The following is a 55,485-nucleotide window of genomic DNA, read 5'->3' as shown; positions in this document are numbered from 1 at the left end:
GAGCCGCAGGTTATATCTGGTCATGTTTCAGCCAGGGTACAGTCGCTGCAGATCGCCAAATTATTAACTTGCAATTCACTATCCTGACGAACTCGAAGCTCGTCACACCATTCAGGTTTAGCGCATCCCGGTCCTGCATGGCTTGTCACCACACTCAATTGTTTCGCAACCTTTCGACATTCTCCCAGTGTTAATCGTTAATTTTCGACGCGTCGTGCCAGTACTGATCCGGCCTCACGGTCGTGTAGCTGTTCCCACATCAGAATGCATTGATCGTCGCGTCGAACAATTTCTGGGCAACGGAAATCACTTTCATGTTGGCCTCGTAGACTTTTTGGGTCTCAACAACATTGATGGCTTCCTCATCCTTGTTGACCCCGGACAGTTCCTGCCACGCTTCTTCCGCTTGCCGACGGACATTGCTGGCCATCGCCAAGTTCGACTGGTTCTGCTGACTCTGCGCGCCAAGCTTGCCCACCAGCTGCACGTACGCGTCGCCCAGTGATGTCTCGCCAAAGCCCGGCAGGGCGATGCGCTTGGTGCGCTGTTCGATCAGCTTGAGCAGGTTGTCGCTGTTGCCGGGGGCTTTCGGGTCTCCGGAAAAGCCAAGTTCCTCCGGCTTCATTTCGTTGACCGTCAGGTGGCCCGTTGCCGGGTTGAAGGTGAAGAGCGCCTTGCCCGGCAAGCCGTCCATGCCGAAGCCTGCGGTGAACTGCTTGTTGAAACTTTCCGCAATGTCACCCGCCAGCGACCGGACGGCTTCCATCTGCGGCAGCAGCGTGTTCTTGGCAAAGGCCGACAAACCACCCAACATGCCCCCTACCTTGGGGCCGTCCAGCGGATACTGCGTGCCGTTCAACTCCAGCTTGAGCGAAAACGTGCCGTCGGCCAGCGTTTCCACGCTCATCTTGCCGACCTGGCGCCCCGTTACCAGGGGCGTACCGCCCGCGAGACTCACGTCGACGGTGCCGTCGGACTGACGTACGGTGCGGATATCGGCCAGCGCCGACAACTGGTCAATCGCCTGGTCACGCCGATCGATCAGCTCGGACGGCGCGCCGCCCGCTGCTTCCGCCTCTGCGACGAGGAGGTTCAGGTCGGCAACAGTGCGGGACAGGCCATTGATCTGCTCCGTCGTGGCGGCACTCTGCTGGCGCAGCGTGTCGAGCTGGCCGCGCATCATCTGCTGCAAGTTGTTGAAGCTCGTCGCCATGCCGCTGGCGGCCATCAGCACCTGCTGACGCAGCGCGGGGCTGGTCACTTCGGCGCTAACTGCATCGAGCGCGTCGAAAAATTTGTTCATCGAGAGTTTGACGCTACCGTCCTCCAGGCCCATCACACCCTCCAGTTGACGGAAGTACGATTGCGCCGCGCCGTATTGACAGGCGGGCCCTTGCGAGGCCCACTTCTGCTGCGTCTTGTAGTAATCGCCAAAACGGATCACCGAGCTCACATCGACGCCACCACCTATACGCGAACTCAACAGCACACCCTGGCGCGTATAGCCGACGGTCTGCAGGTTTGCTATGTTGCGTGCCGACATATCTATTGCCGCCCGTGCCGCAAGCGCGCCGGACAAGCCGATTTGGGTAATATTCATGATGATGTTCCAGTTTGCAATGAATAAAGCGGTGAATATGCCGATGCTTCAGTCTTTCGACGGCATCGCGTCGGGCGGCAGCATCTGCGCAACCAGCGTGTCGGCGATACCGAAGCCGCGCTGTTTCGCAATTGCATCGGCCACCGCGCGGTTCGCGTAGTCGAGCATCGCTTCGCTCGAACGGTCGGCGAGGCCGTCATCATTCTTGAGCTGGTCGGTCACCTTCTTCATTTCATTCAGCATCTGCGCGATGAAAAGGCCCTCGAACTTCACGGCAGCGTCTTCCACGCGCTTGCGGTAAGCCAAATCCGCCGGCTTGATCGCACCACTCCTGACCGTATCGTTCTGTGGGTGCAGCAGGTATCGGGGTTCAAGCGTCATAATCGAGTTCCTCGTCAGATCACCACCAGATCGCCCGTCAGCGCGCCGGCTTCGGACAGAGCTTGCAGGATCGCCATCAGGTCGTCTGGCGTGGCACCGGTGCGGGTGATCGTGTCGACGATCGCTTGCAGGCTTGCGCCCGACGTCCACTGAAAAGCATTGCCGCCCGCCTGCGTCACCCCGATCTCGCTAACGGGTGCGGCCACCGTGCTGCCGTTGGCGAACGCGTTCGGCTGGCTAACCATCGTGCCTTCGGCAATCGTGACCTTCAGCGAACCGTGCGAGACAACCGCCGGTTTGACCGTCACACCCTGACTGATAACGACCGTGCCGGTGCGTGAGTTAAAGACGACGCGCGGAGGCTCTGCGCCCTGACTCACCTTCAACGCGTTCAGGCGAGCCACGAAGGCCACACGCTGGCTCGGCACCTGCGGGGCGACCACGTCCACCGAGGTGGCATCCACCGTGCTGGCGACGTCGCCGCCGAGTACCTTGTTGATGGCGTCGGCGATACTGGATGCGGTCTGGAAATCCGGGCGCTTGAGGTTCAAGCGCACGGTAGGCGTGTCACCGAAATCGGTGGCAATCTCGCGCTCGATCGTCGCGCCCTTCGGAATTCGACCTGTGGTGGCCGTGTTGATGGTGACGCTGGTGCCGCTGCGCCCTTGCACATTCAGCCCCGGAATGACCAGATTGCCCTGCGACAGCGCATAGACCTCGCCGTCAGCCGCACGCAGCGGCGTCATCAGCAGCGTGCCGCCGCGCAGGCTCTTCGCGTCGCCGAGCGACGAAACGGTCACGTCCACTTTCTGGCCGCGGCGATAGCCCGGCGGGAAGGTCGCGCTCACCATCACGGCGGCCGCGTTGCGCGAACGCAAATTGACATTTTCCGGCAGTCGCGTGCCGAACTGCTTGAGCATGTTCGTCAGCGATTGCGCGGTGTACTTGGCCTGGGTGCCGTCGCCCGATCCGGCAAGACCGACGACAACGCCGTAGCCGACCAGCGCGTTCTCGCGCACACCTTCCACATCGACCAGGTTGCCGACGGTCTGAGCGTGCGCTTCAATGGCGCCGCACAACGCGATGCCCATGACGATGGCCAGAGCAGTGGCACAGCTTGTTAGTCGGGTCGGTTTCATCGTGTCATCCAGTGGTCCAGTGGGCATTGCCCGGGTTCGATCCATTCATCGTCGCTGGATCAGAACGGCATCCAGGGGCTGTTGAAAAATCGGGTCAACAAGCCGGGCTGGTTGGCGTCCGCCAGCGATCCACGGCCCGCGTACGTGATGCGCGCATTCGCCACACGTTGCGACGACACGCGATTGTTCGAATCGATGTCGGCAGCACGCACGTAACCCGCCAGGCGCAGGTTCTCCTCGCCCTGGTTAAGCACGAGGCGCTTCTCTCCGCGCACTTGCAGCAGGCCGTTAGGCATCACGCGCTGCACCACCACCGTCACCGAGCCGCGCAGCGTATTTTGCTGCGAGCTGGAGCCCGAACCGTTGAAACCGCTCTTCGTGCCGAGCTCGGCTTCGACCGGCAGCGCCTTACCGAACAGCGACGGCTTCTTGGCGCTGAGGCTGCTGTCCTTGCCGACCTGCGTGCCGCTCTTCTTGCTGGCCTGGGTGGACTCCTCGAGCTCCACTGTCAATACATCGCCGGCGCGGAAAGCGCGCGCGTCCGAGGTGAGCGACCACGCCTGATCGGGCACCAGCACACCGCCCGCCGTGCCGCGACGGATATCGAAGGCGGTATCGGGCATGTTGTCGTCGAAGTCCGGCAGCGAACGATCGAACGGCCCGGTCGCGCAACCAGCCAGCAAGGCCAGTGCACCGCACGCGGCGAAGCAGCGGGCGGCCTTCATCAACGAGCGGCCTGTGACAGGTCCTGCATCATGTTGTTGCCGGCCGACAGCACCTTGGTGATCATCTCGTAGGTGCGCTGGGCTGCGATCATCTCGACCATTTCCTCCACGGCCAGCACGTTGGAGCCTTCCAGCGCACCTTGCTTGAGCGTGCCGATACCGTTCTGGCCGGGCTCGCCTTCGGTTGGTGCGCCGCTGGCGATGGTTTCGGCATACAGGTTGTCGCCCAGGGCCAGCAGGCCAGCCGGGTTCACGAACTGCGCAAGCTGAAGCTGACCGACTTCGGCCGGCGTCGTACCCGCCCCCGTGGTGACAGACACCATGCCGTTCTCGCCGATAGTGATGCCGGTCGTCTCGGGGGGAATATCAATACCCGGCACGAGAGGCAGGCCCTGTGCATTGGTCAGGCGGCCCTGGTCGTTCAGGCGCAACTGGCCGGCGCGCGTGTAGCCCACTTCGCCGTTCGGCATCTCTACCTGCAGGAAGCCGTTGCCGACAATGGCCACGTCAAGCGTCTGGCTGGTCTCTTGCAGCGCACCGTTGGTGAACACCTTTTGCGTGCCGGCAATGCGCGTGCCGTTGCCGAGCTGCACACCCGGATCGGTGGAGTTGTCCGACATCTGAGCGCCTGGCTGGCGCTCCACGCGGTAAAACAGGTCTTCGAACACGGCGCGATCACGCTTGAAGCCGACCGTGTTGACATTGGCGAGGTTGTTGGCAATCGCCTGCAGCTTCGCGTCCTGAGCCTGAATGCCCGTCTTGCTGATCCACATTGCGTGATTCATGGTTGCCTTTTAGCGTTGGTTGATTCGTTTCGCGGCGATGCGCCCGAGCGCTTACCCGCGGATGAGCCGGTTGCCCGCGTCGGCTATTTCATCGGCCACTTTGTAAAGCTTCATCTGCATCTCGAACGAGCGCGTGAGCGACATTGTCTGCATCATTTCCTCGACAGCCGATACATTGCTGGTTTCCAAATGCCCGCCCTTGACGGTCACGCTGTCGTCGGCCTCGTATTTGGCACGGGTGCGCGAGACAATCAGGCCCTGTTCGTCCTTCATCAGGTCGGCTGGCTCAGGGTTCACCAGCAGTAGGCGCCCCACGTCCTGTACGCCCTTCTCGCCCGGGATCACGACGGAGATCGTGCCGTCCGCGCCGATCGTCAGCGCGTCGTGCTCGGGCAGCACGATCGCCCGTCCCTCCCCCAGCACGGCGCGTCCGTTCAGCGTGAGCGCGCCGTCGCCGTCGAGCTTGAGCGCGCCGGCCCGCGTGTACGCCACGCCTTGGCCGGTTTCCACCGCCAGATAACCAGCGCCTTCGATGGCCACGTCCAGCGTACGCCCCGTTTCACTCACCTTGCCCGGCGCTTGGTTCACGTACGTGGACTTGAGCGTCGCCTGGTAACGCGAGTCGTAGCCGTACCCCCTGGCCGCCTCGCTCGTCACGCGGGTCAGATCAGCTCGAAAGCCGCTGGTCTGCGCGTTGGCGAGGTTGTTGGCTCGGACGTTGAGTGCGCGCAGCGAATGCTCGGCGCCCGTCATGGCGGTGTAGAGGAAGTTGTCCATCGCGTTACAGCGCCTGCATCAACGTGCGCATCATTTCGTTTTCGGTCGACAGCACCTTCGAGTTGGCTTGGTAGTTCTGCTGTGCGCCCATCAGGCTCACGAGCTCCGCGGTCATGTCGACATTCGATTGCTCGACCGCGCGCACGGTCAGCTTGCCGGCCATGCCGGCGCCCGGCGTGCCGAGCAGCGGCTCGCCCGTGGCGGCACTGGCCTGCCAACCGGAGCCGTCCACCGGCACCAGGCCGTTTTCGTTCTGGAACGTCGCGATGGCCAGCTGACCAGCCGACAACTTCTTGCCGTTGCTGTACTGCACCTCAATCGAACCGTTCTCGGCCAGCGACACGCCGGTCACGGTGCCGGCCTTGTAGCCATCTACGCGATTCTTGGCGGTCGTCTGGACGCCGCCGGACATCGTCGTACCGGCATAGCTGATCGCAATCGACATCGGTGCGGCGTCAGTCGGCGTGCCGAGGTCAAGTTGAACGGTGCCAGTCGGCTTGACCATCTTGCCGTTGACGTCGAAGCTCAGGTCCGCGGGCTCGCCAACTTCCTTGCCGCCCATCACGTAATGGACCTGCATATTGTTGCCCGCGCCCTTTACGAAATACTGCGTGACGGTGTGCTCGCGACCGAGCGAATCCGTCACAATGGCGGCCGACACGCCGTTGAACGAGTTCGAATCGTCCTTATTGAATGGCGAGACCTTCGGCACCGGCCAGTCGGCGGACATATTGCCGACGTATTCCAGCGAGCTGCTCGCCTGTGCGGGAATCGAGCCCGTGGGCACCGTCAGGCTGCCCAGCGCGCCGTCAACGCCATAACCCTGCACGGCGCGGCCCATGAAATCGATCACGCTGCCATTCTTATCGGTATAGAACACACCGGCGCGCGAATACACCATCGAGCCATCGGTGTCGCGAGAGATGAAGAAGCCCTTTCCTGAGATCGCGGCGTCCATGCCGCGACCGGTCGAGGAGACGTTGCCGCTGACGTCCATCGACTGCGAAGTCGAGCCGATCGACACGCCCGACGGCATCGCGTTGATGTAGCTCGACGCAAAGTTGGCGCGGCCCGACTTGAAGCCCAGCGTGCTGCCGTTCGCGATGTTATTGCTGATCTGGTTGAGCTGGCCGTTGACGGCATTGATGCCGGCGAGAGCAATGTTGAAACTCATGACTGGAACCTCTTCGAAATGGGGAGAGTCTGGGGAGGAGCGGTTTCGGGTGGCATACCTTGTCGGTTTGAGCGCCCGAGAAAACGAGTGATATCGGTGGCCGCCACATCACCGATGCCGGCAATCGCCAGGATCACGCCACCGTCCGCGCCCAGGCGCACGCTTTGCATCTCACCGGTGAGTTCGACGGCGGGCTTCTCGCCGGAGTCCGCGACCACGCGCAACTTGTAATTGCCGGGCGGCAGGCCATGCGCCGCAGGATCGATGTTGAAATCGACGTCACCTGCCTGCTGCGCGCCAAGCGAAACCCGGTGCTCAGCGCCGTCCCGGTCGGTCAGAATCACATCGACCTCCGACGAGGAGGATTCGAGTTTGAAGCCCCCTTTGACCACGGCATCGTCCAACTCGACCCTATCGGCACGCACGCGCACCTGCGATCCGACTTGCGAGCCGAGCGTCACGACCAGCATGCTTTCCTGCGTCCTGGCGGTGGCGGCGCTCAGGTCAGCCAGCGTCTGCATCGCTTCCACTTGGCTCATCTGCGCAAACTGCGTCACGAACTGGTTGGCTTCCATCGGCGCCAGCGGATCCTGGTTCTTGACCTGCGCGATCAATAACCTGGTGAACATATCGGACACGCTACCACCGCCGTTACCTGCGGCCGGCGGGACGCCCGCGACACCTACGCCCGAGCCGTTGCTGATGTTGTTCTGGACATCCATCGCGTTCAGCCCTCGCCCATGCGCAGCAAGTCGTGCTGCATGCTCTTGATGCGCGTAAGCACCTCGACGTTGGTGGAAAAAGCGCGCGACGCGGCCATCATGTCGGTCACTTCCTCGACGGCGCTCACGTTGGAGTAAAACACCATGCCGTTTTCATCGGCCAGCGGATGGCCCGGCTCGTGGCGAGCGGTCAGCGGGTCGTCGGTGGCAATCACGTCCAGCACCTGCACACGCGCACCGCCGTTCTGGAACACAGAAGCGAATACCGGCTTGCGCGCACGGTACGCGGTTTCCTCGGTGCCGGAAGTACCTGCGTTCGCAAGGTTGCTCGCGATGGTGTTGAGCCGCACGGTTTGCGCGAACATCGCCGAACCAGCGATCTGCGAAATGTCTTTGAAGCTCATCAGACGTTCCCCGTGATGGCGGCCTTCAGGCCCTTGATCTTCATGTTGACGAACGTCAGGCTGGCCTGGAAATCTGCCGCGTTTTGCGAGAATGCCGCTTGCTCCACACCCAGTTCGACGGTGTTACCGTCTTGCGACGGGCTGCTCGGCACTCGGTACTTCGGCTCCTCACCTTCGAACTGCAGCGACGCCTCGAATGCATCGTTGGCAAGCGCGTTGCCAAGACTCACGCGAAAGTCCAGATCGCGCGCCTGATAGCCTGGCGTCGATTCGTTGGCCAGGTTTGATGCAAGGAGCCCAGTGCGTTCGGCACGCACTTTCAGCGCCGCCGAATGTACGCCAAGTGCTTGTTCGAGATTCAGTCCCATTGTGGCTGCTTGCCTCCGGAAAGTGCTACACGGTAGCGGTTAAGTCATGGACTGGGCGGAGGTTACGGGCGGGCAAACGTAACGGCGAAGAGTTTGTACAGAACTTGAACGCGAAGGGCCTTGCGTTCGCTACGGACACGCCGCCCCTATAATCGAGCGGTCATCCATTCAAGAAAAAGGACGCCATGCTCCCGACCGACTTCTCCAAGCAGCTGATCGCGCATTTGGCGCTGACAGTCGTAGCCGCGGGGCTGGCGATGCCGATGGCGGCATTGGCACAGGCGCCCGTACCCACCGCGGCGCGGGGAGGTGATCCGGCCGCCCAGCAGGTGAAAGAAGCGGCACAAGCGTGGCTCGCGCGCTATGTTGCCGATCACGCATTGACCGCGCCACGGACCTCCGTTGCGGTTACCCCCCCGCGCCGGATCGCCCCGGCGTGCGACGAGCCCTACGATATTGTCGCGACCGACACCAAGGCGCTGACGCGCATGCGCTTTTCGGTGCGCTGCAGGGGCGAATCGCGTGCGACGGTCTATCTGGTGAAAGCTCGCATCGACACGCCAATGCTGGTGGCGGCAACAGCGCTGGCGCCCGGCCAGACGCTCGGCGAAGCGGATTTCAGGCGAGATGTCCGTGACTTCGCGCTCACGCCCGATGCACTGACCGATCCCGCCACCGCTGTCGGCCGCATGCTGCGACGCGCGGTCAAGGCCGGCCAGGTGATTCATGCACGGATGCTCAAGGGTGTGGAAGCTATCCGCCGTGGTCAGGCGGTACAAATTGAGGCGAATACGGGACCGGTACACGTGTCCGTGCCGGGTACGGCCATGCAGAACGGCGCCATCGACGATGTGATCCGCGTGAAGAACGCGAGCACCGGCAAGGTGATCACCGCGCGGGTGACAGGCACCGGCACCGTCGAGCCGGTCGGCACGAAGAAATAGCATGACCGCCGGAGCGTCAGCGAGCCATCCCCTTGACCTGCCCGACCGTCTCCACGAGCTTGGTCACGTAGGCAGGATCGGTCGCGTAGCCGCCACGTTTGAGCACGCTGGCAAATGCGCGGGCGTCGTCGCCAACGTTGCGTACACCGACATAGCGCGGCGAATCGCGCAGCAGCTTGGCGTAATCGTGAAACGCGCCGTCATAGCTCCGATACGCCCGGAAGTGGTCGACCATCTTCACGGCCGAACCATTCAGATACTCGGTGGTGGCGGAAGACACTGATGCCCCCGTCCAACCGCCAGTAGCCTTGATACCGAACAAGTTATGCGTGGTCTCGCCACTCGCGTTCTTCAGTGGTTTGCTGCCCCAGCCGGATTCCAGCGCCGCGTGCGCGGCTATCAGCTCCGGTGCCGCGCCGATCATCGCGCCCGCACGACGGGCGTACGGCATGATCTCGGCCAGAAATGCCTGTCGATCGGAATCGGCCGTGCCCGGCACCGTCGCGCCTACGCCGCTCGGCGCACCGCGCTCGACTTTCGCAGCCTCGGCAGCTTCCGCACGGGCGCGCATTACGTTGGCCCACGTCACCGCCTGCGACGACAGCTGCGACTCGACAGAGCGTTCGAAGCCGTTGCGAATCTTGCCACCGATGTCCCGGTTGAGCGACGCGTACAACGACCCGAAGCCCGCTACCGGCGTACCGGCAGGTGCAACGGGGGCGGGAGACCCGGCAACCGTACCCGGCGTGGCAGGCGCGAATGAGACGTTAGGCCGGAACATAGGTGTGACGCTCTCCATGGATCAGGCGCCACATCGCTTCATACTGCGCAACCAGCAGGCCACTGTTGCGCCGAGTGAGGGTACGGCATCGCGCCGCCAGCGCCTTTACTTCCGCACAGCAATCAACGAACAACGCGCGTTGCTTGGCGTGTCTGTCGCCAGCCAGCAGACGCCGGCCAAGCGCCAGCACCGCGCCCGGAGCCTCACCGAGCCGCTCGATGCGGTAGCGACGGCGCAGATCAATCGCATCGACCTCAGCCGCAATCGCCCCGGCGAGCGTGCCGAGCTTGGCGGCATCGAGCCGCAGCGCCGCGGCGAACTGATCTTCCAGCAGTTGTACGAGCTTGCGGTAGCCGACGCCGTCGGCGACGACATCCACGAGTAATTGCTGGAGGGAACTCTTGCCCGTCATTCACAACCTCCGTGATACCGTTGAATCATGTCCGCGAGCTTGCCCGCATCGACCCGGATGTCGCCAGCAGCCAGCGCGGCGCGAACGCGGGCCACACGGGCCACATCGATTTCCGGCGTGTCGTCCAGCACAGCGCGCGCGGCATCCAGCACCAGGCGATCTCGAGTCTTTTCACCCACCGCCTCAACCGAGGCCATGGCTACCTTACGCGGCGTACCGTCGGCACGCTGGGCATTTTCCGCCCCATTGATTGTGGCGTGTCCCACCAAATTAGCGATTCGCATGATGTCACCCTACGGCCCAAGCGGCCCTGAAGATTGATTTGTCTGCCCCTCCCCCTTCAGAACGAACGGGCCGAAAGATCTGTTAAGTCTTTTTTTTGTCGAGCACGACGTCGAACTGCGAGCCGACCCGGCTCGCGTCCGGCTCGCCGGCCGATGTGGCGTTGACGCCCTCCGTCAAGGGCACTACGTGCTCGGGCGGGCCGAACATGGCCTGGAGCGCGCGCGCGCGCTCCGGCGTCAGCACCAGGAACTCAATGCGCCGATTGATGGCGGCGCGCGGATCGTTCGCCAGCGGCGCCTGGTCGGCCATGCCGACCACCTCCAGCACTTGCCCGGACGCCATGCCGCCTTCCAGCAGCGATCGTCGCGCGGACATCGCACGGTCCACCGACAGATCCCAGTTCGAGCGCGAGCCGAAGCCCAAGGGACGATACGGCACCGAATCGGTGTGACCGATTACAACAAGGGAATTGCCCACCGTGCCCATGAGCGCGCCCAGCTTGGTCAACATCGGCCGAAACGGTTCGGAAGGTACCGCGCCGCCGCTGACGAACACGCCGCGCTCATCGGTATCGTGCAGCATGATCCGCAGCCCCATTGGCGTAACGATCGCTTGAAGGTTTTCAAGCAACCCGGCTTCCTCGCCGAGCGTTCGCACACGCTCGGCCAGCGCGTGCAGCGCTTCCCGGGTGTCCACGATCGACGGGGCGTGCTTCGCGTCGTCGCCCCCCTTGTCGGTGGCGCTCAGCATCACGCTGTCCGGTAACACCGCGGCATTCAGCACCGGCGGAGCGCCATTCATCACGTCCGAATCGTCGTCGTACAGCACATTGTCGACCATCGCATTAAGGCGCGCTGCCTCTTCATCGCGGGCACTCAGCGCCCACAACAACAGGAACAGGCACATCAGCGCAAGGCAGAAATCGGCAAACGCGACTTTCCAGCTACCACCGTCATCGCCGTCGTAACCGCGCCGGGCAGCGCGCTTGACGATCAGGTCGACCGGAGCGTTGCGGCGTCCGCCTCGCGTGGCTGGATTGGCCGTCGCCAGCGCGGCGGGTGCCACTTCGGCCGTGACGGGTATGCGAGGAATGTCGATGCTCATGCACGCCCCTCGCCCAACTCGCCAATCCAGCCTTCGAGCTGCGCGAAGCTCGGCTTGTTGGTGAGTTGCATCAGACGACGGCCGGCGTCGATGGCCAACAGCGGCGGCTTGCCGGCCGCAAAGGCCACCAGCATCACTTTCACGCATTCCATTTCTGACATCTCGGCCTTCATTACCTGCTTGATCAGGTTCGACAGCGGGTCCAGCACGCCATAACAGAAGAAGATGCCGATGAAGGTGCCGATCATGGCGGCGGCAACATTCTCGGCCAACTCGGCCGCGCTGGCGCCTTCGCCGAGCCTGCCCATAGCCATCACCACGCCCAGCACGGCGGCCACGATGCCAAAGCCCGGCATGGCGTCCGAAATCTTCTTGAGCGAGCGCGACGGCTGCTCCGTGTCTTCGTGAATGGCGTCCAGCTCCTGCTCGAGCACGCTTTCCAGTTCGTGCGGGCTGACCTTACCCATCGCCATCAAGCGAAGGTTGTCGACAATGAAGGCGAGCAGCTTGGGATCCTGCAGCACCAGCGGATAACGCTGGAACAAAGGGCTTTCGTATGGATTTTCGACGTGGTTGTCGAGCGCCTTGAGATCCCGGCCGATGTTCAGCAGTTCATACATCACCAGCAGTTGCTGGCGCTGGAATTCCTTGTTGGCCGTACGCTTGCGCCTGGTCATGACCTTGCGCAGTTGCTTGCCCATCTCAACCAGTACGTGGCTCGGATTGCCGAGCACCAGTGCGCCAACGGCGGCACCGACGATCATCAGCAACTCGACCGGCTGCCAGAGCTTGCCGAAATCGCCGCCCATGAATATGAACCCACCGAATACGCAGGCAAGCACGATGAAAATGCCGAATATCTGTTGCATGATTCCTTCCCGACTCAGGCGCCGCGTGGTTGGAGCGGCGCGCGATTCTTCTATGTCAATGCTGAACGAGGTGCTTGCGCATCTTGGCCAGGGCGTTCTTGTTGATCTGGCAGACTCGGGCCCGTGTCAGGCCCAGCACCGCTCCGATCTCCGCCTGGTTCAAATCGAACTCGTAATAGAGCTGGATAATCTGCTGCTCTCGCGCGTCGAGCACGCCCAGCGCCTGCTCAAGCGAGCGGCGCTGCATGGCCTGGTGTTCGATGCCGTCGTCGCAGCCACGCTCGTACCGATCCGAACCCTCTTCCAGCAACGCGTCAAAGCTAACGAACGCCTGTGCACAGTCATCCAGTTGCAACTGGTCGTATTCGTCGTGATCGATTCCCAGTGCATCGCACACTTCTTCCTTAGTGGGCTCGCGACGCAGTTCCCGACGCAACGAGCGCTCGGTGCTGCGCAGGCGGTGCGCGCCCTGGCGCGCGGAGCGCGGGCGCCAGTCCTGGCGGCGCAGTTCGTCGAGAATCGCGCCGCGCACACGCACCAGTGCGAAATACTCGAACTCGTCGTCCGGCTCACCGTAGCGGCGCAGCGCTTCGAGCAGTCCCATCAGCCCGAGTTGCTCGAGGTCGTCGGCCTCCAGCACTCCGCCCGCGTGCGAACCGAGCTTGCGCACAGTGCGCTTCACCAGTGGCGCGTACTGCACCACCCAGCGCGCCTCATCGGCGGCAGACATTGCCCGGTGTTCGCGCTGTACGCTTTGGTATTCGGTGTAAGTCATTGCAGTCATCGTATTCGGTCCATCATGACCTTCGTTACCATCGCCTTGTTAAAGGGCATGCGGTCGGCGCAGCCATACATGTGCTCGTATCCGTAGTTGCTCAACACTTCCAGCATCGAGCGCAGCCGCGTGTCGCCCTCGGTGCCGTGCATTTCGTTTCATGTCGTTCTCCTCTTCATGTACCGCTGTTCACCCGACACGAGTTCGAATGAGGCGTCGCCGCCCGCAGCCGTCAGGCCGCGGCCCGGACTTTGATCGGGTGCATCGCCGCGTGTGTGGCGCTCGCGGCCACCGGAAGCGCCTGCATCGGCATGGCCCTGCCGACTCGCCGAAACCTGAACGGTAACGTCGCCGCCGTGGCGCGCACCGAGATCCTGACGCAGGCTTTCGCCAATCGCCTGCAACTGGTACACGACATCGGCATGAGTGGCAGACAGGTGAACGGCAATGCCGTTGGCATTCTGGCGCACGTCGATGCGTACCGATCCATTCAAATGTGGATCGAGTCGGATCACTGCCTGGCGCATGCCCTGAGCCGCCTGCATGCTGAGACGGTCGCCCAGCGCATCGATCAGTTTCTGCTGCGACTCCGTCGGTACAAGCGATGCTGTTGCCGCTTCTGCCGCTAGGCCGGCCGGTGTCGCGCCGACGCGCGCCATCCCGTCCGGCGTGACGACGGACAGCCCTACCGGCCCGATGGCTTCCTGCGTATCAGCGTGCGGCACGACCGCCAATTCGATGGTGCCGCGCTCGGGCAGGTCCGCAGGAGTTACCGGCTGCCCCGCGGCACGCGCTTGCGCCAGCACCGGAACAGCGCTCGATTGCGTTTGCATCGCTACGACGACATCCGATGTGCCGCTCGCCGCATCATCCGGTGCGGCTACGCCGCCTGCACGCATTTCCAGTACCTGCATCAGCCACGGCGCGGCCATCGCGCCATCCTGCAACGACGCCATCACGCCGACCGACGGCTCGACTTCCAGCGCACGTGCCAGTGCCGCCCACATATCCGGATCCGGATCCGGGACCGAGTCCGCCGTGGCGCCAGTGCTTTCGGACAGCGTAGCGCCGTCCGCCAACAGGCGCTCAAAGTCACCCGGTAATACAGGCTGTGGCACGCCTGGCCCCGCAGCCAACACGGCGTTGCAGCCCGGTGCGGCTGCAGGGGTAAAATAAGCGACTGTCGGCAACCTCGTCATCATTGCGTGCCCCCTTGAGCGGCATAGGCCGCCCAGCCTGCGCGGCGATCGTTGAGATCGTTCATTGCCTCGATCAGCCGCTCGGATTCAATTTTCAGCAACGAAATAGCGGCGCCGTGCGCGATCGTCAGCCGTCTCAGTGCGTCCAACTCGACGATGCTCAACGCCTGCCCGGTCGCCATGCCGCTCACGACATCATGCACTTCAAGGCTCAAACGCCCCAGTGCGTTGAAATCGCGCTTCAGAATCGCTTGCCGTACGCGCGTCGCGAGTCGCAACACATAGTCGGTCTGGTCCATGGCTATCATCCAAATCGTTGATCGACGCCTTCCCAAGCGGCCCGCAGTGTGCGAATCAGCTCCGAGACTTCATCGATGAGGAACGGATCGAGCGCGAGCCCCGCTTTATTCAGGCGCACCGTGCAGTACTCGTATAGCCGGGCAAGATCGACGACGATGCCGTTGCCGCCCTCGAAGTCGAGTGCGCTGGTCAGGCCATGCAGCATGCCGATGCACTTGTTCAGGCTATTGCCCTTTTCTTCGTAGCGCCCGGCTTCGATATGCGCCCGCGCGCGCGCCATCTCGTCGAGCAGGCCGTCCATCAACACGATCACCAGACGCACAGGTGACGCGCTTGCCGTCTGGCTCGCCAAGCTGGCTGCCTGGTAATCGCCATAACCGTGTTGCGTCGTCATTGCTTGTTCCCGCCAAAGAGGCCGTCGAGCAATTGCATCGTGGATTTCATCTGCCGCTCCAGTTCCGCCGCGCGCGTGAACTGCGTCAGATATCGCTTATAGACCTGGTTGTATTGATCTTCGAGCGAGCTTTCCTTTTTCTTCAACGATTGCTCAACAAGCTTGACGGAGTCCTGGCGGTGCTTGACCTGACCGTCGACGGACGACGTCCACGTCTTCAGATAGGCATCCATCCGTGCGACGATGCCCTTCTCACCGTCGGCGAACAGAGTGCCGAGGCCGTTGGGATTCTTGGCCAGCGCAGTTCCCAGCTTGCCTGTATCGAGCGACAGCTTGCCTGCACGATCCGCCGAGATGCCATAGTCCAGCATCCGCGCCTCGCCCACGGCACCGCGTAACAGGTCGTTCATCCTCCGCTGCAGGTTGCGCACACCGGCGTCGCCGACGAATGGCCCTGCCTTCGACGGATCGTCGGGGTTGACCTTCGTCAACTCGGCCAGCACGTCCATCACTTTGTTATAAGCATCGACAAACGCCTGCACGGCATCGGCCGTGCCGCCCTTGTCAAGACTGATATCGAGCAGCAACGGCGGCTCGCCGTCGGCCATCTTATGCGTGAACGTGACGGACACGCCCTGAATGCCGGTAAAAGTGTTGGTGTCCTGCTTGATCTCGATGCCATCCTTGCCGCCGAGCTTGAAGATGGCATCGCGCGCCACCGACAGTTCGTCGGGTTTACCCGACAACGCGGCGGCCAGCGCGACGTCGCCGATGCCGCCGATGTCGATGGAAATAGCGCCAGCCTCGCCGGTCTTGCCAGAGGTCAACACGAGGCGCTGCTCGCCTTCGATCGTGACGATCGACGCGGACACCTTGCCCTCATTGCCCGAGGCCTGATTGATGGCGCGGGCCAGCTCGGCCGGCGACACGTTTCCGCTGGCGTCGGCTTTGGCAGCGGAAAGGTCCACCTTGAACGATTCGCCACCCTCTAGCGCGATCCCGAGCGTGCCGGCACCCTTGGCACCATATGACTGGAGGCCCTTGTAAGCCACCTGATGCGCCGACGCTAGCTGCTCGACGAAGAACGCATAGCTCCCCGGCTGCGCGCTGGCACCCACCGTGGCTTTTCCCTGCGCCGGATTCGACAGCAAGGCCGTCTGTTTGACGATGCTGCCTGCGCCGGACAGGCCCTGCAGCGCGGCCTGGAACGAACTCAACGCGCCTTGCAACCGAGTGAGCGCGGCCTTGGCGGTTTCGTTGCTGGTTTTCTGGTTTTTCAAGTACTGCAGCGCGTTCGTCATATACTTATCGGTATATGCTCTGGCGTGTGCAACTGGGTCTTCAATACTGGCGAACATGGTGCTCCTCGTTTGGTCAGGATGAGTGTGATATCGCACGCCGCTGCGACAGCCGCATGCGCAGCCATGCCTGGGACGCCTGTTGATCTTCGCGTTTGCGATCACGGACGCGCAGCTCGGCTTCGAGCACACCGACCTTTTTGCGGCGGACCACTTCGATCTGCTTGTGCCGCAGGCGGGCGAGCTGCAAATCCGCGCGCAGCGATGTGACCAATGCCTCGTGCCTTGTCAACTCGCGTTCGTGCTGGTGGATCAGATCGACCATCGCCGAACGGTAACGCGCGTCGTTCATTGCCTGCTGCGGATGCACTGGCGCGCCGGTGCCCACGCTTTGCATCAGCGCGGTCATCTGCGAGAGGTGGTGGCGATAGCGCACGCATTCCGCGTCGCGCGCGGCGACGTCAACGCTCAGCCGATCCACTTCCTTCGCGCGCAATGCGACGAGTTTCGACAGTCCGGTCACAACACGCTGGATGCTCATGCGGCGATCTCCATCAGGGTGTCGAATGTCGCCGGGCGCGACGCGACTTCGTCCTGCGACTGACACAGGAAGGCTTCGATCCGGTCGTGCATCTGCACGGCGTGATCGGTGGCGAGATCCGCGCCGGCTACGTAGCCTCCCAGCGGGATCAGGTCGCGAACATTGGCGTGACGGGACATCATTTGCTTTATCTTGCGCACCGCATCGATCTGCTCGCGCGGCACCACCAGCGACATGCAGCGGCTGACCGAGCGCAACACGTCGATCGCCGGGAAATGTCCCTGCGAGGCCAGATCGCGCGATAGCATGATGTGGCCGTCGAGAATCGCGCGTGCGGTGTCGACCACCGGATCCTGTTCGTCGTCACCTTCGGCCAGTACGGTGTAGATGGCGCTCATGCTGCCCGCCCCTTCGCCGTTGCCGGCGCGCTCCACCAGGCGCGGCAGCATGCTGAACACCGAAGGCGGATAACCACGCGTAGCGGGCGGCTCGCCCAGCGCCAACGCGAGCTCGCGCTGCGCCATCGCATAGCGCGTGAGGGAGTCGATCAACAACAGCACATGGCTACCGGCATCGCGAAAATGCGTGGCAATGGCGTGACACAGCTCGGTCGCCATCAGGCGCATCAGCGGGGATTCATCCGCCGGCGCAACCACGACGATGGCCTTGGACATGCCTTTGGGGCCGAGCGAGTGCTCGATGAATTCGCGCACCTCGCGGCTGCGCTCGCCGATCAGGCCCACTACCACCACGTCGGCGGCAGCCTGGCGTGTAATCATGCCGAGCAGCACGCTCTTGCCAACGCCGCTCCCCGCAAATAGGCCCACACGCTGCCCGCGGCCCAACGTGAGCATGCCGTCGATAGCGCGCACACCCACGTCCATCACACCTTCCACCGGCTGCTTGCGCAGCGGGTTCACATGCGGCGGCTCCAGATCGAGCACCGCGTCACCGGTGAGCGGGCCGCGTCCGTCGATCGGTTCGCCAAGGCCATCGACGACACGACCGCGCCACGCCGGGCCGATCGACAGGGTGCATGCGCCGTCGTCAGCAAACACGCGTGCCCCAGCGGCCAAGCCCTCGGCGGACCGGAATGGCATCAGATACGACACGCCTTCCCGGAAACCAACCACGCGTGCGTCGATCCAGCCGCCCGATGCGGTTTCGATACACGCAAGCTGACCGGTTTCGAATGCATAGCCGGTCACTTCGAGCAACAGGCCCGAAACGGCGGACAGGCGCCCTACCGGTCTCGCGACGGGTACGTCGCCGAGGTCGAGCTTGCCGAGTGCGGATTCACTCATGCGGCTACGCCTTCCGCGTGCTCGGTATCCACGTGCGCGAGCTGCGCCGCAATCCGTTCGATGCAGGCGGCAAGACGCTGGCCGCAGCCCGCGTCCATTTCCACGTCGTCGGCCTGCACGCGGCATTCGCCGGGCTCCAGCCGATCGTCCGGCACCAGCCGCCAGCCGCGTGCGCGCTCGGGCGCCACTTCGGCAATGCGCGCGTAATCGACCGGATTCAACCGCACGCTGACGGACTCGGGAGTCTTCGCCAGCGTGTCGACGGCTTCGTCGACAAACGCGAGGATTCGTTCGGGGCGGGCTTCGAGTTCTGCGCGCACGACCTGGCGTGCAACGTTGCCGACGAGCGCAGCCACTTCGTCGCGCACCTTGGCCCGATACGCTTGCTGCGCACGCTGGAAGCCGGCGGCCAGCGCGTCGATCGGTGCGGCCAGCGCATCGAGCCCGGCGCGCACGTCCCGTCGCGCGCCGTCGGCGCCGGCACGCTCGCCGGCGGCAAATCCGTCGGCGTGGCCGGCGTCGTAACCGGCTTGTCGCGCTTCGTCGAGCAGCTCTTCAGCCAGCGGCGCATGCAGTTGCGTGGCGAACAGGCCGACCTCGTCGGGCGCTGCGCACGCGTCGCGCTGCTCGCTGGCCGCGCGCACACGCGCCAGCGGCGGAAACGCATGGCGTCGGTATGTCTTCATCGAAGCACTTCCTCCGCTACGAGTTGCAGTTCGATATCACCGTCGTCGGCCAGTCCACGGACGATGTCCATGATTTCGCGACGGGCCGCCTCGACCTTGCTGGCAGGTGCGGGTTCCGTTCTGTGCAGCATATCCTCGAAGGCCTGCACTGCACGGCGCGGCATCGAGCGCAGCAACGCATCGCACACGGCCGGGTCGGCACCCTTGAGCGCCACGCCCCACAGCTCCGTGTCGACGTGCTCGAGGATGACGGCGATCGCCTCGTCGCCCTGTCTCGCGATCACGGCGAAGTCGTAGATGAGGTTCTCCACCGCAGCTACCAGGTCCGGATCGCGTGCGCGCAGCAGCTCCACCATGCGGGCACGGTCACCCGGCAGGCGGTTGATGATGTCGGCGGCCTGACGCACACCTTCCACGGTGGTGCTCTGCATGCCGAGGTTGGCGATGCAACCGTCTACGACGTCTTCCAGGTCGCGCAGCAAGTCGTAGTCGATTTCGGTCAGGCGAGCGATGTCGAGCAGCACTTGCTCGCGCTGCGCTTCCGGCAGAGACTGAATCACCGAACTCGCTTGCTCAGGCGGCAGGAATACCAGGAACATGGCCTGCATGCGTACGTGCTCGTCGCGCAGGCGGTCCGCCAGCCATTGCGGCTGCGCCCACTGCAAGCGCGCCATTTTCGGACCAATCACGTCACCGTAGATCTTATTAAGCACGCTGTTAGCCACCACGCCGCCCAGCGCCATATCCAGCGAGCGCTGCAGAAACGAGCGCGACGCGCCCCGCACGCTGCTCTGCGCGCGGAAATTCGCGAAGAAGCGCTCGACGGTGCGCTGCACGGCATCCACCTTGACACCCTGCATGCGCGACATCACCCGCGTGACGCCCAGCAACTCCTCACGCGAAAGGCAGCGCAGCACGCCCGCCGCAGCCTCCTCACCCATGCTGAGCAGGATGATGGCGGCACGCTCCACCGCACTGAGATTCAGGGCTGGAGTGCTTGCCGGCGCGGCAGCATCCACGGTTGCGGGTACGTCAATTGGTGTGCTCATCGTCTCGAATCCAGGGTTTAATGACTTCGGCAACCCGTTCAGGGTCCTGGCCGGCCAGATGCTTCAGATGTTCGATCAACACGTCCACGTCGGAGCCTATCGGCGGGAGGTTCGCATCGGCCAGCAGCAGCGGCTGTGTGTCGGCATCGCGGGAGATGACGGGCACATTGCCCCCCGAATCGCCGGACGCGGCGTTCGCGGTATGCGCCCTCGGGTCACGCCCGCCGCTGGCCCAGGTGCGCAGCACCTTGAGTAGCGGGCGGAAGACGAACAGAAACCCGAGCAGCGCACCCAATGCCCATACCACCCAGGTGCCGATCGTCACGATGTTGTCGGGCTGCCTCCACCACGCCAACGATGCGGCCACCGGTGTGCTGCGGAAGTCCAGCGACGACACCACCAGCGCATCGTCACGGTCGGCATCAATGCCTAGGCCATTGCGCAGGATCTTGTCGACTTGCGCGAGTTGATCCGGCGCCCAGGCTTTGCCGTCGCCCGGCGCGGTAGCGTTGTTCAGAACCACGGCTACGTTCAGGCGCTTCACGCGTACGGGACTGCGCTTGATCTGCACGACGTTGCGGTCGTAGGCGTATTGGCGCGTCTGCGCGTTTTTGGCCGAGTGCGGTGCTTCCGGCGCGCTGGCGGCCGACGGCGGTGCCGGGCGGTTCGACAGCGAACCCGGCACGCCCAGGGCGGCCTGTCCAATGTCCCTCTCGTCGCGGATCGCTTCCTGCGTGACCTTGGGAGCCTCGCCGTATTGTTCGTGGGTTTCTTCCACACGATCGTGATCGAGCTCAACGGCAACGCTCGCGCGAAAATTTCCCTCACCCAACACCGGCGTGAGCAACTCGCGAATATTGCGCAGCGTCTGCTCGCGCATCTGCTCGCCCAGCTCACTGTCGAGCGCGGAGGCACCCAACACCGGCTCGATCTGAGCCGATAGATATTTGCCCGCCTGGTCGACCACGGTCACGCGAGCCGGATCCAGGTTGGCCACGCTACCTGCCACCAGAGCGACGATCGCGGTAACCTGTTCCTTGCTCAGCTTGCGATTGGGCTTGAGCGTGAGCACCACAGACGCCGAACTCTTGTCACCATCGGCCAGGATGAACGACGTCGACTTGGCAATCGACAGATGCACGCGCGCCGATGCCACCGGGTCGAGCGCCACCATGCTCTTCGTCAGCTCGCCTTCCAGGCCGCGGCGAAAGCGAACGTCCTGCACGAACTGGCTCACGCCCAGCGGGTCGCTCCTGTCCACTTGCTCCAGCCCTTCAGGGAGCTTGGCGACCACGCCTTTGGCGGCCAGCAGCATGCGCGCAACGCCCAGCTTCTGCTCGGGCACCAACACCTGACCACTGTCGGGGTGAATGCGATACGGAATGCCTTCGGCGTCCAGCGCGGCCATCATGTCGGAGACCGTCACGGACTCCTGGGTACCGAACAACGGCTTGTAGCGCGAGTCCTGGCGATACATCAGCATCATGGCCAGCGCGGTCAGGCTGATCGCCAGGATGACGATCGGCACCAGTCTGGACAGCGCGGCGGAAGACGGCAACCGGAAACCTCCTTCGGGCTTGAGTCGCGCGATGAGAGCCTTGATTTGAGCTAGCACGTTGGCGGCCCTCGTCAAACCGGCATCTTGATGACGTCGTCAAAGGCGAGCATGGCCTTGTTGCGCACCTGGGTCATCATCCTGAAAGACAGGTCCGCCTGCTGGCTGGCGAGCATTGCGCCCACGAGGTCGTCGCTGGCACCAGTTTCCACGGCGGCAACGAACTCGTCGGCATGGTGTTGTTGCGCATCCGTGTCGCGCACAGCTTGCTTGAGCAGATCGATGAAGCCGCCCGCGATATCGGCGGAAGCGGCTGCGGGTCGAGGGTCATCGTTGATGCGGTTGACGGACTGGCGAATCGAATCGAGCATCGCGCTCGAAAGGTCGATATTCATGGCGGCTTTCATGTCAGATTGGCTATGGGAACGGATTTTGGGACGTCGATCGAAGTCGAGCGAGAATGTTCAACGGAACATTGATCGGCCCGATAGCGACGGCCTGCCCTTGCCGTTCATCCTCCGCAAGGCGGCAAACGGGACGACACAGCAAACGCGCCGGGCGCAAACAGGAACGGCTTGGCCCGTGGGTACCACGCCGCTTCGGAGAGCAGAGCTGTCAATTCCGTGCCGCGCTCACGGTCGAGGGCACGGCGGGCAGCTCAGGTGTGCTACAGGTTTCGCGCAACACCCCGACGCGACAATCACGCGCAGTCGCTGCCGCTACTGCCACCATCACCGGGCAAATTACACGCGGTAGCCTCCAGCGACCCGCCCCATCTCTCCTCGGCCGAGATGCGCGGAAGGATCAGCGCAATCACGGTGCCGCCCCCAAGCGTGCTGCGCACGACGGCCCTGCCGCCGTGCCTTTCGATCACTGCCTTGACGAAGGGCAACCCCAATCCGACGCCCGCGCTGCCATCGGCCTTGGGCTCGGCCTGGAAGAACGGCTCGAACAAGCGGCGCACCGTCTCGTCGGTCATGCCGATGCCATCATCAGTCACGCTCAGCACCAGCTCACCATCGTCAGCCTCGCCGATGGCGAGCGACACCACCGCCCCCGACGACGAATACTTGATTGCGTTGTCCACCACATTGACAACCGCGCGCATTAGCATGTCGGCATTACCGGCGACGAGTGTGTCCTCCACCAAGACCACTGGCTCGCACAAAACGACCCCCTTTTGCTCGGCGGCGAGCCAGTTCTGGTCGATCGCCTCTTCCGCCACCTCGCTCAACGCCACGGGCTCGAAGTCAACGCGGCCGAGCCGTTCGGCGCGACTCAACTGCATGAAGTCCTTGGCGATACGCAACGAATACGAAGCCTGCCGGCGTAGATCGCTCAGGAAAGCGCCGTCCGACTGCGCGAGCGAATCGTCACCCGCGGACGCCCCCTGGCGGTCGATCAACGACAGGATGGCCGTCAGCGGACTGCGGAGGTCATGAGCGATATGGCGCAGCATCCGCTCGTCGTGCGAGAAAAGCTCCTTCACACCACCGAAGTCGATCACGCAAACCAGGTGGGCCGTCTGTGTGGTGCCGCCGGGGGTAATTTCACTGTCCGGCCCGCTCGACAGTACCGCGCACCTCAGCATGTGGACGCGGCCTTCCCACTCGATTTCGCGACTGATATCGCCTCCCGTGCGCACGCTCTCGGCCACGAGCCGCTCGACTTGCACGAATGGCAATCGGGAGGCAGCCGGCTGATCGGCTGCGTCCATGCCCGTCAACGCAGCGGCCTTCGCGTTCCACACCGCAACGTGACCGTCCATCGCCAGAAAGACGGGATATGGCAACTGGTTGATCACGTCGACGTACAACTTTTGCCAGCTGCGCACCTGCAGCAACGCTGCCTTGATATTGGCCAACTCGCCGGACGAACAGGCAGGCGCGGCCACTTCTGCTGCGTGCTCCGGCGAGTGAAGCGCTGCCGCAATTGCCCACCATTCGTGCAACTCGCCGCGCAACATTGACAGAATGCGCGCGTGCCGCTCCCATGCGAAAAAACCGTAGATCATCAGGCAGACGACCGGCAGCAGCCCGAGCGGCAACCAGATGTGGAATACCAGCATGACCAACGGCACCGCAAAAATCAGCACGCCCCAGGCAAGCACGGCCAGATGCAAGGCCCGCCCTGGCACAAGCACGCAGATCAGCACGACGCCGAGCGCAAGCGCTAGATAGATCGGCAACGCGACAGCAAACGACGCCTCGCGCGCGAGATTGCCGGAAGCCACGGCGTCGGCGATGAGCGCATCGAGTTGCGAACGCGTGACTTCGAGCGAATTGAGCGACGAGATCTGGAACATCCCTTCGCCGCCCCAGGCCTGGTTGCCGACGAACACCACCTTCCCGTCGAACGCATCCTTGGGTACACGCTGCTGCAGCACGTCACTATACGAATATTGCGTCAGGTGCATCGATGTCGGCAGCATCGTCATCACCGCCTCCGTGCGTGCGCCCCGGATCGACTGCGCATATGGCCGCACGAATTCGGCGACCGGCAACGGCGGCTCGATACCGGCCACCCGCAGCGCGTCGAGTGCGACGTGCGCATACCGGGTGCCCGCCAATACACTGTATGGCACGAACCCGCTCACCACGCCGTAGTGACCCGTCGTGATGATCCGCTGGCTGCACGCGGCCGCCATCGAACTCAACGCCAACGGCAGCAGCACGCCAGGACAGCCCGCCGTGTCCACTGCAGTGTTTGGCTCGACCAGTACCGTGCGCGGACACGCCCGCATGCCAGCCTGCAGACTCGAATAATCGAGTCCCGGCAGCATAGCCAGATCGAGCGTGACGCTGCGCGCCTTGCCAAGCGCGCCGAGCAGTTTCGCCAGGCACCCGCCCATGCTATGCGGGCCCATCCGCGCGACCGCCCCTTCATCAAGGTTGACGACGACCACCTGCCGCGTCGAAGGATGCGCAACTACCCGCGCCATCGTGTCGAACAGCACGCGATCGAGCGCGCCTGATACCACGCCACTGCCAGGATGACCGCTGAAAGCGGCCAGCGCCAGCATCACGAGAACCACAAGGCCCCGCCACGGGCCAATCGATATCAGGCGGAAGATGAGTGCACGCATAGGGCTACGGGGTTGCAGCGCAGTCAGTCGAGGTCGTTGTCGGCGGCATCCGCCATGTGCTCGAGGCGATAGCCGTAGCGATACACACTCGATATTCTGAGCCCGTTCGGCCGCAGGCGAAGCCAGTTGCGCGCCCGCGTGATGTAGGTCGCTAGCGTACCGACATGCGACGTATCCGCCTGCCCCCAAACATGCTTGAGCAGCGCCTCTCGACTCACCACACGTCCGGCGTGGGTAAACAGGTACAGCGCAATGGAGAATTCACGCTCGGGCAGCACGATCTGTTCACCGTCAGGCAATGTTGCCGTGCGCGCGGTTTCGTCCAGCACGTAGCCGGAATATTCGATCTGCTGTTTTCGCTGCGTCTGAGGGTAGTATTTGCGCAACTGTGCGACAACTCGCGCGATCAGCATGCGCTCGTTGATAGGCTTGACCAGATAGTCGTCTGCACCGCTGGCCAAGCCATGCAGGATATCGCGCTCATCGTCATGCTGCGTGAGCAGCACCATGGGAATCAGGTAGTTGACGCGCTTACGCGTGCCGATCAGCACGTCAATGCCGGTCATGCCGGGTACATCCCAATCGAGCAACAGCATATCGACCCGCTCTTGACTGATGCGATCGATAAAGCGCTTGCCGTCGTGCTCGACGATGGTGTCGTACCCCGCACCCTCAAGCCAGTGCCGGACGACTCGCGCATGCGCAACGTTGTCTTCGAGGAGCGCAATGCGCCGCTTTTCTGCATCGGTTGGAGAGACTGTCGACATGATCGTGGGAGGTTTGGAATGAATTGGGGAGGCACCCATCGTCACATCCCGCTCATATACGAGATCGAACGGAATTCGTGGAGGCCAACGAGTTGAGCTGCGATTTGCTTCAGATAGAAGGACCGGCGGAACTCGAAGCCGCCCGAGCACCTTGCGGCCATGTCGGCGGCGCAGCCAAAGCGCAATCGCCCGGTGCTCCATCAGTAGCCCGTGCGCACACATTACGCGGTAGCTGCGAGCGACCTTGAGCGACACCAGTCCAACCCAATGCGTCCATTGCGCAACATGCGTCAAATCCGACGACAGCCATAGCCCGGCAAATTGCCGACGACCCGATGGATTGCGTCAATCACGCCAGCATCATCGCCGAAAAAATAGGGAACCCGAGGTGCGCACAACGAGGCCCTTGACGGAAACAAGCCCCTTTTGAACAAGCGGCACGACTCTCAATGCGAAACAGAAGTATGAGCGACATCGATAGCACCCAATATCAGATAACTCTTATTTTTCGGGTGCTGCCACATTACAGAGGAGCTAGGCCAATCGCAGAAAAATCACAAGCGAAGAACGATGGAGTTGCAGGAATAACTGGCCTAGCACGCCGCCTTTTTTACCCCACCCGCACGATCCGATTTAACGCCGACGTACCGGCTGCCGTTTTGAGCAGACGTTGCCGCCTGACGAGCAGTCGGCAACGGATTCGCCTCAACCCAACCAAGACTCAAGGAACACGTACGATGCTGAGCCTGCACACCAATGCCGCCGCCATGAATATCCAGAAGGCCATCGGCAACACCAGCAGCAACCTGAATACCACGATGACCCGCATGGGCACCGGCCTGCGAATCAACTCCGCCAAGGACGACGCCGCTGGCCTGCAGATCGCCGTGCGCCTGAAAGCGCAAACCCAAGGCATGCAAATGGCCATGCAGAACACCCAGAACGCTTCGTCGATGCTCCAGACGGCCGGCGGCGCAATGCAAGAAGTCACCAACATCCTGTACCGCATGAAAGATCTGGCCACGCAGGCCGCCGATGGCTCGTCCTCCGACGACGACAAGACGGCCATGCAGGCCGAGTATGATGCGCTGGGCAAGGAGCTGTCGAACATCATGGGCAACACGGCGTACGGCGGTGTCAAGCTCCTGAAGAAGGGGGATGATAAGGGCGACGGCGGCGGCAAGCTGACCAAGGAAGTCATCTTCCAGATTGGCGCCAGCAAGGAGGAAACGATGACGGTCGATTTCTCCAAGAATCTCACATTCACGGAGACCCAGTTCGAGGCCCTGTCGGCAGTTTACAAGGACCCGACGGCCGCAAATGGCACGGAACTTACCAAAACCGCCAACGCCACGATCGATCTGATCAACAATGCAATCGACGGCGTGGGCGCGCTGCGCTCGGCCATCGGTGCAGCCGAAAACCGCCTCGATCATACCCATCAAAACCTGGAGAACATGGCGACGAGCACGACTGACGCCCACGGCCGCATCATGGACGCCGACATGGCATCGGAATCCGCCAAGCTGAGCTCGCAGCAAGTGCTGATGCAAGCCGGCATGGCCATGCTCAAGCAATCCAACAGCATGAACCAGATGGTCCTGTCGCTGGTCCAGTAAGCACTACTTCGCAATACGCTGGAACCCAGAACCGGTCCGCCACGAGCGGACCGGTTTTTTTGCGTATTCAAAATCTGTACAACCTTCTCCGCCCCGTGACGCCCCCCACCCACAATGGCGCCAACTCTTTTTCGAAACGGAACCACGAACGTGTCGGCACTTTCCCCCTCCTCCCGCAGCGTCCGAGCCTCATCGCTGGCGGTGCTCGATCCGTGCACGTTGGGGCGTCCGTACCATTTGCTCGACGAGGTGCTGCAAGATATCAAGCGCAAAATCGACTACTCCTTTCACGAACGCTTCAACCTGCGCCGCGGCACGAGCTTCGTTACCTCTCACTTCTCCATTGCGGCGATCCGGTCACGCGACGCCTCCGGCTGGCACACCTACACGTGCAACCAAGGCCAAATTGCTGTGCGCTGCGACCGCAAGCTGCTGCTGGCGCTACTGGCCAGCCATTACGACACACCGCTCGACGAAGTGACGCTGAACGCTCCGGGCCCCGAAACAGGGGCTGAACGTCGCTTTGCCGCGCAACAACACACCGCACTGCTGGCCGCGTTTGCCACCGCAATGATCGGCGACCAGGCGGAACCCTTTTCCCCCTGCGCGGCCAGCATGCCTGGCCCGGGTGTCCGCATCCTGCGCATGACCGTATCGGACCACCTGCACAACCTCGCGGGCAACATCGAGTTCGCGCTGGACGATATGTGGCTCGGCCACTTATTCGCACGCCTCGATGCACAGCACCAGCGCCCGGCGCCGGACAGCCGGCCGGCCACCGCGTGCATCCCCGTCACACTGTCAGTGCGCTTGCTGACCAAGGACATGCGACTGGACGACCTGCTGCGCATGAGCCCCGGTGACGTGTTGCCCGTGCGCCTGCCCGACACCGCCGACGTGCTCGTCGACGACGTCCGCCTCTACCGCGCGGCGCTGGCCGAACAGCAAGGCGCGCTGTGGATCACCTCTTTCGAACCTGTGGAGTAACCCTGACATGACCTCGACCACCGACCTCGATCTCTCCGCGCTAGACGATCTGAGCTTGGGCGACGAGCCCCAAACCGTCACCGAAACTGCTTCTCCACGCGATCCGCTGCGCATGCTGCGTCGTATTCCCGTGCGCCTGACGCTGGAAGTGGGCGAAGCCACCGTGCCACTGGCCGATCTGCTGTCGTACGAAGCCGGCTCGACGGTGGAGCTCAATCGCTTGGCCGGCGAGCCGCTAGTCATCAAGGTAAACGGCACGCCAGTCGGTTCGGCCGAAGTGGTCGTGTCCGGCGAGCACTACGGCCTGCGCATCGTCGAACTCGACGACCTCAACGCCCTAACGACATGAAAAGCCGCGCCCTCCTCCGTCACCTCGGCCTGGCCCTAGCCGCTGTCGCCGTGCCCGCTCTCGTGCAAGCCGACACGTTGACGCTCGCATCCGAGGGCGCCGGTGGCCAGGGCTTCACCGTCAAGACTCAGATCCTCGTCCTGATGACGCTGCTCGGGCTGCTGCCCGCGCTGCTGATGACAATGACGAGCTTCCTCCGCTATGTGATCGTGCTGTCATTGCTCAAGCAGGCACTGGGACTGCAGCAAGGGCTGCCCGGCCGCATCGTCACCGGCGTCGCGCTAGTGCTGACGATGCTGACGATGCGCCCGGTCGGCGAGGAGATCTGGCAGAAGGCTTTCATGCCCTACGACCAGGGCAAGATCGGCATGCAGGTCGCGCTCACGACGGCCGAACAACCGCTGGGGCGCTACATGCTTGCGCAAACCAACAAAGCCACGCTCGCACAGATGGCCAGGCTCTCCGGCACCGAACAGATCACCGAGCCCGAGAAGCAGCCGTTCCTGGTGAAGCTGTCGGCCTTCGTGCTCAGCGAGCTGAAGACTGCGTTCCAGGTGGGCGCCATGCTGTTCATCCCGTTCCTGATCGTCGACATCATCGTCGCGTCCGTGCTGATGGCAATGGGGATGATGATGCTGTCGCCACTGGTCATCTCGCTGCCGCTCAAGCTGTTGCTGTTCGTGCTGGTGGACGGATGGTCGCTTACCGTCAACACCCTCATTACCAGCATAAAGGCCTACTGATGTTGACTCCCGACCTCGCCGCCAGCTTCGCCGTCGACGCGCTGCGCCTCGTGCTCGTCATCATCCTGGTGCTGATTACGCCGGGTCTGATCACCGGTGTGCTGGTGGCCGTGTTCCAGGCCGCCACGCAAATCAACGAGCAGACGATGAGCTTCCTGCCGCGCTTGGTCACCACGCTCGTCGCACTCGCGTTGGCCGGCCCGTGGATGACCAACCGTGTGATGCATTACACGGTCGAGATCTTCGGCCGCGCTGCACAACTGGCCGGATGACGCGACGGTGGAAATCGTCCTCGCCCAGCTCCTGCCGCTCGCGAACACGATCTTCTGGCCGTTCTGCCGGATCGCCGCCGCGCTGGCCGCGTCGCCAATTCTGGGTGAGGTGATGGTGCCGGTGCGCACTCGCCTGCTGATCGCGCTCATCCTCGCACTGGTCGTGCAGCCAGGTATTCCGACGACGCCGGCCATCGACCCACTGTCGCTCGCAGGTGTGGCGGCCGTGGCCGAACAGGTGCTGATCGGCGGGTTGCTCGGCTTCATGTTCCATTTCGTGCTGTCCGCGCTGCAGATTTTCGGTGCAATCGCATCGTCGCAAATGGGCCTGTCCATGGCGCAGATCAACGATCCGATGAACAGCCAGATGGGCGACGTGCTCACCAGCGTGATGTACGTGGTGTTCATCCTGCTGTTCTTCGGAGTGGACGGCCACCTGATCCTCGCACACGTGATGGCGCGCAGCTTTGCGGTGTGGCCGGTCGGCAGCTTCGCGTTCGACCTGGGCACGCTAAAACATCTGGCATTCGCGGTAGGCTGGATCTTCTCCGCCGCCGTGGCACTGGCCTTGCCGGTGGTGTTCGCGACTCTGGTCGTGCAGGTGGGCCTCGGCCTGCTGAATCGCGCGGCGCCAGCCCTGAACCTGTTCGCGCTGGGTTTTTCGGTCACGACGATGTTCGGCCTGTTGCTGCTGACGCTGCTGTTGCCGTCACTGCCGGCCCACTACGGCCGCATGGTAGAGCACGTGCTAGCAGTCTACGATCAACTCGCCACGCAACCCGTCGACAGCAAAGGGGCGCGATGAGCCAGCAACAGACCGGCGACAAGACAGAAAAAGCCACCCCCCATAAACTGCGCAAGGCCAGGAAAGAAGGCCAGGTTGCGCGTTCGCGCGATATCGGCACGGCCGTCGGCATTCTGGTCGCGCTCAAACTGATCGTCTTGCTGGCACCAGACTGGCTGATCGAGCTCAAGCGCATCTTCGCGCTGTCGTTTGCCGACCTGTCCGGCGACGGCGCGCTCGACAACGCTGGCTCGATACTGTTTCCGGCTGTGCTGCTGTTGATGGGCAAGATGCTGGCGCCGCTGGCCGCAGTACCGGCGGGCATCGTCGTCGCGTCGCTGGTGCCTGGCGGCTGGACCATGAGCAGCAAGAATGTCATGCCGAAGATGAACCGCCTGAACCCGCTTTCCGGACTCAAGCGCCTGGTCTCCGGCAAGCATTACATGCAGTTCGGCACAACCGTGCTCAAAGCCGTCACGTTGACGACGACGCTCTTCATCGTCTGTCGCGCCAACCTGAATGGCTTCATCCGCCTGCAGGGCGCGCCCCTCAGGGATGCGCTGGCCGGCGGGGCAAACCTGTTTCTGACTTCCGCGCTCACGCTGACGGGCATCATTGCCGTGTTCGCACTGATCGACGTGCCGGTGCAGCGGATCATCTTCATGCGCGGCCAGCGCATGAGCAAGCGCGACATCAAGGACGAGATGAAGCAGTCCGAAGGCAAACCCGAGGTCAAGAGTCGCATCCGCCAGATCCAACGCCAGCTCGCGCGCCAGGGTGTCCGCAAGACGGTGCCGACCGCCGACGTGGTGGTGATGAACCCCACTCATTACGCCGTCGCGCTCAAATACGACGAGTCGCGCGCGCAGGCACCCTACGTGGTGGCCAAAGGCGTCGACGAGGTCGCGCTGTTCATTCGCGACGTCGCCCGGAGGCACGGCGTGGAAGTGCTCGAACTGCCGCCGCTGGCACGCGCGATTTACCACACCAGCCAGGTCAATCAGCAGATTCCGGCCGCGCTGTATCGCGCCGTGGCTCAGGTGCTGTCCTACGTGCTGCAGATCAAGGCATTTCGCAGCGGCAAGCGCGGCATCGCGCCATCGCCGCTCACCAGCCTCACCGTTCCCGAACACTTGCAAAAGGCCCAATCCCGATGAATGTAACTGACTTGCTCAAGCGCATGAAGTTTGCCGCCCCGCTCGCCCTGTTCGCCATCCTGGCGATGGTGATCCTGCCGCTGCCGCCCCTCGCGTTGGACATCATGTTCACGTTCAACATCGTACTGTCCATCGTGGTGGTAATGGTGGCCGTGACCGTCAAGCGACCACTGGATTTCTCGGCCTTCCCGACCATCATCCTGGCCGCAACGCTAATGCGGCTTACATTGAACGTCGCCTCGACGCGCGTGGTGCTGCTCAACGGCCACACGGGTGCAAGCTCGGCCGGCCAGGTGATCGAATCGTTCGCCAACGTGGTGATCGGCAGCAACTTCGTGGTTGGCCTGGTGGTATTCGTCATCCTGATGATCATCAACTTCGTGGTGGTCACCAAGGGCGCGGAGCGCATCTCGGAAGTGTCGGCGCGTTTTACGCTCGACGCGCTGCCGGGCAAGCAGATGGCCATCGACGCCGACCTGAACGCCGGTGTCATCACGCAGGAACACGCCCAGCAGCGCCGCAAGGAAGTCACGACCGAAGCCGACTTCTACGGCGCGATGGATGGCGCATCGAAATTCGTGCGCGGCGACGCCATCGCCGGCATCCTGATCCTCATCATCAACATGATCGGCGGCGTGCTCATCGGTGTAATCATGCACGACCTGCCCACGGGTGAGGCATTCCAAAAGTACGCTCTGCTGGCAATCGGCGACGGCCTGGTAGCGCAGATTCCGGCCCTGCTGCTGTCGGCCGCCGCCGCCGTGATCGTCACCCGCATCAACGATTCGCGCGACTTCGAGGAACAGGTCGGCCAGCAATTGCTGGCCTCGCCGGTCGTGCTGTTTAGCGCCGCCGCACTAATGGCCGCGCTAGGCCTGATCCCGGGCATGCCGACGTTGGTGTTTCTGTGCTTTTCAGCCGTGCTGGGTTATGTCGGCTACCGGATGGCCCGACGCCCGTCGCCCACCGCGACGGCCAGCGCGGAAGATACCGCCCGCGCCATGGAGGCCACACTGGCTGCGCCAGGCGTTAACTCGCTCGATTGGAGCAGCCTACCGTATGTGGATACAGTGTCGGTGTCGCTCGGCTACAAACTGGTGGAAATGCTCGATCGCGTACAAGGTGCGCCACTGATGCGCCGCCTGCAGGGCACGCGACAAAATCTGTCTGAACAGTTCGGCTTCCTGCTGCCACCCATTGGCGCGCGCGACGACATGAGCCTACCGCCCTCCGGTTACGCCATCATGCTCAACGGCACTGCGCTGGCTCAGGCTCAGGTTCAGCCGGGCAAGCTGATGGCCATTCCGTCGCCTACCGTCTATGGCGAGCTGGACGGCACGCCCAGCATTGATCCCGCCTACGGCATGCCTGTCATCTGGATCGAGCCGGACCAGAAAGCACACGCGCTCGGTCTCGGCTACCAGGTGGTCGATTGCGCAACCGTGATCACCACTCATGCGACCAAGCTTATGAGCGAAACCCTACCCGAGTTGTTCAACTATGACAACGTGACCGCCATCATCGAACGCCTGACGGGTATTGCCCCGGCGCTGGCCGATGCGCTGGGCAAGTGCCTCACGCACATCCAGTTACATAAGGTGTTCCGCATCTTGCTGGCCGAGAACGTGTCAATCAAGGACATCGAAACCGTGGCCGCCGCGCTGGTCGACGCTGCAGACACCACCAAGGACCCGCTACTGCTCGTGGCCGAAGTGCGTTGCGCGCTGCGTCGCCAGATCGTCGCCGGGCTGGGTTCCCATCAAACGGCGCTGAGTGGCTTCAGCCTGACGGTGGAACTCGAGAATATTCTTCTGAGCGCGCTGAGTCGGGCGGAGCAATCGGCCACACGTGTGCCGCTGGACAATTTCCCAGTCGAACCCAACGTGCTTTCACAGCTGCAGACCCATATGCCGGCGGTGGCTGAACAGATGAAGCAGATGGGTACATCCCCCGTGCTAATGGTGGTGCCGCGCATTCGCCCAATGCTGGCGCGATACGCCAAACTGTTCGCGCCAAGCCTGGCCGTGCTCTCATACAACGAGATTCCCGACAACAAGGAAGTCAGCATTGTTGGCACGCTAGGATGAGGCGTTGGTGCATTAATCCGGCGGTTGCGCGGCGGTCTGACGTATTCGCGGGTTAGATCGGCATTTCGACGGCTGGCGGGCCAATCAAGCCCGGGTAAGCGACATCACCTTCGTTAGGACCAGCGAGGGCTAGCTGTATCGGGCGGCGATCATCGATCTGGTGAGCCGGCACATCGTCGGCTGGTCGATGCGGATCAACGCGAATCTGGTCTGCCGAACCTGTCCGCATTTTTGTGGGCGAGGCGGTTGAACAGCACGTTATCCACGCGCCTGCATAAATCGCTCGCCGAACAGGATAGCAAACTGGTTCATTGCTGATTTCCAGTCGAACGCGGACCGCACGGTCTTGGCCAGTACGTTGCGCAGCGCCAGCCAGAGCAACTTGATGGCCGCCTCGTCATTCGGGAAGTGACCACGGGTCTTGATGATCTTGCGCAACTGCATGTTCAAACTTTCTATGGCGTTCGTGGTGTACACGACCCGTCGAATCTCCGGCGGAAACACGTAGAACGGCACGACGTGCTCCCACGCGCGTTGCCACGACTGCACGATCGTCGGGTACTTCGCGCCCCACGGTCCGTTGGCGAAGTCTTGCAGCGCCTGCCGTGCCGCCTCTTCGCTGGCAGCCGCGTAGATCGGGCGCAGCGCGGCGGCGAGCACCTTACGGTCCTTGTAGCTGGCGTATTCGAGGCTGTTGCGGATCAGATGCACGATGCAGGTCTGAACGGTGGTCCGCGGATAGGCCGCGCTGATGGCTTCGGTGAGCCCCTTCAGGCCATCGACCACGGCGATCAGGATGTCCTGGCAGCCGCGCGTCTTCAGTTCGTTGAACACCTTGAGCCAGAACTTGGCACCCTCGGTCTGCTCGATCCAGAGGCCCAGCACGTCGCGCTGGCCGTCGGCCTGAATGCCCAAGGCCAGATAGACGGCCTTGTTGCTGACCACGCCGTCGTCGCGGATCTTGACCCGCAGCGCGTCGAAGAACACGACCGGATACATCGTCTCAAGCGGGCGGCTCTGCCAGCTCAGCGCTTCGGCCATCACCTCGTCGGTGACCGAGCTGATGAAGTCGGGAGACACCTCGGTGCCGTAGCTCTCGGCCAGAAAGGCCTGAATCTCGCGCACGCTCATGCCGCGCGCGTACATCGCGATGATGCGTTCGTCAAAGCCGGTGAAGCGGCGCTCATGCTTGGGAATCAGGATCGGCTCGAAGCTGCCGTCGCGATCGCGGGGGACTTCGACCCGCACCGGACCACGATCGGTGATGACCGTCTTGCCGCTGGCGCCGTTGCGCTCGTTGGCCTGCCCGGGCGGCGTGGACTGGCCCGGCGGGTAGCCCAGATGCAGATTCATCTCGGCGCCCATCGCGCGCTCAATGACTGCCTTGTTGAACGCCAGCATCAGGTCCTGCACTTCGGCCGGCGTCATTGGCCCCTTGACCAACTGGTCCAGCAGTTCCTTGGGCAGTTCAGGCAGCGGCCCGCGGGCCGCTGCCTGGGACGCTACCGTTCGTTTCTTCTTCATTGGCATATCCATGACTTTTACACCTCATGATATGCCCCGCCCACAAAATGACGGATAGGTCCGGTCTGCAAGGCGTTGCGCAGCGCGTGCTGGCGACGCAAACCTCCACCGGGACTACCGATCGCGGAGTCCAATACGCCAGTCACGCGTACCGGAAATTGACCGCCGCGTTCAAGATAAACGTTTCAATGAACCGCCGTGCCAACGCTTGGGATATCGCCCCGATGGAGAGCTTCTTCAAGACGCAGAAGGTCGAACGAATCTCCCAGACTCACTCTACGAAACGCGCGCCCGCGCCCGCCTGGATATCGGCGAATGGATCGAGGGCAATCGCAATCGGCAACGCCTGCATATCGTGGTCGACTTCCGTGCCCCCGTCGACTACGAAGCTAGCCTGATCGCCGCATGAGTTGCTGCACGTGAAAGCGAGGCAGGATCAAACGCTGACGGACGTCGTTAAAGACCGCATACTGCTCATCCTGATGTGCCAGCATCAACCTGCCTCCTAAAAAGAGTCGAGCCTAACACCCGTCGTTGATTACATGTGCAACACCACCTTTACGCGCCACAGCGCCGAGCGATGCCTCTGTTAACAATTCGGGTCCGTGCGTAGATTCTCGATCTTTGCGTGCGAGAACATGCGCAAGGACAAGGGTACGACACAAGAGCCAAAGGCGTAGTACCGCGTCAGAAACTGGACGACGGACAACGCCGGCCTGATCAATCGAGGCAACATCACCACATGGATTGACGATGATGTTCTTGCGAACGTGCCGGCCAGCTCCTTCGTATAGACCGCTTTGGGATTTCGATTCATCCTTGCCTCCGTTTCTCAATGATACGTAACGTCGGCTTGCACTTCTCCTGCCGACCTCATGCGTGTTATCTGCAAGATGCAAAAGGATTGTTCGCGTATTATTGCAATAATCCAAAATTACCCAGGGTGACAATTCTTATAAATTGATCGACGGCAAAACGTAATGGCTCATACTGCAAATAGCCAGCAAGGCCGACTCGCCAACAATTTGCTTTTCCATGCAGATTTTATATTTTCAATGAAAATTTGCAAGGAAGGGGGCAAGGCACGTTAGCTTCGCAATACCTCCCTGACCTATAGCAAACATACTTATCAATTTAACAGTCTTAATTATAAATTATGCAGATAGAAGGCAACCGATTCAACCGCAACATCAGTCATAGCGAGATTATTAAAATTGGAAATGCCCAAAGCAGAACGGATGTAGGTAGTATTTGGGGGCGTATTGTTGACTGGTTCGCCGGTTCCAACAAGGAAGCCGCCAAATCTGCTCTGTTTGACCTACTGCACGCGGATGTCACTGATGAAGTCAAGCTTTCCAGCTTCAACCGACTTCAGCAAGCGGCTGCGACAGCCTACAGAAGTCGCTTTGACTACCAAGTTATGAGTGTCGATACTGTACGTATCTCAATCCCGGAAACAGGATTAAATATGAATCTGAGCGTTCCGGGTGGAATACCGCTTGATACGATGAACTTTATTTTGGAAGGGTACGGGGAAGACACCACGGAAACTCGCATGAACGTGCTTAGGCGTGATGTACCTCGCGCAAACTACCACATCGGAGACGTTGATACTTTCTCGGTAGGTGACGCCGTCCCAGATGACACCAAGGTAGAGGCAGTTGAAAACTTCGCAAACGCGAATGTAAACGAATATCAACGAAGAATGCTTGGCACCGTGGCAACCCAGTCATCCACAATCGCGTTAAAGAATGTGGCCCTGCAGCAAGATAATAGGTTCATACCTATCGGAAACAATCACCTCCAGGAATTTACTATGCGCAAGCTGATATCTGGGGACATTCAGGTTGACGTTCACTACCGGAACACCGTTCCCCCACATCTTCGCGACTTTGCTGCCGAAGAAAACGCCCACACGTACACCGAACTCAACGCCACATTCATTATTGGGCAAGAGCATACGCACTGCATTCGTGCGAAGTTTTCGGGCAGTAGTGATCAAAAAACCTGACTAATAAGTTGCGGGGCTATTAAGCAGCTGGCCGCTCCATTACCGCTCTGGGGTGGCCCCCTGAATCTCCGGACACTCGGCACCCCTTAAACCAGTAACCAGCTTTAATCTTACTGTGCCGGTAAATTAATCTTTGTCACTGAACAAAACGGACATCGCTGGAGCCGGCGCGCGATGTATGCAGCGATACGCCAGCGCAGTGTGGTAATGGAATCAGCCACGTGGCGCTGCGCGCGCTGGGACCCGCGTGGCAAGTAATCCGAGGGTAAGGCAAATGGGTCGCGATTCGCGGAGTTTTTTTAGAGACGGTTTCAAAAAGGCCCCGTGGGGCTGTTAACTTTTGCGGCGAGCTGTTAACCTCAGGCATCGGAACACCCGAGACCGAGGAGATGGCCAAGCCGATCATCGACGATGAATTGTGGACACTGATCGAGCCGCTGCTGCCGCAAACCCAAGCCGCGGCGCGAGAAGAACCCAGGTCGCCTGCCGGTTTCGAATCGCGCTGCGTTGACTGGCATCCTGTTCGTTCTCAAGACCGGACTGCGTTGGCGCGACCTGCCTGCCGAGATGGGGTGCGGCTCGGGCGTGACGTGTTGGCGACGGTTACGCGACTGGCAGGCCGCCGGCGTATGGGACCGCTTGCACGAGCTGCTGCTCGCGAAGCTGCGAGCGGCAGACCAGATCGACTTCTCTCGAGCTGCGGTCGATTCATCCTCGATCCGTGCCGTTGGGGCGGGCCAAAAAACTGGGCCAAACCCTACCGATCGCGCGCGACCCGGTTCCAAGCACCACATCGTCACCGACACCAACGGCACCCCGCTCGCCTCGATCCTGACCGGCGCAAACGTCAACGACGTCACGCAATTGCTGCCGCTGATCGACGCGATTCCGCCGATTCGCGGATTGCGCGGCCACCCACTGCAAAGACCGCGTGTGGTCTACGCCGATCGCGGTTACGACTCCGAACGCCATCGACGCGCGCTGCGCAATCGCGGTATCGAGCCGGTGATCGCCAAGCGCCGTACCGAACATGGCAGCGGCCTTGGAAAATATCGCTGGGTCGTTGAACGCACGCATGCCTGGCTGCATCAGTTCCGCCGCCTCCGTATTCGTTTCGAGCGCCGTGCTGACATTCATGGCGCATTCCTCAAACTCGGTTGCTGCCTGATCTGCTGGAATACCCTCCGGCGCGCCCGGCAGCCTTTATGAAACCGTCTCTTAGGCTAGGGATCCGCATATCAACAAACACATTGTCGTACGAACCGCCACGCCAGCGGCTCACGATTACGCTACTGAATTCTCAGGTATTGCGAAAGCGATCGAGCAACTCGTACTGAACTGGATCGTCGGCGCATTGACCACCACCACATTCGAGCAACGTCGAGATGAGATTAGCGATGGTCACGAACGCAAAGATTGCCATCGCGATTCGCCCGAACAAACTCATTGATGCTGGCCGCGCACTCTTCTTCGCACTACGCAACACAAGCAGTCCAGCCACGAACAATACGATCAACACCGACGCGATTACGCACCACGTGTAGAAATGCAGCCCCCACAGTGCAGAACCGTAAGCAACTGAACCAGGCGTGATGTGCAGCAATACCTGCCGCCCCGCGATTATCCCAGTCACGACCGCGCTAACGAGTACAAATCCATAATGCATGGAACGTACACCATATCGCACGTTCATTGCGAATCCGATTCCAACGAGGATCAACCCAGCACGCTGCAGCAGGCAAAGCGGACAGGGCAATTCGTCGAACGCAAGTTGATAGTAGAACGCGACGAGCAGTGCCAAACTAATCCCCATCAATGCAAGCGCGTCCAGCATATCGCCCGTCATAAAGGTGGAACCATAGTCGTTTCGGCGGATTTTCGTATTCATCGTCGGTATGCCTATCAAAGAGACAGGTTAAGCGAATCTGTCGCGTGATGAGCGAACGAGGCGAGCGTCACGATCAATGTAACCAGGAACAACCACGTCGTCGTACGTGGACGGATACCGCATATCATCGATACGATCGATGCCAGCGACATCAAGAACGGAAGAAACATGAACATTTCGAATCCTTCGGGTAAGTGGCCAACAAAGATAGTGTGACGATGCTCGACCGAACGACTGCCTGTCCGTCATGTGTCACGGGTTGCGAAAGGGATTCGGGCAAGCGCTCGTAGTCTCGCGCGAGCCTGCGAAAACGGTTGACCCAGCTGAAGCTGCGTCCGACTACCCAGCGCCCTGGCAGCAGCACGACGCCCTTCCTCGCTTCGGACAATTTGATGACCTGCAACTCGATGCCTTCGTCACGCGCGGCCTGCGCCGCACCTTCGCCGCTATAGCCCTGGTCGGGAAAAGCGAGCTTCACCGCCTGGCCCGTAGCCTGCTGAACCTGTCGGGCCAGTTGTTGCACCTGAGCACGCTCCTGCTCGTTGGCAGTGGTGATATGTACCGCCCAATGATGCCCCAACGTGTCAACGGCCATGTGCACTTTGCTACCGTGTTTGCGTTTGCAGCTGTCATATTTCGCGCGCGGACCGCTCTCGCAGGTCGATTGCAAGGTCCGCCCATCGAGAATTACCACGCTGGGTTGGCTCCGACGTGCATGTGCCACACGCTCTTAAAACGCTCTAATGCCGGAGGCTAGGTGCGTGGCATCAACCCGTAGTCGATACCAACGCTTATGTGCCCTTCATCGCCTTATAAAACGTGCGCTTCGCGAAATTGCCGACCAGACCGAGCGCCCTACCCGCTGGAATTTCTGTGCAGTCTTTTTGAAGCCTTCACGAAGGCCCTTGCCGCCTACTGAGTTGCCTGTCCGAATTTTCGCAGCAGCCGACGGAGCGAAGTGCTGGCGAACTTCTGAACTGCGCTTGTCCGCCTGATCGACCTCGGGCAAGTGTTGCACGTGATGATCATTCGGTGGGAAGGTAACGCCGGCGCCATGGTAGCCAACCACGCTGGGTTGGGCAAATCCGACTCGATTGAGCTCGTTACTCAACGTCTGAGCGAACGGTTCTCTCGTTGCCACCTTTGCCCCGAACACACCAAATAAACCACCACGCTTTGTATCTGGCTTGGCGGCACGCACCAGGTCTTCAGGGTGGAACGACATCGGCTTTCGAGAATCGGCACTATAGCAAGCGGTAACGCGGATGTCGGAGAAAGCCTTATCAAGCCCTCCATCGGCCAATTGACGCGCGACGTCTTTGCCCTTAACCATCCCTTCAAGACATTTCGCGTCCGCGGCCAAAATATCCATGCCCGCACCTCCATGCCCGAGAATATACAGCTTATCGTGGCTAGGCCGAAGACGTGATAGCGCCTGACCGGCCTCGTTGCTACGAATTTCGATCCGTTCGAGTATTTCGGCCTGCCACAAGAATTTTCGGCTCGCTGCTTCCGATTTGTCGAAAACATCCGCCCCCAGTTTCTCTCTCGCCTGGCCATATGAAAAATGATGGTCGGATTGGAATTGTTCAATCGTTCTGAAAAATTTCGAACCACTACCCCTCAATTCACTGACTTGCTTCTCCCTAAATTTCTCCAGTAACACCTGATCCTCATCGTTGCGAGCAATCAGCGGATAGAGCTGCTTGCCTTTGTAACTGCGCGCCAAATTTTTACCGAGGGCCTGCGTCACGATATCCTTTGAGGCAAAGGCGGCATACAGCGAGCCCGATTTTTGCGAAGATGGACCCAAGAGTAAACTATTGGATGCGCCCGTTATCGGAATTCGTCGAGAATTTTGACAATCATTGCCAAACCCGATAGATTGAGAACTCCCTCTACGATTAACATTCACTGAATCCAACAACACTCTCTCCTCCTTTCAGTTCTAGCGCCCTACAAAGCTGACCAAGTTTAACAGCAAAACTTTCAAATACGGTCTGTAGATCGGCGTCATGTTGCAACAGGTCCAAGTTAACGATTGCCTTCCATTCATACCCGTGTTCACCAAGCGCCAACGTCGGACAGCCCCCTTCAACCCCTTCAATGGGTGTAGTAATAACTGGCACAAGTGCAGCACCACGATCCTGCAACCACGTCGCGCTCAGCTCTGGCAGCAAACTCCATATCCATAGCCTACCATCCAGATTCGACAACATTACATCTGGCAAGTTCTGGATTTTGACAACAATAGTGCCTTGCTCATCAAGACCTTTCAGTTGACTCAGCGATACCCCATACGTCGCCAACATTTCACGGATTATTTTATTAAAATCCATATGCACATGATCCGTCAAAAAATTGCATGTTTTTTATAAGCACGTAAAATTAATTATCTTGCAACAGCCTTCGCTTATCAAGCCATCGAAAGACGTGAGCGCTCGACGCAATCAGAGAAATCCGAAGAATATTCAATCCGCCGATTCGAAAATATTTTCTTAGTGCGTGCTATCCACTTTTCATTCGCATGGCCGTGCAAGGGCGATGGAAAAACGCAGGGCCTATCAGCGTGACGTAACGAACGAAGAATGGAGCTTCATAGTGCCGTATCTGACGCTAACGAAGGAAGACGCGCGGCAACGGCAATACGGCGAGTTTCCCGCCGCAGGAGGCCGTGTACCAGCAATGCGCAGGCTGCTTTGAGGTAATGACCGGCGCCGCGCTTGATCATTCGTGTGACATATAGACGTCAGGGCCAACCCAGCGCGGTAATTCTCGATGGGTGGACCTTGCAATCGACGTGCGAGAGCGGTCCGCTCGAGAAATCGAACTGACGGTATATCTCGATTATTGAACCATCGTAAAACGTGAGCGCCCGACGCGATCCTTGATCGCCATACCATCAGGCCCAAATCACATCCGCAGCCCTTCGTCGATTAGCGAATGAATTCATAGCGGACTTCTTGCCGCTCGTGGCATACATTGCATTTCGGGATGCAATCTCAGAGCAATGCATTCCAGCATGAAAGGCCAACCACTGACTGACTTGACCTGGATCACCGCACGTAATCGATGCATGACACCAAAAATCGATGAGTGAAATGGAACCATTTCACCCTCATCAATTGGACATTCGACCCAACTGGTTCGCGAGAGCGACAACATCATTTTAATCAATCGATCCTAATAAATTGAACCTCAACACCTGATACGAGTTTTTCCCTTTGAGAGCTTTGAGAAATGTGCGGCCGTCGCTCCCAACGACGTTTGACATAAACATCATGAATCGCCGCAGCATAAGCATTACTCAGTGCAGGTGTAATCGAATGATAAGCGCCGACGGCACGCCATGTATCTCCATACCGATCGATCTGCCTTCGCAGCAAGGCGGCACCGGCTAACGCGTTAGTAGCTGGGTTATGCAGCCTCTCTGGAGCAATATTTTTCTGCTCGAGATATGCGAAATTGACCGAGTTGATCTGCATCAGTCCGACGTCGATGGATCCGTTGCTGTTTTTATGCAACGCACTCGCATTCATGCCCGACTCGCGATATGCAATCGCCCTCAACACATCCGCATTTACCTGATATTGGGCTGCAGCGGCATCAATGCAATCGGCACAAGCGACACGCGCATGTATTGCGATGCACGCCAAGATGACCCTAACCGCGAGTGACCAATAGAGATGTCGTTCGATCAACTTGCCCCACATGTTCTAACCCAACCTCATTCGCGTATCCATATCGTCAACACCGCCGTGTCAAGACCGCAGCAAGATCCAACACGGTAGAAATACTAGAAATTTGCCGCCTATCGGCCGACACCTGCCAGCACTCCTCAAGCGACATCACAAGTTCGAGCAACGCAAGCGAGTCCATCTCGAGATCTTCGATCAGGCGATGCTCGGGAAGAATCTGGCCGGTGGGCACGTCATGCAATTGCATGATCGCCGTGCGCACAGCGTCCAGCGCGTCTATGTTGCCCATCGTTTACCGCGGCCTCACGAATTTCCGAGATCGCACACGTAGCGCCGACCTGTCAAAACTGTAGAAAGGACTTGTTCGTATCGGTTAGTCCCGAAATCGAACTGCTTAGCATTCTCACCAGGTTATCGAATGCCGCATTCTGCTGCGAATACTTCTGCGCAGCAGTTTGAACGTCGTTTTCGATGCTGCTCTTTTGCGCGGAAAATCCGGTGTTCCAGGCGTTGAACCGCGCAAGATCCCATTCGGCATCGCTCTGGTCGGGAAGCGAGTCGCGCATCTTCTCCAAGTGATCCGGGTTGATCGTCACGCGTCCGTTCTTATCGATGGAAATCGCGTCGCCGAACAGCTTTTTGACTGCATCGACATTCGTGCCCGGCGACAATTGCACTACCGGTAGAGAATCGATCAGATTCTGCAACTGTGCCCGAATCTTCTTGCCGTCGATCGACATGGTCTTGTCGTCCTTGGCCTTGATCGCATCCTGAATTGTGCTCAGCACGTCAACAATGCGCTCGAGGCCATTTGTCAATGTCTCGACGATCTTCGCGAGATCGCCGACCGCGCCTTTGCCAAACTCGATCAAGTCGATCAATCCCTGCAGCGTCGGATCCGGTAGCTCATCGCCCTTCGCTGTATCGCCCGATGCGCCAAAGTCCGCATCGCTGGCAAGTGACATCAAACGCGTTACGACGCTTTCCGGCACACCGCCCTCGACCTTCCGAAACGCCTGAATCAGACGAGCAACGTCATTGTCGCGCTGCGCGCCCTGCCCCTTCAACGTGATGCGTAGATCGCTAGCTTCGTCGGCAATGCGACCACCTTGGCCGCCGCCGGCTTCGGACAATGTGCATCCTCGCGACGCATCGAGCATTGCCTGCAGCAGACCGTTGAATTTCGATCGCGCCGCACTGCTGCTGTCCTCGCTACCCGATGCTGGCGCCCCCCTCACTTCACCCTCTCGGACCGGGACGTCTGAGCCGGACGTCTGCCGCCACGTCGATGCCGCCTGTGTATAACACTGATCGATTCTCATATTTCCATTTCCTCACATTCGATTCACAGCACCGCGGTGCTGTGAATCGCTAGAAGCGGCGCCGTCATGCGCGCAGGTTGCCGGCAATCTGCGAGGCGAGCGCGTTGCCGTTCGCGATCAATTCACGCGCGGCATCGAGCGCGCGTTGCGCAGCCTCATGGGCGTTGCGCGCAGCATCGGCTCGAGCATCGCTCGCTGCTTTCCAGGTTCGTTCACCATATTCGTATCCCTTCTGCTCGACACGATGGCTAGCCTGCTGCTGCTGCGAAACGCCATCGAGCGTACTCCGGCCGATCTGCCCGGCCGTCCGGATCGTGCCGGCATGCATCTGCTGCCGACTCGCCGCGAGCAGGTTCTGCTCATGACGCGTCTGGTGCTGCTCGATCGCGTATCGGTCGTCCCGGGCTTCGCGCAGCTGGATAGTCGGCTCTCGAGTCTCGTTCGCACCGCCATCCCGTTCGGGCATGACATTCGCCACTGCCGACTCTGCATGCCCGGCTTCGACACCAAGCGGCACCGCTTCCGGTTGTGCCGACGCTGGTTCGGCGCTCGAGGTTTCGGCCGATTCTTGCCACGCAAACCAGGAACTTTCCTCATCGCTCCACCCCGCCTCGTCCCATGACACGTCGCCCACTCCGTTCGGTACGTCGCCCGCATCTCGGCCCGCAGGTTCCTGGGCAAATGCCGACTGTGTATTCAAGGCAGGTTCGGCACGGTCCCGCTGCGCTGGTACAGATGACGAAACGGGAGCCTCCAAGTCGACGCGCGCCGGCTCCAGCTGAGTCATCGATCGTCTCAACTCAGCCTGCGGTTTCAGCTCGCTCTCGATCGACATCCCTTTCGTCTTGAATGCCTTCATCTCCTGAACCGCTCCCACCACGGTCGTTGCCGTCTGCAGTACCCCTTGTGTGATGGCCATTGCGAGCGCGAGATTACCCATCTGCTGGTCCTGATCCATGGCAGCCTCCATCTGGGATCGTGACCAGGCGAGCATGGTATTGCGCACCGTGGTGTCGGCCTGCGCATTCTTGCGTTCGGCCTTGCAATACTGCAGCATCGCATCGAATCCAACATCCTCGGCGAACACGTAATGGACGCCGTCGGCGGAAGACAGACCTTGCACAACGACTTGTTCGTAGGCGCCGAGCACAGCCGGATCCTGACTCCTGGCCCACAGTCCGGGGCGGCACTCGAGCTCGGCGAGCGTTTGGCTCATCGTGGGCGTCTCGGTCACCGTCGGCGGCACGAGAACACATCGGCGAGATGACGCGATAGTCGAGTGGCTGGGTGTCTGACCGACCTCGGCGGCCAATGCCTGTACGGTGTCGTGGCTCACTGCCCCGCCGGCACGGGTTGCCGTGCCGGATGCATCGGGACTGCCCGGCCCAATTCGGCGTGCGACGCCGGGATAACCAATCGGATTACTCAATAACATGATAGCGTCCTTGTGGAGAGTTACACGGCATTCAGATTGTGCGAAGCTGACGCAGCACGAATTGACCAGTGGCCATCTCGGTCGCCGCACCGTCCGACATGTCCCGCATCATTCCAGTCAGCGCTTTCGTCTGCTCGGAAAAGGTTTCGACGCTCTGCTTGAGCAGCACGCCGACCTGATCGACGTCGTAGCGCGCTTCCTTGGTTTCGGCCAGTATCAGCATCGCGTCGCGATTCCGAACGCCAACGGCGATGCCGCCTCCAGCCTGCACGAGCTGATTTGTCGTGTTGGTAACCAGCCCGAATTTCGCGATCTGATTCATCGTCCCCTGAATCGACTCCAGTTCCACTCCAAGCGCGCGACGCAGCCGTGCCATAACAACGGACGTCTGTTCACCGAGCGACTGGAGCCCGGTGCGCTGCGCAACGCTCTCCGCGATTGAGATCGTTACCTTACCGATCGCCGATTCCACTAATTTCGGCACTTGTTTCGCGACAACGTCGGTCACTTTCGATGCGACCGACTTTGCCAGCGACATTGCGGCGAACGCACCGACGATGAAGAGCACGCCGGTCACCACCGCGGCAACGATTGCACTGATCAGCTCCGCTTGTTGCGGATCGACGCCAGCCGCCGCTAGCAGCTGCGTCGCAATCCATGCAACCCCGTTCATCATCGGCTTCATGATCGCTTCAAGCGCACTCTGCATGAACGACACGCCGGTTGCCGACTCGCAGATCTGGTCTGCGGCCGTCAGCGCCAATCCGACCGCGGCAAGCGCGAGGGTAGCACCGCCGGTAAATGCCGCAGCCGCAAAGCTGACGGCCGTTACCGTCCAGCCAACGATCTTGCCGACGCAACCCATCGTTTTCGAAAGATCCTCGGCCCTTTGAACCTGCTTCTGATACTCCTCCGACTTTTTGGTCAAGTCGGCCTCGCGCTTTTCCTGAATCTCGTTCAGCGTTCCCTGTCGCGCGTCGAGCTCGGCGAGGCTGCTCGTCTCAATCAACTGCTGCAGCCGCGCCAGGATGATCGTTAGCTCTGCAGCACCGTTGTCAGCCCGAGACTGCCCCGCATGCACATGTGACCGTACCGCAACAGCATGTGCAGCCGAATCGAGCTGCTTTTCGATACGATTGGCTATCCCCGCCATGTCGATTGCTGCCAGGGTTTTTCTTGCCGCAACTTCCTGCTGGCCAGTCGCATCGTGATGCTGATCTGCCGCCTTCTGCCGCGCCTGCTCCGCGACTTTCCGCAATGCGTCGACCTGCTCTCGGGGCCATCCCTCGATAACAGCGCGTTCGTAGGCACGTTGTGCGGCGTCGGCCGCTTGCTCCGCCACCTCTGCCCGCTCACCCGCAGCCCTCGCAGCGGCTTGCGCCTGCTCGGCAGCATCGGCTGCCGCTCCCGCATCGTCGATCGCATGCTTGTATTGATCCGACAACGCATCGAGACTCTTGCGCTCAGCCTCGGAAAGTGAATTCCAAACCGCCGCGTTCTGTCGCAGTTGCTGCACGCTGCCCTCGCCGAGCACGCACATCAGCTTCCCCACCAGCTCGCTCAAGCAGGCCGCCCCACTTTGGCGCGCCCCCCCGCCACCGTGCGGCGCCCGCAGCCCGGGGCGCCCATCGATGCGACCCGGGTCGGCCGTCGATGGCATGGCATCGACGCCCGCAACAAGCTGGGCAGCGCGCTGCAGGAACGCCTGACTTGCCGCCTCGACCGCTTTAAGCGATGCGGGCGACAGCGTGCCTAGTGCGCCCAGCGCATCGCGCAACGGGTGCGTACGATACACATTCGTTCGGGCGGATACAGTTTCCCCGTTCGACATCAACATGGCTTCATTCTCCTTGTCATGAATTGACCGGCGTCGACGCATCCGACATCGTCGCGGCAATCTCGTCGAGCCCGGACAGATAAGATGCCGCCATCTGCTTCAGCGCCGCATCCTCCGAGCGTGCCTCCGCCACCTGGAAACACCGGCGTGCCAGCACGGCCTTGCCCATCTGCAGATGACACTGCCCCGCATGAAACATCGGGCGACAGTCGTCGTTCGATTGAGAATAGGCGAGTGCATACAGATCAATCGCCTTCGCATAGTCCTTCTTCAACTGATGGACTGCCGCGAGCCCCATCGTGTACTCTGGGTTGTGGAAATCGTAGACGCACAGGAACCGGAAGAAGACCTCGGCATCATCAAGACGGTCCTGCCGATAGAAGTGGTAGGCGAACGCGTAAATGCCATCCATCAGTTCGTCAGAGACGCCCTGCAGGTCCTTCAGCGCCGCGCCCGATTCGACGGCTTTCAACAACGCGTCGGCCAGCTCTGCCGGAGTCGCCTCATCCCGGTTCGTATCCCTGTGTTCCATAGTCACCATGACTTACTCGTTTCCATCGTGTCGGACGATCAGGTCGCCTCATCCACCTCAAGAGTCAATACTACCTACCTACCCTACGCAGGGATTTCACAATTCACTCTTTGTAGCAGCACCGGAATCCTCCTTGCATTCGATTTGGTCGAAATCGCTTTCCTGTTGCACCGGTTCGTCAGGAAAACGATTCGCAGTCTCGATCTCCCGGAGCCAGACCAGGACACGCATCACGCCGTCGAGATCTTCGAGGCTCACGAAACTGTAGCGGCGCGGCGATCTCTTATATACCGATCGCGCGAGCGCAATCGCCCGCACGATCGGAACGCCCTTCGCTTTCGCATGGCGCAGCACAGCGCGTGCGCGCGCATTGGTCTCACGAACCGATACGAACGGGAGCGGCACAATGTCGGGGTTCAGATAGATGCCGATCGCGATGTGCGTCGGGTTGGCAAGGATGAACGCAGACTGCTCGATGTTGCGCTTGACCTCCTCGGACAGGAGTTCTTCGCGCAGTTCACGGAGCCGGCCCTTGACTTCCTGGTTGCCCTCGGTTTGCTTGTGCTCCTGCTTCACTTCGTGTCGATCCATCTTGAGGTCGCGACCATGCAGCAGATATTCCACCAACACGTCGAGCACCAGCACCGGCAACGCGCACACAGCGAACAACAGCACCAGCCGCGATAGCAGCGTACTCCAGATGTGTCCCAACGACAGACCATCGGCGTACCGGCTCGCGAAGAGCGTCGAGCCATACCGGTCGAGATAGAGCCACGCCACCGCGATGGTGATCGCCAGGTAAAAGATCGCCTTTACGAACTCCTTGAGCGCCCGGAGACTGAACAGCTTCTTGATGCCGTTGACGGGATTCAGTGCCGCGAAGTCGAATCGGATCGCGTCGGTGGCCAACGCGAATCGGCTCTGGAGCAACGCGGGAACTACGCCGGCGAGCGCGCAGATCAGCACGAACGGCAAGGTCATCGTCAGAAATAGCCGTCCGCAGGCGAACAGATAGTCACCCGGATTCGGCATGCGTTCAGCCGACATCACCGTCGCGACGGGCCGCAACACTCGCATCAGATCGAAGCAAACCGGTGCTGACGCGGCGCCGGCGACGAGCACCGCCAGTGCGACGCTGTCTCTCGATTTGACGGTTTGGCCTTTCTTCGCGGCGTCACGCCGTTTCTTTTCGGTTGGTTTTTCGGTCTTCTCTGCCATCGCCTATCGCATCCAGTGCCGCAGCGCATCGGCATCCCACATCGGCAACAAGTGCTGCCAACCGCCGCCGAAATAGAGATGAAAGATCACGAGCGCGACGAACGTCTTGATCGTCAGCGACAGCGAAAACGCATTGACCTGCGGACACATGCGCGAGTACAGACCGAGCAGTGCGTCGGTCGCGAACGTCGCGATCAGTACCGGCGCGGCCAGTGCGAGTCCGGCCGACGCCAGCGAATCGAGGAGCGGTACGGCGTGCATCAGGTCCATCCGATAGGCAGCACCAACCGGCACGATCGCGTAACTCTCGCGCAGCACCTTCATGATCGACACCATGCCACCTTGCTGAAGAAACGCCGCGGAATAGAACATCGACATAAACGGCGCGAACGTCGAGGCGTCACCTTCCGCACCTGGCGCGATCGTATCGCGCGCGGTCGCGCCGCGCTGGTTGTCAATCAGTTCTCCAACCGAGGTCGCGACCCAGAAGGGCAGCGCAATCGTCACACCGAGCACGAGGCCAGTCATCGCCTCGTTGAGCGCCTGCCATAGCATCTCCGCACTCCCGGCTGTGACCGGAGATGTCGCGCTGGGCCACAGGCCTACGACGACTATCACGACGACCGTATTCCTCACGATGCCATTCGCGATCGTCCGGTCCGACAGGAACGGCAACAGATAAAAGACCGGCGCGATCCGCGCGTAACCCAGCGCGAACGTGCCAAGTCGCGCATAGAACAGATCCATGAGCATATTCATCGTCATTGCCGCCCTAGCGAAACGCGATCGCCGCCATCTCGGTGGCAAAAGCGAGCACCCGGTTCCCGAGCCATCCCGAGATGGCCATCAGGCAGACGAACACCGCAAGCATCTTCACGCCGAACGGCAGCGTCTGTTCCTGCAACTGCGTGATCGTCTGGAACAGGCCGACGACCAGTCCCACCAGCGTCGCGACCGCGATCGGAATCGCCATCAGCATGATCATGAGCACGATTGCACTATCGCTGGCATAGGTCAGGTTATCCATCGGTCGTAGTCCTTAGATATGACGGGTACCATTTCACGTCAACGCATCAGGGTCAGATACTGCTCGAGCAACCCCTTGCAGATCAGTGTCCAGCCGTTCATCGCAACGAACAGGATCAGCTTGATCGGGACCGAGATCGTCACGGGGCTCATCATCATCATGCCGAGCGCGAGCAGGACGCTCGACACGACCATGTCAACCACGACGAACGGCAGATACAAATAGAAGCCAATCCGGAACGCGCTATTCAGTTCGCTGAGCGCATAGGCGGGCAGCAGCGCGAACAGCGAATTGCTCGCAAGAGCGGTACCGTCTGAAGTCGCGTCCGCGCCGATGCCGTCGTTGACGTCGGCCGACATCTCGTCGGGTGCATCCGAGGCCGCGTCCCCTTTCAGGCCGGCCGTCTGGGCCCGCTCGAAAAAGCGGACGAGTTCCGGATCCGAGTAGCGGGCCAGATAGCGCTTGTAACCACCGAGTCCGTTGTCGATAAAATCGTTGACGGAGCTGGCGCTCGTCACATCGAGCGGATGCTGTTCCACATAGCTGGCGGCGTGCCGCGCGACCGGCAGCATCACGAAGATCGACAGCATCAGTGCAATGCTGTTGAGTACCAGATTGGACGGCACCTGTTGAACGCCCAGCGCATTGCGGACCAGCACCAGTACGACCGAAAACTTGATGAAGCACGAGCCGGAAGCGATCACGAACGGCACCAGCGTCGCGAGCGACAACAATACGATCAACGCGACTTCGTTGTTAATCATGGCGTGTCCCGGCATCGGCCGCACCGAACCGCATGACTTCGACCGCCAGTTGCTCTCCGACCGCGATCAACTCGCCTACGCCGAACCGCACCCCGTTCGCGCGAATCTCGACCTCGCCCGGCCGGCCCGTCAACGGCACGACGGTTCCCTCGGCGAAATCGGTAATCTGCGCGACGGTCGTCCGAGCCTCGTGTAGCACGAATTCGAGCGTGATCGGCAACTGCTCGACATCGGCAGCCATCTGCGACACTTCACCCGGCACCTCACCATAAAACTCATTGGTCAATTTCAGTTCTCCTGTCTGGTAACGAAATCCGCACCACGCGACCGGGCCGATCATGACCCGGTTCGACGCGGCGAGAATCAACAACGCGTCGCCACGCACGGTTTCCCGCATCAGGCGACAGGGCAGCGTGGTGGTGCCTAACACGAAGCGCAGTTGCATCGGCACGCGGCCGGCGTCGATCGGCACCGACGTCGGGCACGGAAAGTGGCGGAACCACGCTCGCACCCGGCCCGGCGCGTCGATCTCGATGATCGGCTCGGCCAACGAGGGGCCAGCGGCAGCAAATCTCAATTGCGTCCATCCCCGTGGCGGCGCGGGCAGTAGCGTTAGCACGGCGGCCTCGTCCAGCAACCCAACCGCGCGCAGGTCAATCTCGGACCATGCCAGCGACGGATAAAGCCGGCGCAGCACCTCTTCCGCGTCAACCCATCCTTCGTATTCGAATCCGCCGGCGCTCACCGACACCCCGACTGGGTTCGCCGACGGCACCGCCATGACCAATCTCGCGCTCCAGCCTGCGGCCCGCAGGCGCGACACGACACGACCGGCCTCCAGTTCCGCCGCCACCATCTGTCGCAGCATCGGATATCGCCGGCTCACGATTCCTCCTCGTCGGCCTCACGCGACCAGGGCCTCGATTCTTGCGATTCGTCGCCGGCCTGGCGCGTCGGGTCGACGCCCGCCTCGAACGTGAGTTGCCCAACGCGTTGTCGCACGACCGCGGCGGCCCAGTCCTGATCGGAGCGCACCGACAGGGGCCGGCGCGGATCGCCCCGGTCAAATGCCAGCACGACATCCGGATGGCCAGACCATGACGCGAATCGATAGTCGATCCGGAATTCCCGAGGTCCGGCCGAATCGGCTTGCGCCGCCTGGCTCGCAGAACCGGCTGGCATGCGCTGCGACGCATGCGGTAGTGTGGGCAACGCGGCAGGAGCACGGTCGGACGGCGCCGCGGCGACAGTCGATGGGGCATTGCCGCCGAACGCCACCCCGAAGGGCGGGCAATCCAGCGGATCTCGCCGTTGCCGGGTCGCCTTCGTTGCGCCGGCTTCGGCCGACGCAAGGCCCGACGGGCTGTCGAACGCCACCGCATGACCGCCCCCGCGCGGCTCCGGTGCATGGGTTTCCGCACTGGCACCGGGCATCGCTTGCGATGTATTCGGTCCACGCCCGCGTATTGCATCACCAAGCGGCTGCGCCCTCTCCCCTACGCCGCCCCCGTCGCGCGCACCGCATAATCTCCCTGCGCGCGCCGCATCCTCCAACGCGACATCGCCGCCGAACGACGACGGTCGCATGGCAGCGCCAGACGCCCCCCCAGCCCGCGCTGCATCGTGCAACGACGGGACAGCCCCGCCTAACGACGACGACAGCGCGGCCGCCTCGGGCGAGCCGCCCCGACCGACAGCGGCTCGCTCCGGAAGACGCTGCAGCACCGGTATGCATGGCAGCGCGAAAGCCGCCTCGCACGTTCGATCCGGATCGGATCGCCGGATCCGGTCCGGATCGTGATGCCTTGCCCGATCTTGCGCCGCGTCCGGCAACAGCGTCGAGCCAAGCTCGCACATGCGCAGCAACATCGATGCCGGATCGTGCGCGGCATCGGGCGTAGAGTCTGCGCCGGTGGGTCCTGCGCCATCAATACAACGTGGAAGTTCCATTTACCCTTTCATCCAAAATATCCGACTCGTCGCGCCGTTCCCGAACCGCATTGGCCAGCCGACGCAGTTGCCGCAGACGGTCCGCGTGCTTGCGCTTGCGCCGCTCGAGGTGGCTTGCCACCGCCAGCGCCTGCCGATACGCGTCCTCGGCCTGCGCCCTACGCTCGTCCAGTTCCGTGAGTTCCATTTCGCGCAGCAGGATCTCGTGGCCGATCGCGGCCAACCGGCCGCACTGCCGAGCCCATTCGCCAGGCCTATATGAGCCCGGCATCGAACATGCAGTCCGCCGCGCCTCGAACTCGCCGATTTCCATCAGCAGCGCCGCGCGCCGCGTCGCGAAACCGGCCATTACGGCACGCTGGCCAGCGAGGTCGCGCGCCTGTCTCATGGCGCGCGCGTCGAGCGTCGCCAACACCCGGATCCCGACGTCCGTGGCCTTCACGCCGTCACCTCATGCAATCGGGCAAGCGTGGTTTCGAACGTCGACGTCTCGTCGACGGCCTGCCGCACAAATGCGTCGATCCGCTCGCGCCGGTCCAGCGCGTCGTCATTGCCCGAGTCCTCGCCGCGCCGATATTCCCCGAGCTCGACGAGCGGCTCAAGGGATTCGATCCGGGCGAGCAATTGAAAACAGCGCGTGGCCGCTTGCCGATGGCCGTCCGCCCGGACGGAATCGGCGAGCCGGCTCGCGCTGGCGAGCAAGTCGATCGCGGGAAAATGACGCCGCGCGGCAAGTCGTCCGCTCAGATAGAGGTGCCCGTCGAGAATCGAACGGATTTCGTCTCCAACCGGATCGGGTTCGTCCTCGTGCTCGAGCAGCACCGTGTAGAACGCGGTAATGCTGCCCGTGACGCTACATCCGGCACGTTCGAGCAGACGCGGCAGGTCCTCGAATACCGATGCCGGATAGCCTCGGCGGGCCGGCGGCTCGCCAGTGGCCAGCGCGACTGCGCGGCGCGCGCGCGCATAACGCGTCATCGAATCGACGAACAGCATCACGTTCCTGCCTGCATCACGAAAATACTCGGCGATGGTGGTCGCGACGTGGGCAGCGTTACAGCGATCGACGGCGGCGCTGTCGGAGGTCGAATAAACAACCACCGTCGTCGCACAGCGGTCCGACCGTTTCAGCCGCTCGACGAATTCCGTTACTTCGCGGCCCCGCTCGCCGATCAGTGCCACTACCTGCACATCTGCCGCCGCATGTTCGATCAGCATGGTCAACAATGCGCTCTTGCCAACACCCGCGGCTGCAAAAATGCCGATACGCTGCCCGATACCGCAGGTCAGCAGCCCGTCGATGGCGCGAATGCCCGTTTCGAGCGGACGTTCGACAGACCGGCGCATCGAGTAGTCGAGCGGCGCCGCGTCGAGCGGCATCCTGCGTGCCGGGAGGTCGCCATCCTCGATCGGCGGACACAAGCGCTCAACGATCTCGCCCGCCGCATTCACTACCGTGCCGAGCATCGCCGCCGATACGTCGACGCGCATTCCGGCCCCCGTCGGCACCAATACCGCGCGGCGCGACAGTCCGGCCGTACCGCCCAGCATCGCGAGCAGCGCACCGTCGCGAGTCAGGCCTACCACCTGCGCGCGACCGACGACGGCTCCCTCGAGCGACGCCCGCACCTGGCAGATTTCGCCGATCGCGACATCCGTCAGCGGCGCCTCGATGACTGACCCCTGGATCCGGCTCGGGCGGACCAGCCGCCTCATCAACTGCAACGGGTCACCCGGTCTCGGCGCAGCGCAGGCCCCGGTGACGCGCTGCAGGCCCGGCAATTCGGTGTGGTCGAGCTCCTTATGTATCTCGCTCATGATCGGCCTCAAATGGTTTTCAGCACGTCGACCCGTACGCTGTCGGTGACCTCGCCGAATGACAGCACGCCCAGATCGCGAAAGCGCGATTCAACAAGACGTTTAACGAAGCGCCGGATCTCCACCGGTGCCAGCACCACCAGGTCCCGTTGCGAGCATCCGGCCCGCGTCAGCGCAAGCGCGACGCGGTCGACCAACTGCTCTGTCGTGGACGGATCTAGATTCAAATAGGCACCGCCGGACGTCTGCCGTACGCCGTCGTGAATCGCCGACTCGAACTCGGCGGACAGCACAAGCACCTTCAACGCACCGTCCATCGAGAAACGTTCGGTTATGTAACGTGCCAGCGCCGAACGAACATGCTCGACGAGCAGCACCACGTCCTTCTCCCTCGGCCCCCACTGCACCAGCGATTCGAGGATCAGTTTCATGTTGCGAATCGAGATCTGCTCGGCAAGCAACCGCTGGAAGACCTCCGCGATGCGCTGAACCGGAATGTGCCGGTAGCATTCCTTGATCAGGTCGGGATACTTTTTCTCAACGTCGTCAAGCAGTTGCTTGGCTTCGTGTACACCGAAGAATTCGACAATGTTGCGGAGCACGACATCGAGAAACTGGCGATACAGATCATCGTCAGCGGGACGCGTGAGTACGCCGAGCTTGGCTAGTGCGCCCGTGCACGATGCCGGCACCCAGCACGCGTTGCCACCGACGCCGTCAGGCAGATGCACCGTTTCGATCGACAGTCCTTCGAGCGCGGCCGCCGAACCGATCACGCGATGCGCGCCGAAATCCACCGATAGTGTCGCCGCGCGAATCTCGTTGATCAGCACCACGACATCCGTGCCGGCATCCTCGTCCGAGTGAACGACATGGATATCCGGCAAGCGCAGGCCCATGTCGAGAAACGCGCGCTGCCGAAACGATGCGATTGTCGACGCGGCTCGCCCTCCGTCGGACAGCCGCAGCATCAGCGGGACCGTTTCCGGTATCGCCGCGTCGACATCGATACCGCCCCCCGACTCTGGGCGGCAAGAGGC

At 61.5% G+C, this 55,485-nt stretch carries 60 protein-coding genes and 5 pseudogenes; 15 read left to right on the top strand and 50 right to left on the bottom strand.

The features are described from left to right. Positions 1 to 259: 259 nt before the first annotated feature. Genes flgK through flgB form a run of 10 tightly spaced genes read right to left on the bottom strand, consistent with a single transcriptional unit; the run spans position 260 to position 8,075 of the window. Positions 260 to 1,600, bottom strand: coding sequence for a flagellar hook-associated protein FlgK (flgK, locus tag GD429_RS31630; protein WP_152863030.1), 1,341 nt, complete (start codon positions 1,598 to 1,600; stop codon positions 260 to 262). Positions 1,601 to 1,648: 48 nt separating this feature from the next. Further along, entirely contained in the window at positions 1,649 to 1,981 is a 333-nt protein-coding gene (locus GD429_RS31625; RefSeq protein WP_152863028.1) for a hypothetical protein, read from the bottom strand. Positions 1,982 to 1,995: 14 nt separating this feature from the next. Beyond that, complete coding sequence (locus GD429_RS31620) at positions 1,996 to 3,120, bottom strand: flagellar basal body P-ring protein FlgI (protein WP_193727249.1); 1,125 nt, start codon at positions 3,118 to 3,120, stop codon at positions 1,996 to 1,998. A gap of 59 nt (positions 3,121 to 3,179) precedes the next feature. Further along, a complete protein-coding gene (gene flgH / locus GD429_RS31615) occupies positions 3,180 to 3,845 on the bottom strand; it encodes a flagellar basal body L-ring protein FlgH (protein WP_152863026.1) in 666 nt (221 codons plus the stop codon). After that, positions 3,845 to 4,630 carry a flagellar basal-body rod protein FlgG gene (gene flgG, locus GD429_RS31610; protein WP_193727248.1) on the bottom strand — a complete coding sequence of 262 codons (786 nt, stop codon included), beginning with the start codon at positions 4,628 to 4,630 and terminating at the stop codon, positions 3,845 to 3,847. The genes flgH and flgG overlap by 1 nt, the downstream gene beginning before the upstream one ends. A gap of 51 nt (positions 4,631 to 4,681) precedes the next feature. After that, positions 4,682 to 5,407 (bottom strand): flagellar basal body rod protein FlgF, encoded by a 726-nt coding sequence (locus GD429_RS31605; RefSeq protein WP_152863022.1) that lies wholly within the window; start codon positions 5,405 to 5,407, stop codon positions 4,682 to 4,684. 4 nt (positions 5,408 to 5,411) lie between these two features. Next, positions 5,412 to 6,581, bottom strand: a complete 1,170-nt coding sequence (locus GD429_RS31600; protein WP_152863020.1) for a flagellar hook-basal body complex protein — start codon at positions 6,579 to 6,581, stop codon at positions 5,412 to 5,414. Further along, positions 6,578 to 7,303: a flagellar hook capping FlgD N-terminal domain-containing protein gene (locus tag GD429_RS31595; protein WP_152863018.1), complete on the bottom strand. Its 726-nt coding sequence runs from the start codon at positions 7,301 to 7,303 to the stop codon at positions 6,578 to 6,580. The genes GD429_RS31600 and GD429_RS31595 overlap by 4 nt, the downstream gene beginning before the upstream one ends. Before the next feature lie 5 nt (positions 7,304 to 7,308). Next, positions 7,309 to 7,707, bottom strand: coding sequence for a flagellar basal body rod protein FlgC (gene flgC, locus GD429_RS31590; protein WP_152863016.1), 399 nt, complete (start codon positions 7,705 to 7,707; stop codon positions 7,309 to 7,311). Continuing rightward, on the bottom strand, positions 7,707 to 8,075 hold the full coding sequence (flgB, locus tag GD429_RS31585) for a flagellar basal body rod protein FlgB (RefSeq protein ID WP_152863014.1): 369 nt from the start codon (positions 8,073 to 8,075) through the stop codon (positions 7,707 to 7,709). The genes flgC and flgB overlap by 1 nt, the downstream gene beginning before the upstream one ends. Before the next feature lie 185 nt (positions 8,076 to 8,260). On the opposite strand from flgB, the gene flgA reads away from it, so the two are divergent. Then, the gene (gene flgA / locus GD429_RS31580) at positions 8,261 to 9,019 is read left to right on the top strand and encodes a flagellar basal body P-ring formation chaperone FlgA (RefSeq protein ID WP_152863012.1); all 759 of its coding nucleotides are present in this window, start codon (positions 8,261 to 8,263) and stop codon (positions 9,017 to 9,019) included. Between the two features lie 16 nt (positions 9,020 to 9,035). On the opposite strand, the gene GD429_RS31575 is transcribed toward flgA, so the two are convergent. From GD429_RS31575 to GD429_RS31490, 19 genes are all read right to left on the bottom strand, one after another. Next, a complete protein-coding gene (locus tag GD429_RS31575) occupies positions 9,036 to 9,695 on the bottom strand; it encodes a glucosaminidase domain-containing protein (protein ID WP_227791799.1) in 660 nt (219 codons plus the stop codon). A 91-nt stretch (positions 9,696 to 9,786) separates the two neighbouring features. Further along, a complete protein-coding gene (locus tag GD429_RS31570) occupies positions 9,787 to 10,212 on the bottom strand; it encodes a hypothetical protein (RefSeq protein WP_152863010.1) in 426 nt (141 codons plus the stop codon). Continuing rightward, positions 10,209 to 10,496, bottom strand: a complete 288-nt coding sequence (locus GD429_RS31565) for a flagellar biosynthesis anti-sigma factor FlgM (RefSeq protein ID WP_152863008.1) — start codon at positions 10,494 to 10,496, stop codon at positions 10,209 to 10,211. Before GD429_RS31565 ends, GD429_RS31570 begins: the two co-directional genes overlap by 4 nt. Positions 10,497 to 10,578: 82 nt before the next feature. Beyond that, a complete protein-coding gene (locus GD429_RS31560; RefSeq protein WP_152863006.1) occupies positions 10,579 to 11,601 on the bottom strand; it encodes a flagellar motor protein MotB in 1,023 nt (340 codons plus the stop codon). After that, positions 11,598 to 12,470 carry a flagellar motor stator protein MotA gene (gene motA, locus GD429_RS31555; RefSeq protein WP_152863004.1) on the bottom strand — a complete coding sequence of 291 codons (873 nt, stop codon included), beginning with the start codon at positions 12,468 to 12,470 and terminating at the stop codon, positions 11,598 to 11,600. The genes GD429_RS31560 and motA overlap by 4 nt, the downstream gene beginning before the upstream one ends. Positions 12,471 to 12,525: 55 nt before the next feature. Next, positions 12,526 to 13,245 carry a FliA/WhiG family RNA polymerase sigma factor gene (locus tag GD429_RS31550; RefSeq protein WP_227791798.1) on the bottom strand — a complete coding sequence of 240 codons (720 nt, stop codon included), beginning with the start codon at positions 13,243 to 13,245 and terminating at the stop codon, positions 12,526 to 12,528. 5 nt (positions 13,246 to 13,250) lie between these two features. Then, positions 13,251 to 13,397 (bottom strand): hypothetical protein, encoded by a 147-nt coding sequence (locus tag GD429_RS40740; protein ID WP_193727247.1) that lies wholly within the window; start codon positions 13,395 to 13,397, stop codon positions 13,251 to 13,253. Positions 13,398 to 13,403: 6 nt separating this feature from the next. Then, positions 13,404 to 14,252 (bottom strand): flagellar hook-length control protein FliK, encoded by an 849-nt coding sequence (locus tag GD429_RS31545; protein ID WP_193727246.1) that lies wholly within the window; start codon positions 14,250 to 14,252, stop codon positions 13,404 to 13,406. A 191-nt stretch (positions 14,253 to 14,443) separates the two neighbouring features. After that, the gene (locus GD429_RS31540) at positions 14,444 to 14,743 is read right to left on the bottom strand and encodes a hypothetical protein (RefSeq protein WP_152862997.1); all 300 of its coding nucleotides are present in this window, start codon (positions 14,741 to 14,743) and stop codon (positions 14,444 to 14,446) included. Positions 14,744 to 14,748: 5 nt separating this feature from the next. After that, positions 14,749 to 15,138 carry a flagellar export chaperone FliS gene (fliS, locus tag GD429_RS31535; protein WP_152862995.1) on the bottom strand — a complete coding sequence of 130 codons (390 nt, stop codon included), beginning with the start codon at positions 15,136 to 15,138 and terminating at the stop codon, positions 14,749 to 14,751. Then, positions 15,135 to 16,439 (bottom strand): flagellar filament capping protein FliD, encoded by a 1,305-nt coding sequence (gene fliD / locus GD429_RS31530; protein WP_193727245.1) that lies wholly within the window; start codon positions 16,437 to 16,439, stop codon positions 15,135 to 15,137. The genes fliS and fliD overlap by 4 nt, the downstream gene beginning before the upstream one ends. Before the next feature lie 73 nt (positions 16,440 to 16,512). Continuing rightward, positions 16,513 to 16,977: a hypothetical protein gene (locus GD429_RS31525; protein WP_152862991.1), complete on the bottom strand. Its 465-nt coding sequence runs from the start codon at positions 16,975 to 16,977 to the stop codon at positions 16,513 to 16,515. Continuing rightward, complete coding sequence (locus tag GD429_RS31520) at positions 16,974 to 18,281, bottom strand: FliI/YscN family ATPase (RefSeq protein ID WP_152862989.1); 1,308 nt, start codon at positions 18,279 to 18,281, stop codon at positions 16,974 to 16,976. Before GD429_RS31520 ends, GD429_RS31525 begins: the two co-directional genes overlap by 4 nt. Next, on the bottom strand, positions 18,278 to 18,967 hold the full coding sequence (locus GD429_RS31515) for a FliH/SctL family protein (protein WP_152862987.1): 690 nt from the start codon (positions 18,965 to 18,967) through the stop codon (positions 18,278 to 18,280). Before GD429_RS31515 ends, GD429_RS31520 begins: the two co-directional genes overlap by 4 nt. Next, complete coding sequence (locus GD429_RS31510) at positions 18,964 to 20,016, bottom strand: FliG C-terminal domain-containing protein (RefSeq protein WP_152862985.1); 1,053 nt, start codon at positions 20,014 to 20,016, stop codon at positions 18,964 to 18,966. Before GD429_RS31510 ends, GD429_RS31515 begins: the two co-directional genes overlap by 4 nt. Then, positions 20,000 to 21,631, bottom strand: coding sequence for a flagellar basal-body MS-ring/collar protein FliF (fliF, locus tag GD429_RS31505; RefSeq protein WP_321575027.1), 1,632 nt, complete (start codon positions 21,629 to 21,631; stop codon positions 20,000 to 20,002). The genes GD429_RS31510 and fliF overlap by 17 nt, the downstream gene beginning before the upstream one ends. Before the next feature lie 14 nt (positions 21,632 to 21,645). Then, positions 21,646 to 21,966: a flagellar hook-basal body complex protein FliE gene (fliE, locus tag GD429_RS31500; protein ID WP_227791797.1), complete on the bottom strand. Its 321-nt coding sequence runs from the start codon at positions 21,964 to 21,966 to the stop codon at positions 21,646 to 21,648. A 305-nt stretch (positions 21,967 to 22,271) separates the two neighbouring features. After that, entirely contained in the window at positions 22,272 to 24,656 is a 2,385-nt protein-coding gene (locus tag GD429_RS31495) for an ATP-binding protein (protein ID WP_152862981.1), read from the bottom strand. Positions 24,657 to 24,679: 23 nt separating this feature from the next. Next, complete coding sequence (locus GD429_RS31490; RefSeq protein WP_321575026.1) at positions 24,680 to 25,678, bottom strand: response regulator transcription factor; 999 nt, start codon at positions 25,676 to 25,678, stop codon at positions 24,680 to 24,682. 482 nt (positions 25,679 to 26,160) lie between these two features. Here GD429_RS31490 and GD429_RS31485 point away from each other — a divergent pair, with 482 nt between their 5' ends. The 9 genes and pseudogenes from GD429_RS31485 to GD429_RS31445 form a co-directional block, all read left to right on the top strand. Further along, a complete protein-coding gene (locus tag GD429_RS31485) occupies positions 26,161 to 27,042 on the top strand; it encodes a flagellin (RefSeq protein WP_152862979.1) in 882 nt (293 codons plus the stop codon). Positions 27,043 to 27,192: 150 nt separating this feature from the next. Beyond that, positions 27,193 to 28,029 (top strand): flagellar motor switch protein FliM, encoded by an 837-nt coding sequence (locus GD429_RS41905; RefSeq protein ID WP_193727244.1) that lies wholly within the window; start codon positions 27,193 to 27,195, stop codon positions 28,027 to 28,029. 7 nt (positions 28,030 to 28,036) lie between these two features. Beyond that, positions 28,037 to 28,378: a flagellar motor switch protein FliN gene (locus tag GD429_RS31475; protein WP_152862976.1), complete on the top strand. Its 342-nt coding sequence runs from the start codon at positions 28,037 to 28,039 to the stop codon at positions 28,376 to 28,378. Next, complete coding sequence (gene fliP / locus GD429_RS31470) at positions 28,375 to 29,121, top strand: flagellar type III secretion system pore protein FliP (protein ID WP_152862974.1); 747 nt, start codon at positions 28,375 to 28,377, stop codon at positions 29,119 to 29,121. Before GD429_RS31475 ends, fliP begins: the two co-directional genes overlap by 4 nt. After that, positions 29,121 to 29,393, top strand: coding sequence for a flagellar biosynthetic protein FliQ (locus GD429_RS31465; protein ID WP_152862972.1), 273 nt, complete (start codon positions 29,121 to 29,123; stop codon positions 29,391 to 29,393). The genes fliP and GD429_RS31465 overlap by 1 nt, the downstream gene beginning before the upstream one ends. Positions 29,394 to 29,400: 7 nt before the next feature. Then, positions 29,401 to 30,198: a flagellar biosynthetic protein FliR gene (gene fliR, locus GD429_RS31460; RefSeq protein ID WP_321575025.1), complete on the top strand. Its 798-nt coding sequence runs from the start codon at positions 29,401 to 29,403 to the stop codon at positions 30,196 to 30,198. Further along, on the top strand, positions 30,195 to 31,334 hold the full coding sequence (flhB, locus tag GD429_RS31455) for a flagellar type III secretion system protein FlhB (RefSeq protein WP_152862968.1): 1,140 nt from the start codon (positions 30,195 to 30,197) through the stop codon (positions 31,332 to 31,334). Before fliR ends, flhB begins: the two co-directional genes overlap by 4 nt. Beyond that, positions 31,331 to 33,421 carry a flagellar biosynthesis protein FlhA gene (locus GD429_RS31450; protein ID WP_152862966.1) on the top strand — a complete coding sequence of 697 codons (2,091 nt, stop codon included), beginning with the start codon at positions 31,331 to 31,333 and terminating at the stop codon, positions 33,419 to 33,421. The genes flhB and GD429_RS31450 overlap by 4 nt, the downstream gene beginning before the upstream one ends. Positions 33,422 to 33,473: 52 nt before the next feature. After that, positions 33,474 to 33,656: pseudogene (locus tag GD429_RS31445) on the top strand (IS3 family transposase); the annotation flags it as partial. Between the two features lie 23 nt (positions 33,657 to 33,679). On the opposite strand, the gene GD429_RS31440 reads toward GD429_RS31445, so the two are convergent. Further along, entirely contained in the window at positions 33,680 to 34,951 is a 1,272-nt protein-coding gene (locus tag GD429_RS31440) for an IS256 family transposase (RefSeq protein ID WP_415748965.1), read from the bottom strand. A gap of 57 nt (positions 34,952 to 35,008) precedes the next feature. On the opposite strand from GD429_RS31440, the pseudogene GD429_RS31435 reads away from it, so the two are divergent. From GD429_RS31435 to GD429_RS31420, 4 genes and pseudogenes are all read left to right on the top strand, one after another. After that, a pseudogene (locus GD429_RS31435) lies at positions 35,009 to 35,354 on the top strand (IS3 family transposase); the annotation flags it as partial. A 229-nt stretch (positions 35,355 to 35,583) separates the two neighbouring features. Further along, a pseudogene (locus tag GD429_RS31430) lies at positions 35,584 to 35,721 on the top strand (IS5/IS1182 family transposase); the annotation flags it as partial. Positions 35,722 to 36,101: 380 nt separating this feature from the next. Then, positions 36,102 to 36,956 (top strand): hypothetical protein, encoded by an 855-nt coding sequence (locus tag GD429_RS31425; protein ID WP_152862962.1) that lies wholly within the window; start codon positions 36,102 to 36,104, stop codon positions 36,954 to 36,956. Positions 36,957 to 37,345: 389 nt separating this feature from the next. Next, positions 37,346 to 38,165, top strand: a protein-coding gene (locus GD429_RS31420) for an IS5 family transposase (protein ID WP_152862960.1) whose coding sequence is annotated in 2 segments (ribosomal slippage) — positions 37,346 to 37,402 and positions 37,404 to 38,165 — 819 coding nt in all. Because the reading frame shifts where the segments join, the coding sequence is not laid out codon by codon here. A gap of 91 nt (positions 38,166 to 38,256) precedes the next feature. Here the strand turns inward: GD429_RS31420 and GD429_RS31415 are convergent. The 5 genes and pseudogenes from GD429_RS31415 to GD429_RS31400 all read right to left on the bottom strand — a co-directional run bounded on the left by GD429_RS31415 (position 38,257) and on the right by GD429_RS31400 (position 41,183). After that, positions 38,257 to 38,844 (bottom strand): disulfide bond formation protein B, encoded by a 588-nt coding sequence (locus tag GD429_RS31415; protein ID WP_152862958.1) that lies wholly within the window; start codon positions 38,842 to 38,844, stop codon positions 38,257 to 38,259. 14 nt (positions 38,845 to 38,858) lie between these two features. Beyond that, positions 38,859 to 38,972: a DUF5993 family protein gene (locus GD429_RS42150; protein WP_415748964.1), complete on the bottom strand. Its 114-nt coding sequence runs from the start codon at positions 38,970 to 38,972 to the stop codon at positions 38,859 to 38,861. A gap of 134 nt (positions 38,973 to 39,106) precedes the next feature. Beyond that, a pseudogene (locus GD429_RS31410) lies at positions 39,107 to 39,571 on the bottom strand (transposase); the annotation flags it as partial. 75 nt (positions 39,572 to 39,646) lie between these two features. Continuing rightward, positions 39,647 to 40,771 (bottom strand): hypothetical protein, encoded by a 1,125-nt coding sequence (locus GD429_RS31405; protein ID WP_152862956.1) that lies wholly within the window; start codon positions 40,769 to 40,771, stop codon positions 39,647 to 39,649. Continuing rightward, positions 40,749 to 41,183 carry a hypothetical protein gene (locus tag GD429_RS31400; protein WP_152862954.1) on the bottom strand — a complete coding sequence of 145 codons (435 nt, stop codon included), beginning with the start codon at positions 41,181 to 41,183 and terminating at the stop codon, positions 40,749 to 40,751. The genes GD429_RS31405 and GD429_RS31400 overlap by 23 nt, the downstream gene beginning before the upstream one ends. 205 nt (positions 41,184 to 41,388) lie before the next feature. Here GD429_RS31400 and GD429_RS41325 point away from each other — a divergent pair. Continuing rightward, positions 41,389 to 41,660 (top strand): annotated as a pseudogene (locus tag GD429_RS41325) (IS5/IS1182 family transposase); the annotation flags it as partial. Positions 41,661 to 42,017: 357 nt separating this feature from the next. Here GD429_RS41325 and GD429_RS31390 read toward each other — a convergent pair. The 15 genes from GD429_RS31390 to GD429_RS31320 form a co-directional block, all read right to left on the bottom strand. After that, a complete protein-coding gene (locus GD429_RS31390; protein WP_152862952.1) occupies positions 42,018 to 42,557 on the bottom strand; it encodes a lytic transglycosylase domain-containing protein in 540 nt (179 codons plus the stop codon). A 34-nt stretch (positions 42,558 to 42,591) separates the two neighbouring features. Then, complete coding sequence (locus GD429_RS31385) at positions 42,592 to 42,831, bottom strand: acyl carrier protein (RefSeq protein ID WP_152862950.1); 240 nt, start codon at positions 42,829 to 42,831, stop codon at positions 42,592 to 42,594. Positions 42,832 to 42,883: 52 nt separating this feature from the next. After that, positions 42,884 to 43,864, bottom strand: coding sequence for an IpaD/SipD/SspD family type III secretion system needle tip protein (locus GD429_RS31380; protein WP_152862948.1), 981 nt, complete (start codon positions 43,862 to 43,864; stop codon positions 42,884 to 42,886). Between the two features lie 64 nt (positions 43,865 to 43,928). Next, entirely contained in the window at positions 43,929 to 45,299 is a 1,371-nt protein-coding gene (locus GD429_RS31375; RefSeq protein WP_152862946.1) for an IpaC/SipC family type III secretion system effector, read from the bottom strand. Between the two features lie 31 nt (positions 45,300 to 45,330). Beyond that, the gene (gene sctE / locus GD429_RS31370) at positions 45,331 to 47,136 is read right to left on the bottom strand and encodes a type III secretion system translocon subunit SctE (protein WP_193727243.1); all 1,806 of its coding nucleotides are present in this window, start codon (positions 47,134 to 47,136) and stop codon (positions 45,331 to 45,333) included. 16 nt (positions 47,137 to 47,152) lie between these two features. Further along, positions 47,153 to 47,677 carry a type III secretion system translocator chaperone SicA gene (gene sicA, locus GD429_RS31365; RefSeq protein WP_415748962.1) on the bottom strand — a complete coding sequence of 175 codons (525 nt, stop codon included), beginning with the start codon at positions 47,675 to 47,677 and terminating at the stop codon, positions 47,153 to 47,155. An 87-nt stretch (positions 47,678 to 47,764) separates the two neighbouring features. Next, positions 47,765 to 48,886, bottom strand: a complete 1,122-nt coding sequence (locus GD429_RS31360; RefSeq protein ID WP_152862942.1) for an EscU/YscU/HrcU family type III secretion system export apparatus switch protein — start codon at positions 48,884 to 48,886, stop codon at positions 47,765 to 47,767. A gap of 3 nt (positions 48,887 to 48,889) precedes the next feature. After that, positions 48,890 to 49,633 carry a type III secretion system export apparatus subunit SctT gene (sctT, locus tag GD429_RS31355; RefSeq protein WP_415748963.1) on the bottom strand — a complete coding sequence of 248 codons (744 nt, stop codon included), beginning with the start codon at positions 49,631 to 49,633 and terminating at the stop codon, positions 48,890 to 48,892. Between the two features lie 25 nt (positions 49,634 to 49,658). Further along, positions 49,659 to 49,913 carry a type III secretion system export apparatus subunit SctS gene (gene sctS / locus GD429_RS31350; protein WP_152862938.1) on the bottom strand — a complete coding sequence of 85 codons (255 nt, stop codon included), beginning with the start codon at positions 49,911 to 49,913 and terminating at the stop codon, positions 49,659 to 49,661. A gap of 38 nt (positions 49,914 to 49,951) precedes the next feature. Beyond that, positions 49,952 to 50,677 (bottom strand): EscR/YscR/HrcR family type III secretion system export apparatus protein, encoded by a 726-nt coding sequence (locus GD429_RS31345; RefSeq protein ID WP_152863052.1) that lies wholly within the window; start codon positions 50,675 to 50,677, stop codon positions 49,952 to 49,954. After that, positions 50,670 to 51,545 carry a FliM/FliN family flagellar motor switch protein gene (locus GD429_RS31340; protein ID WP_152862936.1) on the bottom strand — a complete coding sequence of 292 codons (876 nt, stop codon included), beginning with the start codon at positions 51,543 to 51,545 and terminating at the stop codon, positions 50,670 to 50,672. The genes GD429_RS31345 and GD429_RS31340 overlap by 8 nt, the downstream gene beginning before the upstream one ends. A gap of 14 nt (positions 51,546 to 51,559) precedes the next feature. Then, complete coding sequence (locus GD429_RS31335; RefSeq protein ID WP_152862934.1) at positions 51,560 to 52,054, bottom strand: hypothetical protein; 495 nt, start codon at positions 52,052 to 52,054, stop codon at positions 51,560 to 51,562. A 550-nt stretch (positions 52,055 to 52,604) separates the two neighbouring features. Next, positions 52,605 to 53,069: a hypothetical protein gene (locus tag GD429_RS31330; protein WP_152862933.1), complete on the bottom strand. Its 465-nt coding sequence runs from the start codon at positions 53,067 to 53,069 to the stop codon at positions 52,605 to 52,607. After that, the gene (gene sctN / locus GD429_RS31325) at positions 53,066 to 54,343 is read right to left on the bottom strand and encodes a type III secretion system ATPase SctN (protein WP_227791812.1); all 1,278 of its coding nucleotides are present in this window, start codon (positions 54,341 to 54,343) and stop codon (positions 53,066 to 53,068) included. Before sctN ends, GD429_RS31330 begins: the two co-directional genes overlap by 4 nt. A gap of 110 nt (positions 54,344 to 54,453) precedes the next feature. Next, on the bottom strand, positions 54,454 to 55,485 hold a 1,032-nt coding region (locus tag GD429_RS31320), incomplete at its 5' end, for an FHIPEP family type III secretion protein (RefSeq protein WP_193727242.1).

This window comes from Burkholderia sp. BE17 (genome assembly GCF_009362305.1).
Lineage (GTDB): Bacteria > Pseudomonadota > Gammaproteobacteria > Burkholderiales > Burkholderiaceae > Burkholderia > Burkholderia pyrrocinia_C.
This window is presented reverse-complemented; position numbering and strand designations above follow the sequence as displayed.

Excerpts from the sequence above, each read along its gene's own strand:
- GD429_RS31560 (WP_152863006.1), bottom strand. The coding sequence starts at position 11,601 with ATGAGCATCGACATTCCTCGCATACCCGTCACGGCCGAAGTGGCACCC.
- flgH (WP_152863026.1), bottom strand. The coding sequence starts at position 3,845 with ATGAAGGCCGCCCGCTGCTTCGCCGCGTGCGGTGCACTGGCCTTGCTG.
- sctT (WP_415748963.1), bottom strand. The coding sequence starts at position 49,633 with ATGGATCTGTTCTATGCGCGACTTGGCACGTTCGCGCTGGGTTACGCG.
- GD429_RS31385 (WP_152862950.1), bottom strand. The coding sequence starts at position 42,831 with ATGGGCAACATAGACGCGCTGGACGCTGTGCGCACGGCGATCATGCAA.
- GD429_RS31515 (WP_152862987.1), bottom strand. The coding sequence starts at position 18,967 with ATGAAGACATACCGACGCCATGCGTTTCCGCCGCTGGCGCGTGTGCGC.
- fliE (WP_227791797.1), bottom strand. The coding sequence starts at position 21,966 with ATGAATATCGACCTTTCGAGCGCGATGCTCGATTCGATTCGCCAGTCC.
- fliP (WP_152862974.1), top strand. The coding sequence starts at position 28,375 with ATGAAAAGCCGCGCCCTCCTCCGTCACCTCGGCCTGGCCCTAGCCGCT.
- sicA (WP_415748962.1), bottom strand. The coding sequence starts at position 47,677 with ATGGTGACTATGGAACACAGGGATACGAACCGGGATGAGGCGACTCCG.
- GD429_RS31565 (WP_152863008.1), bottom strand. The coding sequence starts at position 10,496 with ATGCGAATCGCTAATTTGGTGGGACACGCCACAATCAATGGGGCGGAA.
- sctS (WP_152862938.1), bottom strand. The coding sequence starts at position 49,913 with ATGGATAACCTGACCTATGCCAGCGATAGTGCAATCGTGCTCATGATC.
- GD429_RS31360 (WP_152862942.1), bottom strand. The coding sequence starts at position 48,886 with ATGGCAGAGAAGACCGAAAAACCAACCGAAAAGAAACGGCGTGACGCC.
- GD429_RS31540 (WP_152862997.1), bottom strand. The coding sequence starts at position 14,743 with ATGGACCAGACCGACTATGTGTTGCGACTCGCGACGCGCGTACGGCAA.
- GD429_RS31375 (WP_152862946.1), bottom strand. The coding sequence starts at position 45,299 with ATGTTATTGAGTAATCCGATTGGTTATCCCGGCGTCGCACGCCGAATT.
- flgG (WP_193727248.1), bottom strand. The coding sequence starts at position 4,630 with ATGAATCACGCAATGTGGATCAGCAAGACGGGCATTCAGGCTCAGGAC.
- GD429_RS31380 (WP_152862948.1), bottom strand. The coding sequence starts at position 43,864 with ATGAGAATCGATCAGTGTTATACACAGGCGGCATCGACGTGGCGGCAG.
- GD429_RS31595 (WP_152863018.1), bottom strand. The coding sequence starts at position 7,303 with ATGGATGTCCAGAACAACATCAGCAACGGCTCGGGCGTAGGTGTCGCG.
- GD429_RS31485 (WP_152862979.1), top strand. The coding sequence starts at position 26,161 with ATGCTGAGCCTGCACACCAATGCCGCCGCCATGAATATCCAGAAGGCC.
- GD429_RS31545 (WP_193727246.1), bottom strand. The coding sequence starts at position 14,252 with ATGTGGGCGGCACTGGCACGTGCGCTGGAAGTCGAGCCGTCGGTCGGC.
- GD429_RS31550 (WP_227791798.1), bottom strand. The coding sequence starts at position 13,245 with ATGACTTACACCGAATACCAAAGCGTACAGCGCGAACACCGGGCAATG.
- GD429_RS31495 (WP_152862981.1), bottom strand. The coding sequence starts at position 24,656 with ATGCGTGCACTCATCTTCCGCCTGATATCGATTGGCCCGTGGCGGGGC.
- GD429_RS31425 (WP_152862962.1), top strand. The coding sequence starts at position 36,102 with ATGCAGATAGAAGGCAACCGATTCAACCGCAACATCAGTCATAGCGAG.
- GD429_RS31625 (WP_152863028.1), bottom strand. The coding sequence starts at position 1,981 with ATGACGCTTGAACCCCGATACCTGCTGCACCCACAGAACGATACGGTC.
- GD429_RS31415 (WP_152862958.1), bottom strand. The coding sequence starts at position 38,844 with ATGAATACGAAAATCCGCCGAAACGACTATGGTTCCACCTTTATGACG.
- GD429_RS31475 (WP_152862976.1), top strand. The coding sequence starts at position 28,037 with ATGACCTCGACCACCGACCTCGATCTCTCCGCGCTAGACGATCTGAGC.
- fliD (WP_193727245.1), bottom strand. The coding sequence starts at position 16,439 with ATGACGAACGCGCTGCAGTACTTGAAAAACCAGAAAACCAGCAACGAA.
- GD429_RS31340 (WP_152862936.1), bottom strand. The coding sequence starts at position 51,545 with ATGCTGCGACAGATGGTGGCGGCGGAACTGGAGGCCGGTCGTGTCGTG.
- GD429_RS31600 (WP_152863020.1), bottom strand. The coding sequence starts at position 6,581 with ATGAGTTTCAACATTGCTCTCGCCGGCATCAATGCCGTCAACGGCCAG.
- GD429_RS31465 (WP_152862972.1), top strand. The coding sequence starts at position 29,121 with ATGTTGACTCCCGACCTCGCCGCCAGCTTCGCCGTCGACGCGCTGCGC.
- GD429_RS31450 (WP_152862966.1), top strand. The coding sequence starts at position 31,331 with ATGAATGTAACTGACTTGCTCAAGCGCATGAAGTTTGCCGCCCCGCTC.
- GD429_RS31345 (WP_152863052.1), bottom strand. The coding sequence starts at position 50,677 with ATGATTAACAACGAAGTCGCGTTGATCGTATTGTTGTCGCTCGCGACG.
- flgB (WP_152863014.1), bottom strand. The coding sequence starts at position 8,075 with ATGGGACTGAATCTCGAACAAGCACTTGGCGTACATTCGGCGGCGCTG.
- GD429_RS31570 (WP_152863010.1), bottom strand. The coding sequence starts at position 10,212 with ATGACGGGCAAGAGTTCCCTCCAGCAATTACTCGTGGATGTCGTCGCC.
- GD429_RS31605 (WP_152863022.1), bottom strand. The coding sequence starts at position 5,407 with ATGGACAACTTCCTCTACACCGCCATGACGGGCGCCGAGCATTCGCTG.
- GD429_RS31525 (WP_152862991.1), bottom strand. The coding sequence starts at position 16,977 with ATGAGCATCCAGCGTGTTGTGACCGGACTGTCGAAACTCGTCGCATTG.
- GD429_RS31440 (WP_415748965.1), bottom strand. The coding sequence starts at position 34,951 with ATGCCAATGAAGAAGAAACGAACGGTAGCGTCCCAGGCAGCGGCCCGC.
- motA (WP_152863004.1), bottom strand. The coding sequence starts at position 12,470 with ATGCAACAGATATTCGGCATTTTCATCGTGCTTGCCTGCGTATTCGGT.
- GD429_RS42150 (WP_415748964.1), bottom strand. The coding sequence starts at position 38,972 with ATGATATGCGGTATCCGTCCACGTACGACGACGTGGTTGTTCCTGGTT.
- GD429_RS31400 (WP_152862954.1), bottom strand. The coding sequence starts at position 41,183 with ATGGATTTTAATAAAATAATCCGTGAAATGTTGGCGACGTATGGGGTA.
- flhB (WP_152862968.1), top strand. The coding sequence starts at position 30,195 with ATGAGCCAGCAACAGACCGGCGACAAGACAGAAAAAGCCACCCCCCAT.
- fliS (WP_152862995.1), bottom strand. The coding sequence starts at position 15,138 with ATGACGACGCAACACGGTTATGGCGATTACCAGGCAGCCAGCTTGGCG.
- GD429_RS31620 (WP_193727249.1), bottom strand. The coding sequence starts at position 3,120 with ATGAAACCGACCCGACTAACAAGCTGTGCCACTGCTCTGGCCATCGTC.
- GD429_RS31510 (WP_152862985.1), bottom strand. The coding sequence starts at position 20,016 with ATGAGCACACCAATTGACGTACCCGCAACCGTGGATGCTGCCGCGCCG.
- flgA (WP_152863012.1), top strand. The coding sequence starts at position 8,261 with ATGCTCCCGACCGACTTCTCCAAGCAGCTGATCGCGCATTTGGCGCTG.
- flgK (WP_152863030.1), bottom strand. The coding sequence starts at position 1,600 with ATGAATATTACCCAAATCGGCTTGTCCGGCGCGCTTGCGGCACGGGCG.
- flgC (WP_152863016.1), bottom strand. The coding sequence starts at position 7,707 with ATGAGCTTCAAAGACATTTCGCAGATCGCTGGTTCGGCGATGTTCGCG.
- GD429_RS31390 (WP_152862952.1), bottom strand. The coding sequence starts at position 42,557 with ATGTGGGGCAAGTTGATCGAACGACATCTCTATTGGTCACTCGCGGTT.
- sctN (WP_227791812.1), bottom strand. The coding sequence starts at position 54,343 with ATGAGGCGGCTGGTCCGCCCGAGCCGGATCCAGGGGTCAGTCATCGAG.
- sctE (WP_193727243.1), bottom strand. The coding sequence starts at position 47,136 with ATGTTGATGTCGAACGGGGAAACTGTATCCGCCCGAACGAATGTGTAT.
- GD429_RS40740 (WP_193727247.1), bottom strand. The coding sequence starts at position 13,397 with ATGCACGGCACCGAGGGCGACACGCGGCTGCGCTCGATGCTGGAAGTG.
- GD429_RS31520 (WP_152862989.1), bottom strand. The coding sequence starts at position 18,281 with ATGAGTGAATCCGCACTCGGCAAGCTCGACCTCGGCGACGTACCCGTC.